The sequence below is a fragment of the Flexivirga oryzae genome, from assembly GCF_014190805.1.
Taxonomy (GTDB): domain Bacteria; phylum Actinomycetota; class Actinomycetes; order Actinomycetales; family Dermatophilaceae; genus Flexivirga; species Flexivirga oryzae.
In genome coordinates this window covers 344537-401539 of sequence record NZ_JACHVQ010000003.1, presented here as the reverse complement: position 1 = coordinate 401539, position 57003 = coordinate 344537, and the positions used below count along the sequence as shown (strand labels likewise).

At 69.0% G+C, this 57003-nt stretch carries 52 protein-coding genes and 1 pseudogene (2 of these 53 only partly in view); 25 read left to right on the top strand and 28 right to left on the bottom strand.

What is annotated here, in order from left to right; genetic code table 11:
• The 4 genes from FHU39_RS18800 to FHU39_RS18785 form a co-directional block, all read right to left on the bottom strand.
• Positions 1-768, bottom strand: partial view of an amidohydrolase gene (locus FHU39_RS18800; RefSeq protein ID WP_183322226.1) — the beginning only. 864 nt of this gene lie to the left of the window's left edge; the window shows 768 of its 1632 coding nt (coding positions 1-768); the start codon lies at positions 766-768; its stop codon lies beyond the left edge, outside the window.
• A complete protein-coding gene (locus tag FHU39_RS18795; protein ID WP_183322225.1) occupies positions 765-1436 on the bottom strand; it encodes a TetR/AcrR family transcriptional regulator in 672 nt (223 codons plus the stop codon). Before FHU39_RS18795 ends, FHU39_RS18800 begins: the two co-directional genes overlap by 4 nt.
• 107 nt (positions 1437-1543) lie before the next feature.
• Positions 1544-2311 carry a dienelactone hydrolase family protein gene (locus tag FHU39_RS18790; protein ID WP_183322224.1) on the bottom strand — a complete coding sequence of 256 codons (768 nt, stop codon included), beginning with the start codon at positions 2309-2311 and terminating at the stop codon, positions 1544-1546.
• 133 nt (positions 2312-2444) lie between these two features.
• A complete protein-coding gene (locus tag FHU39_RS18785; protein WP_183322223.1) occupies positions 2445-3164 on the bottom strand; it encodes a hypothetical protein in 720 nt (239 codons plus the stop codon).
• Positions 3165-3346: 182 nt separating this feature from the next.
• Here FHU39_RS18785 and FHU39_RS18780 point away from each other — a divergent pair, with 182 nt between their 5' ends.
• The 3 genes from FHU39_RS18780 (at position 3347) to FHU39_RS18770 (ending at position 6491) form a co-directional block, all read left to right on the top strand.
• Positions 3347-4747, top strand: coding sequence for a glycoside hydrolase family 3 N-terminal domain-containing protein (locus tag FHU39_RS18780; RefSeq protein ID WP_183322222.1), 1401 nt, complete (start codon positions 3347-3349; stop codon positions 4745-4747).
• A gap of 74 nt (positions 4748-4821) precedes the next feature.
• Positions 4822-5571 (top strand): dihydrofolate reductase family protein, encoded by a 750-nt coding sequence (locus tag FHU39_RS18775; RefSeq protein ID WP_183322221.1) that lies wholly within the window; start codon positions 4822-4824, stop codon positions 5569-5571.
• Positions 5568-6491, top strand: a complete 924-nt coding sequence (locus FHU39_RS18770; RefSeq protein WP_183322220.1) for a dihydropteroate synthase — start codon at positions 5568-5570, stop codon at positions 6489-6491. Before FHU39_RS18775 ends, FHU39_RS18770 begins: the two co-directional genes overlap by 4 nt.
• 7 nt (positions 6492-6498) lie before the next feature.
• Here FHU39_RS18770 and ilvA read toward each other — a convergent pair whose 3' ends face one another.
• From ilvA to FHU39_RS18725, 9 genes are all read right to left on the bottom strand, one after another.
• Positions 6499-7785 (bottom strand): threonine ammonia-lyase IlvA, encoded by a 1287-nt coding sequence (gene ilvA / locus FHU39_RS18765; protein ID WP_343066005.1) that lies wholly within the window; start codon positions 7783-7785, stop codon positions 6499-6501.
• Positions 7786-7992: 207 nt separating this feature from the next.
• A complete protein-coding gene (locus FHU39_RS18760; protein ID WP_183322219.1) occupies positions 7993-8463 on the bottom strand; it encodes a nuclear transport factor 2 family protein in 471 nt (156 codons plus the stop codon).
• 97 nt (positions 8464-8560) lie between these two features.
• On the bottom strand, positions 8561-9301 hold the full coding sequence (locus FHU39_RS18755; protein WP_183322218.1) for a sulfotransferase family protein: 741 nt from the start codon (positions 9299-9301) through the stop codon (positions 8561-8563).
• Between the two features lie 154 nt (positions 9302-9455).
• Positions 9456-10592 (bottom strand): glycoside hydrolase family 3 N-terminal domain-containing protein, encoded by a 1137-nt coding sequence (locus FHU39_RS18750; RefSeq protein WP_183322217.1) that lies wholly within the window; start codon positions 10590-10592, stop codon positions 9456-9458.
• A 220-nt stretch (positions 10593-10812) separates the two neighbouring features.
• Positions 10813-12162 (bottom strand): FAD-dependent oxidoreductase, encoded by a 1350-nt coding sequence (locus tag FHU39_RS18745; protein ID WP_183322216.1) that lies wholly within the window; start codon positions 12160-12162, stop codon positions 10813-10815.
• 34 nt (positions 12163-12196) lie between these two features.
• On the bottom strand, positions 12197-13033 hold the full coding sequence (locus FHU39_RS18740) for an ABC transporter permease (RefSeq protein WP_183322215.1): 837 nt from the start codon (positions 13031-13033) through the stop codon (positions 12197-12199).
• A complete protein-coding gene (locus tag FHU39_RS18735; RefSeq protein WP_183322214.1) occupies positions 13030-13935 on the bottom strand; it encodes an ABC transporter permease in 906 nt (301 codons plus the stop codon). The genes FHU39_RS18740 and FHU39_RS18735 overlap by 4 nt, the downstream gene beginning before the upstream one ends.
• Before the next feature lie 37 nt (positions 13936-13972).
• Positions 13973-15235: a polyamine ABC transporter substrate-binding protein gene (locus tag FHU39_RS18730; protein WP_221185680.1), complete on the bottom strand. Its 1263-nt coding sequence runs from the start codon at positions 15233-15235 to the stop codon at positions 13973-13975.
• On the bottom strand, positions 15222-16400 hold the full coding sequence (locus FHU39_RS18725; protein WP_183322213.1) for an ABC transporter ATP-binding protein: 1179 nt from the start codon (positions 16398-16400) through the stop codon (positions 15222-15224). The genes FHU39_RS18730 and FHU39_RS18725 overlap by 14 nt, the downstream gene beginning before the upstream one ends.
• Positions 16401-16589: 189 nt before the next feature.
• On the opposite strand from FHU39_RS18725, the gene FHU39_RS18720 reads away from it, so the two are divergent.
• The 4 genes and pseudogenes from FHU39_RS18720 to FHU39_RS24400 form a co-directional block, all read left to right on the top strand.
• Positions 16590-17945 (top strand): NAD(P)/FAD-dependent oxidoreductase, encoded by a 1356-nt coding sequence (locus tag FHU39_RS18720; RefSeq protein WP_183322212.1) that lies wholly within the window; start codon positions 16590-16592, stop codon positions 17943-17945.
• A 409-nt stretch (positions 17946-18354) separates the two neighbouring features.
• Positions 18355-20160 (top strand): carbohydrate-binding module family 20 domain-containing protein, encoded by a 1806-nt coding sequence (locus tag FHU39_RS18715; RefSeq protein ID WP_183322211.1) that lies wholly within the window; start codon positions 18355-18357, stop codon positions 20158-20160.
• Positions 20161-20277: 117 nt separating this feature from the next.
• Positions 20278-21969: an amidase gene (locus FHU39_RS18710; RefSeq protein WP_183322210.1), complete on the top strand. Its 1692-nt coding sequence runs from the start codon at positions 20278-20280 to the stop codon at positions 21967-21969.
• A 188-nt stretch (positions 21970-22157) separates the two neighbouring features.
• A pseudogene (locus tag FHU39_RS24400) lies at positions 22158-23414 on the top strand (AMP-binding protein); the annotation flags it as partial.
• A 310-nt stretch (positions 23415-23724) separates the two neighbouring features.
• Here FHU39_RS24400 and FHU39_RS18700 read toward each other — a convergent pair.
• Both FHU39_RS18700 and FHU39_RS18695 read right to left on the bottom strand, forming a co-directional pair.
• Positions 23725-24954, bottom strand: coding sequence for an RNA polymerase sigma factor (locus tag FHU39_RS18700; protein WP_343066003.1), 1230 nt, complete (start codon positions 24952-24954; stop codon positions 23725-23727).
• A 15-nt stretch (positions 24955-24969) separates the two neighbouring features.
• On the bottom strand, positions 24970-25356 hold the full coding sequence (locus tag FHU39_RS18695) for a YciI family protein (RefSeq protein WP_183322209.1): 387 nt from the start codon (positions 25354-25356) through the stop codon (positions 24970-24972).
• A gap of 112 nt (positions 25357-25468) precedes the next feature.
• Here FHU39_RS18695 and FHU39_RS18690 point away from each other — a divergent pair, with 112 nt between their 5' ends.
• The gene (locus FHU39_RS18690) at positions 25469-25987 is read left to right on the top strand and encodes a gamma carbonic anhydrase family protein (RefSeq protein WP_343066002.1); all 519 of its coding nucleotides are present in this window, start codon (positions 25469-25471) and stop codon (positions 25985-25987) included.
• Positions 25988-26008: 21 nt separating this feature from the next.
• Here the strand turns inward: FHU39_RS18690 and FHU39_RS18685 are convergent, their stop codons facing one another.
• A complete protein-coding gene (locus tag FHU39_RS18685) occupies positions 26009-26389 on the bottom strand; it encodes a hypothetical protein (RefSeq protein ID WP_183322207.1) in 381 nt (126 codons plus the stop codon).
• Positions 26390-26545: 156 nt separating this feature from the next.
• On the opposite strand from FHU39_RS18685, the gene FHU39_RS18680 reads away from it, so the two are divergent.
• The 4 genes from FHU39_RS18680 to FHU39_RS18665 all read left to right on the top strand — a co-directional run bounded on the left by FHU39_RS18680 (position 26546) and on the right by FHU39_RS18665 (position 34174).
• The gene (locus FHU39_RS18680; protein ID WP_183322206.1) at positions 26546-28666 is read left to right on the top strand and encodes a histidine kinase; all 2121 of its coding nucleotides are present in this window, start codon (positions 26546-26548) and stop codon (positions 28664-28666) included.
• Positions 28663-29919: a sensor histidine kinase gene (locus tag FHU39_RS18675; RefSeq protein WP_183322205.1), complete on the top strand. Its 1257-nt coding sequence runs from the start codon at positions 28663-28665 to the stop codon at positions 29917-29919. The genes FHU39_RS18680 and FHU39_RS18675 overlap by 4 nt, the downstream gene beginning before the upstream one ends.
• Positions 29916-30587 (top strand): response regulator, encoded by a 672-nt coding sequence (locus tag FHU39_RS18670; RefSeq protein ID WP_183322204.1) that lies wholly within the window; start codon positions 29916-29918, stop codon positions 30585-30587. The genes FHU39_RS18675 and FHU39_RS18670 overlap by 4 nt, the downstream gene beginning before the upstream one ends.
• 173 nt (positions 30588-30760) lie before the next feature.
• Positions 30761-34174, top strand: a complete 3414-nt coding sequence (locus FHU39_RS18665; RefSeq protein WP_183322203.1) for a coiled-coil domain-containing protein — start codon at positions 30761-30763, stop codon at positions 34172-34174.
• Between the two features lie 51 nt (positions 34175-34225).
• Here FHU39_RS18665 and FHU39_RS18660 read toward each other — a convergent pair whose 3' ends face one another.
• From FHU39_RS18660 to FHU39_RS18650, 3 genes are all read right to left on the bottom strand, one after another.
• Entirely contained in the window at positions 34226-35257 is a 1032-nt protein-coding gene (locus FHU39_RS18660; RefSeq protein WP_221185679.1) for an ABC transporter permease, read from the bottom strand.
• Positions 35258-35375: 118 nt separating this feature from the next.
• Entirely contained in the window at positions 35376-36224 is an 849-nt protein-coding gene (locus FHU39_RS18655) for an SDR family oxidoreductase (RefSeq protein WP_183322202.1), read from the bottom strand.
• 2 nt (positions 36225-36226) lie between these two features.
• A complete protein-coding gene (locus FHU39_RS18650) occupies positions 36227-36784 on the bottom strand; it encodes a carboxymuconolactone decarboxylase family protein (RefSeq protein ID WP_183322201.1) in 558 nt (185 codons plus the stop codon).
• A 147-nt stretch (positions 36785-36931) separates the two neighbouring features.
• On the opposite strand from FHU39_RS18650, the gene FHU39_RS18645 reads away from it, so the two are divergent.
• Complete coding sequence (locus tag FHU39_RS18645) at positions 36932-37174, top strand: hypothetical protein (RefSeq protein ID WP_183322200.1); 243 nt, start codon at positions 36932-36934, stop codon at positions 37172-37174.
• Positions 37175-37225: 51 nt separating this feature from the next.
• On the opposite strand, the gene FHU39_RS18640 is transcribed toward FHU39_RS18645, so the two are convergent.
• Positions 37226-37651 (bottom strand): MarR family transcriptional regulator, encoded by a 426-nt coding sequence (locus FHU39_RS18640; RefSeq protein WP_183322199.1) that lies wholly within the window; start codon positions 37649-37651, stop codon positions 37226-37228.
• Positions 37652-37706: 55 nt separating this feature from the next.
• Here FHU39_RS18640 and FHU39_RS18635 point away from each other — a divergent pair, with 55 nt between their 5' ends.
• From FHU39_RS18635 to FHU39_RS18620, 4 genes are all read left to right on the top strand, one after another.
• Complete coding sequence (locus FHU39_RS18635; protein WP_183322198.1) at positions 37707-38501, top strand: alpha/beta fold hydrolase; 795 nt, start codon at positions 37707-37709, stop codon at positions 38499-38501.
• Between the two features lie 78 nt (positions 38502-38579).
• On the top strand, positions 38580-39233 hold the full coding sequence (locus tag FHU39_RS18630; RefSeq protein WP_183322197.1) for a TetR/AcrR family transcriptional regulator: 654 nt from the start codon (positions 38580-38582) through the stop codon (positions 39231-39233).
• Positions 39230-40189 (top strand): ABC transporter ATP-binding protein, encoded by a 960-nt coding sequence (locus FHU39_RS18625; protein WP_183322196.1) that lies wholly within the window; start codon positions 39230-39232, stop codon positions 40187-40189. Before FHU39_RS18630 ends, FHU39_RS18625 begins: the two co-directional genes overlap by 4 nt.
• Positions 40186-41817, top strand: coding sequence for an ABC transporter permease (locus FHU39_RS18620; RefSeq protein ID WP_343066000.1), 1632 nt, complete (start codon positions 40186-40188; stop codon positions 41815-41817). The genes FHU39_RS18625 and FHU39_RS18620 overlap by 4 nt, the downstream gene beginning before the upstream one ends.
• 40 nt (positions 41818-41857) lie before the next feature.
• Here the strand turns inward: FHU39_RS18620 and FHU39_RS18615 are convergent, their stop codons facing one another.
• Positions 41858-43195, bottom strand: a complete 1338-nt coding sequence (locus tag FHU39_RS18615) for an HNH endonuclease (protein ID WP_183322195.1) — start codon at positions 43193-43195, stop codon at positions 41858-41860.
• Between the two features lie 359 nt (positions 43196-43554).
• Between FHU39_RS18615 and FHU39_RS18610 the strand changes: the two genes are divergently transcribed.
• Positions 43555-43941, top strand: a complete 387-nt coding sequence (locus FHU39_RS18610; RefSeq protein ID WP_183322194.1) for a VOC family protein — start codon at positions 43555-43557, stop codon at positions 43939-43941.
• Positions 43942-43995: 54 nt separating this feature from the next.
• Here the strand turns inward: FHU39_RS18610 and FHU39_RS18605 are convergent, their stop codons facing one another.
• On the bottom strand, positions 43996-44592 hold the full coding sequence (locus FHU39_RS18605; protein WP_183322193.1) for a TetR family transcriptional regulator: 597 nt from the start codon (positions 44590-44592) through the stop codon (positions 43996-43998).
• A 76-nt stretch (positions 44593-44668) separates the two neighbouring features.
• Between FHU39_RS18605 and FHU39_RS18600 the strand changes: the two genes are divergently transcribed.
• Positions 44669-44842, top strand: a complete 174-nt coding sequence (locus FHU39_RS18600; RefSeq protein ID WP_183322192.1) for a hypothetical protein — start codon at positions 44669-44671, stop codon at positions 44840-44842.
• An 86-nt stretch (positions 44843-44928) separates the two neighbouring features.
• The gene (locus tag FHU39_RS18595; protein WP_183322191.1) at positions 44929-45882 is read left to right on the top strand and encodes an NADP-dependent oxidoreductase; all 954 of its coding nucleotides are present in this window, start codon (positions 44929-44931) and stop codon (positions 45880-45882) included.
• 16 nt (positions 45883-45898) lie between these two features.
• Here FHU39_RS18595 and FHU39_RS18590 read toward each other — a convergent pair whose 3' ends face one another.
• Positions 45899-47239, bottom strand: a complete 1341-nt coding sequence (locus tag FHU39_RS18590) for a S8/S53 family peptidase (RefSeq protein WP_183322190.1) — start codon at positions 47237-47239, stop codon at positions 45899-45901.
• 248 nt (positions 47240-47487) lie between these two features.
• On the bottom strand, positions 47488-48525 hold the full coding sequence (locus tag FHU39_RS18585; RefSeq protein ID WP_183322189.1) for a DUF4037 domain-containing protein: 1038 nt from the start codon (positions 48523-48525) through the stop codon (positions 47488-47490).
• Positions 48526-48776: 251 nt separating this feature from the next.
• On the opposite strand from FHU39_RS18585, the gene FHU39_RS18580 reads away from it, so the two are divergent.
• The 3 genes from FHU39_RS18580 to FHU39_RS18570 all read left to right on the top strand — a co-directional run bounded on the left by FHU39_RS18580 (position 48777) and on the right by FHU39_RS18570 (position 51036).
• The gene (locus tag FHU39_RS18580; protein WP_221185723.1) at positions 48777-49418 is read left to right on the top strand and encodes an MBL fold metallo-hydrolase; all 642 of its coding nucleotides are present in this window, start codon (positions 48777-48779) and stop codon (positions 49416-49418) included.
• A 354-nt stretch (positions 49419-49772) separates the two neighbouring features.
• Positions 49773-50273, top strand: coding sequence for an EamA family transporter (locus FHU39_RS18575; RefSeq protein WP_183322188.1), 501 nt, complete (start codon positions 49773-49775; stop codon positions 50271-50273).
• Between the two features lie 16 nt (positions 50274-50289).
• Positions 50290-51036 (top strand): SDR family NAD(P)-dependent oxidoreductase, encoded by a 747-nt coding sequence (locus FHU39_RS18570; RefSeq protein WP_183322187.1) that lies wholly within the window; start codon positions 50290-50292, stop codon positions 51034-51036.
• Between the two features lie 38 nt (positions 51037-51074).
• On the opposite strand, the gene FHU39_RS18565 is transcribed toward FHU39_RS18570, so the two are convergent.
• Positions 51075-51539, bottom strand: a complete 465-nt coding sequence (locus FHU39_RS18565) for an Lrp/AsnC family transcriptional regulator (protein ID WP_343065997.1) — start codon at positions 51537-51539, stop codon at positions 51075-51077.
• A 165-nt stretch (positions 51540-51704) separates the two neighbouring features.
• On the opposite strand from FHU39_RS18565, the gene FHU39_RS18560 reads away from it, so the two are divergent.
• Positions 51705-52988, top strand: a complete 1284-nt coding sequence (locus FHU39_RS18560; protein ID WP_183322185.1) for an NAD(P)/FAD-dependent oxidoreductase — start codon at positions 51705-51707, stop codon at positions 52986-52988.
• Between the two features lie 166 nt (positions 52989-53154).
• On the opposite strand, the gene FHU39_RS18555 is transcribed toward FHU39_RS18560, so the two are convergent.
• Entirely contained in the window at positions 53155-54228 is a 1074-nt protein-coding gene (locus FHU39_RS18555; protein ID WP_183322184.1) for a hypothetical protein, read from the bottom strand.
• 320 nt (positions 54229-54548) lie between these two features.
• On the opposite strand from FHU39_RS18555, the gene FHU39_RS18550 reads away from it, so the two are divergent.
• The gene (locus tag FHU39_RS18550; protein WP_343065996.1) at positions 54549-55487 is read left to right on the top strand and encodes a DUF5996 family protein; all 939 of its coding nucleotides are present in this window, start codon (positions 54549-54551) and stop codon (positions 55485-55487) included.
• Positions 55488-55489: 2 nt separating this feature from the next.
• Here the strand turns inward: FHU39_RS18550 and FHU39_RS18545 are convergent, their stop codons facing one another.
• A complete protein-coding gene (locus tag FHU39_RS18545) occupies positions 55490-56581 on the bottom strand; it encodes an alpha/beta fold hydrolase (protein ID WP_183322183.1) in 1092 nt (363 codons plus the stop codon).
• A 191-nt stretch (positions 56582-56772) separates the two neighbouring features.
• Positions 56773-57003 carry the final stretch of a nucleotidyl transferase AbiEii/AbiGii toxin family protein gene (locus FHU39_RS18540; RefSeq protein WP_343066018.1) on the bottom strand. The gene runs 408 nt beyond the window's last position, so only the last 231 of its 639 coding nucleotides appear in the window; its start codon lies beyond the right edge, outside the window; its stop codon occupies positions 56773-56775.

Below are 57003 nucleotides of genomic sequence, written 5' to 3'. Positions count from 1 at the left end.
GCTGCGCTCCCACCACTGGGCGCCGACGACGCGGGCGGTCAGCCGGCCGTCCGCGGCGAGGCGCCGGTAGGCCTGCAGCGTCTGCGGGGTCACCCACGCGTCCTGCCATCCGGTGATCCCGAGGGAGTGCAGATAGGTCTGCGCGGTGAGGATGCCGTCCACCCAGTCGTCGACGGTTGGTGTCGGTGCGACGGTGTCCCGGAAGGCGTATGCCGCCCCCTCGTGCAGGCAGCCGGTCAGCTCGCCGTCGGCGTCCCGCTCGTAGCGCCCGTCCGCCGGGTCGGGCGTCGAGCGGTCCAGCCCGGCGAGCTCGAGCGCCTTCGAGTTGGCCCAGGCGCCGTGCACGTCCCGGTTCATCAGGAAGACCGGGCGGTCCGGCACGACGGCGTCGAGCAGGTCGCGGTGCGGGGTGCCGCCGGGGAAGGCCTCCATGTACCACCCGCCGCCGACGATCCACTCCTCGTCCGGGTGCGCCCGGGCGTAGTCGGCGACCGCGGCCAGGTAGGCGTCCGCGGTTGCCTCGGTGTCGTTGAGCCAGACGTGTCGCAGGTCGTTGCCCGCGAACGGGGCGTGGACGTGGGCGTCCTGGAACCCGGGGACGACCAGGCGGCCGCGCGCGTCGATCACCGTGTCGGCGCCGTCCGTGCGGGCCAGCGCCGCGTCGCCGAGCGCGACGATCCGGTCGCCGTCCACGGCGATCGCGTGGCTCCAGGAGCCGGCGCCGTCCGCGGTGAAGATCTTGGCCCCGGTGATCACGGTGCGCGTCATGATGTCTCCCTCGTCGTGCCGGCGGTCGCGGCCGGCTCCGGTTGTTCGAGCCGGATGGCCAGTTCGTCGAGCAACGCCTCGACACCGGCGGCGACGGAGCGCTCCCGGCGGTTGCCGTCGCCGTCGGTGAACAGGCGGTAGTAGTTCGGATAGCGGTCGGGGGCGTCCGGCGCGGTGTAGAGGTCGGGCGCGCGCAGGTCGAGCGCCGACCCGATCGCGAACGACTCGATCGCCACCAGCATCGGCAGCACGTCGTCGTCGGGCAGTCCCTGCTCGAGCATCGCCGTGCACACCACCTCGTACATGGCCATGGCTGCGGGGTGTGCCTTCATCGGCAGGACGGCGATGGCGGCGCATGCCGTGGGGTGCAGGGTCGCGAATGCGTCGATGTAGGAGCGGATCCAGCGCTCGAAGGCCGCCCGCCACGGCTGGTGACCGAACCCGGACAGGTCGAACTGCTCGATGACCCGGCCACGGACGCCGTTGAGCAGTTCGTCCCAGCCGTCGACGTGGTTGTAGAGCGACGGTGTGCGCACGCCGAGCTCGGCGGCGATGCGTGCCAGCGACACCCGGTCGAGGGGTTCCTCGCGCATCAGCCGGTAGGCGCAGTCGACGATGCCGTCCCGGGACAGGAGCGCGGTCGACGGGCGACCACTGCGACGAGCCATGGCATCACCTTTCGGATGTGAGCTGGACCACACCATTAAAACTAATGCCATTAGTTTCGTCAAGGGCCGGCACGGCTGCACGGCCGTACCGCAGGGGGATCGACGCCTCAGTGCGTCGTGGTGGCCGGCCCTCCGGGGCGCAACTGCCGGGCGAAGAAGCGGGTGTCAACGCGCTCCACCGGCACGGTGAAGTGGCTGCCCGGGAAGGCGTGCAGCGTCTTGTCCTCCGACGCGAACTCGTCGAAGAGGTCCAGGCCGGACTGCCGGTCGATCTCGGGATCGTCCAGCGGCAGCAGGAACTCGATCGGGATCGTCACGCGACGAGCGGCGATCGTGATGTCGTCATACACGAAGACACCGCCGAAAACTGCTGCGGTGATGCGTGATTCGGCGACGACGAGCGGTATGCCGATCGCGCTGGCGAGCGTCATGCCCGAGTAACCGATCGGCATTCCGGACCCGATCTCGGGCAGTTCCTGCAGCGCGTCGAGCGCCGCCCGCCACTCCGGCACGGCGCGCTCGACGAGCGAGCGGTTGTAGTCGGCGATGGTCGCCGCCATGGAGCGTCCCGCCGCGCGTTCGGCGAGCATCGTGTCGACCCAGTGCTGGTCCTGGGCGGACCGTGGCCGGTCCCCGTGGCCCGGGGCGTCGATGGCGGCGACCACGAAACCGTCACGCAGGACGGCCTCGCGAGCGCGTGCGACGAGGCCGCGTGATCGCTTGTGCAGGCCACCGCCGTGGCCCATCAGGACCAGCGGTGTTCCGGGCGATGCATCGACCGGCGACCAGAGGACGCCGGGGACCTCGCCCACGACGAAGTCCCGTTCGACCACTCCGTCGCGGGTGGTCGCGGAGGTGAAAAGTGAAGTGTTCATGGGATTGCCTACCAGCCTGCGGGCGGTTGGCTCCAGTCGATTTCGCTGCGCCGGCGCTCTCGCAGGGTCGACAACGGCGCCGGGCCGAGGGCGGCATACCCGTCCCCGACCCGGCGCCAGGTCGGCTGCCGCCTCAGAAGCCGGCCGCCTTGGCGCGAGCGGCGGCAGTGTCGTAGAGCGCACCATCGACGCCGACGGTGAACGCATAGTTCGATCCCGCCCCGAACATGCCGGCGACGACCCAGGCGGGCTGCCGCACCTTGGCGGAGCTGAGCAGCCGGCTGCCCGGGTCCAGGTCGACCTGTGTCACGCGGAGCGCACCGCCCGTGCCGCTCTCCAGGGTGAATCCGACGCTACCGAGTACGTCGTCGTCGTTGGTCAACCACTTCTTGAAGGCCTGCCCCACGCCGGTCAGTGCCGCGAGCGCCAGGCCGACCGGCGCCGTCACCACCGCGGTCGCCGGGAACGCGGCGGTCACGGCCACGAGGGCCGCCGCAGTGGCTGCTGCCGCCTCCTTCTCCTGATCGCCGAGGTTCTGGCCGTCGCTCTCCTTGAAGGTCACCGTGACCGTCACGATCTCACCGGGCGCCACCGCGACGTCGAACATGTCGACGTTCGGCCACTGATCCGACAAGGACCCGGAATCGTTGACGTCCCAGGCGGTTCGATCCCCGCCGGGCCCGCCCGCGTTGGCGTGCTGCGCCGCGGTCGGGCCGATCGTGGCCTTGTCCGTGGTCGGCTTCGCGGCCCCGGATCGGCGGACCACGGCGGTGCTGAAGTACACCTCGTCGTGGCCACTCTCCGTGGTGGACCGGCACTGCAGGTGGCGTAGCGTGAATCGGGCAGTAGTCATGGTTGTTCCTTCTGTCGGGGACACCCAGGGGTAGGGCGCATCAGGGAGGAGACGCCGGCGTCGGCGCTGATACATCTCGAGACTCGCGGGGTCGGTCGACCCGCTCCTCCGCGTGCCGTGGGACAACCGGGACGGGCCCCGAGACGTCATACCCAGTGAGCACTCATCGGAGGAGACACATCATGAAGAAGCTCGGGGGGCGGCCAGTGGCGCTCGGCGCCACGTTCGCCATCGCAACGGTCGGTATGACGCTCGGGGCGGCACAGCCCTCGCACGCGGCGGATCGCAGCACGGCCGCGACCAGCTGTACGACGCATCCGGTCATCTACTACGGCAGCACGGGCGCGTGCGTGAAGCGCGCCCAGCAGCTGCTCATCCAACACGGCTACTCGGTCGGGTCGGCCGGCGCCGACGGAGACTTCGGCGCGGCGACCCGTGCAGCGGTCGAGCGCTTCCAGAGCCCGCGGCACCTGAACGTGACCGGTGTCGTCGACCGGCTGAACTGGAAGGCGTTGGAGGCGTTCGGCCCGACCGGGTCGGCATGCGTCACGCAGACGTTCAACCACCTGACCAAGGCGCAGCGGGTGGGGCAGCTGTTCATGGTCGGGTTGGAGTCGAACAACCAGAGCTACGTGCACGCGCTGATGAAGTACGACCACGTGGGCAACCTCCTCTTCCTCGGCGGCTGGAGCGGCGACGGCACGGTCGGGCACATCACGGACGCCAATCAGGGCCTGACGTCCGACGCCTGGACCGGCAACGTCCCGCTGCTCATCGGCGCCGACCAGGAGGGCGGCTACGTGCAGCAGTTGACGGGGACCGGGTTCACCAAGCTGCCGACCGCACTGACCCAGGGGACGTGGTCCTCGGCGCATCAGACGTCGACGGGCGCCCTCGTGGGGCAGCAACTGCGGGACGTCGGGGTCAACGTCAACCTGGCCCCGGTGACCGACACCGTCCCGAAGTCGCTCGGCACCGGCAACGGCCCGATCGGCCACTACTACCGTGAGTACGGGTACACCACGGGCACCGTCTCCCGGGCAGTGACCAACATCGTCCACGGCCTCAACTCACGCACCGAGGTCGCGACGCTGAAGCACTTCCCCGGACTCGGCCGGATCAAGAACAACACCGACACGTCGAGCACCGGCATCACGGACAACACGGCGACCACCTCGGACCCGTACCTGGCTCCGTTCAAGTCCGGCATCAAGGCCGGCGCCGGCATGGTGATGGTCGGGCTGGCCTGGTACCCGAAGATCGACTCGGCCAACCAGGCGGCCTTCTCCCAGAAGATCATCACGACGCTGTTGCGCGGCCAGCTCGGCTTCAAGGGTGTTGTCGTCAGTGACTCGCTGAGTGCCGTTGCGGTGCAACACGTCTCGGTCGGCCAGCGTGCCGTGCGATTCATCGCCGCCGGCGGTGACATCGCGCTCACCGGTGACGCGCACGAGATCCCCGCGATGGAGAAGGCGATCCTGGCGAAGATGACGTCGAGCCCGGCGTTCACCAAGCAGGTCAACGCCTCCGTGCATCGCGTGCTGAGTCTGAAGTCGTCGCACGGGTTGCTGTTCTGCTCCTGACCTTCCGGTGCTGGTAGCCGCCCTGACCGCGGCGGGTGTACGTCACACCTGGGCGCGGCAGGTAGGTTGCAAGAGTGTCTGACGCAGAGGACGTGTACGGTCCGCTCCCGCTGACCGGCGGCGACCCACTGACCGGCGAGGAGGTGGCCGCGGCATACCCGTGGCCGGACGCCCGGGTGTGGGTGCGGGCGATGATGGTCACCACGCTGGACGGTGCCGCGACCGGCCCCGACGGGTTGAGCGGGTCGGTGTCCTCGCCGGCCGACCAACTGGTCTTCAACGCGGTCCGCCGTCACGCGGATGCCGTGCTGATCGGCGCCGGCACGATGCGCGCCGAGCAGTACACGCCGATGCGGGCGAAGCCGGCCGACACTGCGAGCCGCGCGGCGTCCGGTCAGGCGCCGGCACCGGTGATCGTGGTGGTCAGTGCATCCCTGAATCTGCCGTGGGACCTTCCGGTATGGCGCGAATCGGCCGTCCGGCCGCTGGTGGTCACCTCGACGCACGCGGATCGCAGCCAGCTGGCGATCGCCGGCGAGCATGCCACCGTTGTCGCGATGGACGACATCACACCGACCGCGATCGTGGATGCGCTCGTCGACCGTGACCTGCCCCGGATCGTGTGTGAGGGCGGTCCGCGGCTGCTGCGCGACCTGGTCGGCGCCGGCCTGGTGGACGAGGCCGACATCACCGTCAGCCCGGTCTTCGCCGGCACAGCCACCTCGCCGCCGACCCCGGCTCTCGCACAGGTGAATTCCTTCAAACTGGCGCACGTGCTGCAGGGCGACGGCGCACTGATGATGCGTTACCTGGCGGTCCGATGATCACGCTCGCCGCGCTGGCCCAGTTGGCCGAGCAGCACGCCGCGGACCTAGATGCCCCGGTCGCCCCGTTCCGTGTCGGCGGCGAGGAGATCGACACGGTCAACGACCCGGTGCTGATGGGCGTGGTGAACCTGTCACGCGACTCGTCATACCGCGAAAGCATCGCTGTCAGTGCGGAATCGGCGGTTCGCAAGAGCAGGGTGCAGGCGGCGGAGGGGGCGCAGCTGATCGACGTCGGCGCCGAGTCGAGTCGCGCCTCCGCGGCGCGGGCCGACGACGAGGACCAGGAACACCTCCTGACGCCGGTGGTGGAGCAGCTCACCGCCGACGGCATCCCGGTGTCCGTGGAGGCCTACCGGGAGCCGGTCGCCCGGGCCGGGCTGGCGGCCGGAGCGTGCGTGCTCAACCTCACCGGCTCGGACGACGACGACCGCATGTTCACCCTCGCTGCGGAGTATGGCGCGAGCGTCGTGCTGTGCCACGTGCTCGGCCCGAACGCGCGCGCCCTCACCGGTGAGGACGTCGACCCGGACCCGATCCCCCGGATGCTGGAACTGTTCGGCGAGCGGATCGAGCGGGCCCGGCGGCTCGGGGTGACCAGCCTGGCCATCGACCCGGGGCTCGGCTTCGGTTTCCGGCTGCACGACCAACGTGCCCGCGCGCAGTACCAGGCGACCGCGCTGCTGCACAGCTTCCGGCTGCGTCAGCTCGGTGTCCCGGTCTGCCATGCACTCCCGCACGCGTTCGACATCTTCGAGGACCAGTTCCGCAGCGCCGAGGGCTTCTTCGCGGCGCTGGCGCATCTCGGCGGCACCGGGATCTACCGCAGCCACGAAATCCCTCTGGTACGAAGCGTGCTGGACGCGATGCACAGCTTCACCGCGGAGCCTGCGGCGACCTCCGGCAACGCTGCCGAGTGACCCGCGCTCAGAAGAGGTAGCGCAGCATCGGGCTGTCCGGCGGCAGCGGATCCACCACGAGCGGGGACTCCTCGGCGCGGGCCAGCAGCGCGTCCAGCGACTCCGGATCCCCGAGCTCGACACCGACCAGCGCGGGTCCGAACTCGCGGTTGTTGCGTTTGACGTACTCGAAGAACGTGATGTCGTCGTCCGGCCCGAGGATGTCCGACAGGAAACGGCGCAGCGCGCCCGGCTCCTGCGGGAAGTCGACGAGGAAGTAGTGCTTGCGTCCCTCGTGGACGAGGGCCCGCTCGATGACCTCGGCATACCGGCTCACGTCGTTGTTGCCGCCGGACAGGATCGCCACGACCGTCGAACCCGGCGTGATGCCACGGCGATCCAGGTCGGCCATCGACATGGCGCCGGACGGCTCGGCGATGATGCCGTCGGACTGGTAGAGCCGCAGCATCTCCTGGCAGATCGCCCCGGTCTCCACGGTGGCGACCTCGACACCGGACGGGCGGATGATCTCGAAGGGATGCTCGCCGACCTTGCGCACCGCGGTGCCGTCGGCGAACGTGTCGATCTCCCCCAGGTCCAGCGGCGCGCCCGCCGCGAGCGCGGCCTGCAGGCTCGCCGCACCGACCGGCTCCACGGCGACGACCCGGCATCGGTCCGCCTCGAACTCCGGCGGTGCCTCGGCGAGCGCGAGCAGGGCCCCCGCCAACAGCCCGCCGCCACCGACCGGGACGAGGAGGACGTCGGGTGCGCGACCGAGCTCCTGCAGGATCTCGCGGGTGACGGTGCCCTGCCCGGCGATCACCCGCGGGTCGTCGAACGCCGGCGCCAGCGTGGCGCCGGTGCGGGAAGCGTCCAGCACGGCCGCCTTGGACGCGTCGTCGTAGGTGTCACCGTGCAGGATGAGCCGGACGTGCTCGCCGCCGAGCTGATTGACCCGGTCACGCTTCTGCCGAGGGGTGTTGCGGGGCAAGTAGATTCGGGCCCGGACGCCGAGCTCGGCGCAGGCCAGCGCGACACCCTGCGCGTGGTTGCCGGCGCTGGCGCAGACGACTCCTTGCGACCGCTCCTCCTCGCTGAGTCCGCGGATCAGGTTGACGGCGCCGCGAATCTTGTAGGACCGCACCGGTTGCAGGTCTTCGCGCTTGAGCAGCACCGTGGCGTCGACCAACGCGCCGAGGCGGTCGTTGGGCTGCAGCGGCGTGCGCACCGCGAACCCCTCGATGTTCCTCGCGGCCTGCGCCACCACGCCGGACGCAGTCACCTGCTCGCGGTGGCGGTGTGCGGTGGCTGACACGTGATGCTCCTCGTTGATCGGCGACTCTCCAATGTATTCACCCGAGGTGCCGCTGAGACAGGCCGTTCGCCGACTGGACGCCGAGCGTGGGGACGACAACACACGACCGAGAGGAGTACAACGTGACCGACAGGAGTATGAGCATGGGCGAAATTGCCACTCCTGTCCGTCGGTTCGTACTCCTCTCGGTCAAGCACGCCTGACCGGTCAGAGGCCGAGGTCGCTCAGCCCCGGATGATCCGCAGGGCGTGGGCCGGGGGCGTCCCAGTGGTAGAGCCGGTCAGCTTCGTCGATCTGCAGGTCGTTGATGCTGGCATGGCGGAACTGGCACTGACCCTGGTCGTTGAACTCCCACTGCTCGTTGCCGTAGCAGCGGTACCAGAGCCCGTCCTTGCCAACGCATTCGGACGCGAACCGCACCGCGATCCGATTGCCGCCGAAGGCCCACATCTCCTTGATCAGCCGGTAGTCCCGCTCGCGGTCCCACTTCTGGATCAGGAAGGCGACGATCTCGTCGCGGCCGGTGACCCAGGTGGTGCGGTTGCGCCACCGACTGTCCGGCGCGTATGCCGCCGCGACCTTCTCCGGGTCCCGCGTGTTCCACAGATCCTCCGCAGCCCGCACCTTCGCGATCGCGCTGTCCCGGTCGAACGGTGGGACGAGCCCGCTTGTTGCCATGTCGCGTCTCCTTGTCGGCATACATCCCACCGCGCGTAGGACCTCTCAGGCATACCGCAGTTCTCACGAGATCGCTATTGGAAGTACTCGGGCTGGTCTACGCGCGCCGCCATCCGCTGAGGTCGCGACCGAGCAAGTCCTGCAGCCGGCGCGTGTCCGCGTCATACTCCTCGAACAGCAGGCGCCGGACACGTCGAGTGAGCATCGGCAGTTCCTTCCAGTGCGACCCCAGCTCCGCCTTCTTCTCCTGCTTGTCGTTGGCCCGGAACGCGAGGTCGCCCGGCGTCAGATCGGACTCGAGGCCGAGATAGTCCATGACCTCGCCGACGAACGCGACCGGGTCCCTGACCAGATCGTCGTAGAGCATCGGCTTGAGCTGCGGGTGGATCGTCCACCAACCCTCCAGCGTCTCGGCGTATCGGCCGAAGGACAGGATCCGGTAATCGTCGGTGACGTTGTCGATGGTCGGGGCGTACGGGAAGCGGCCCTTCATCATGTGGTGGATGTATGCCGACTCGTATCGCTCCACCGGATGACGAAAGACTGCAACCATTTTCGGCGTGCCCAGCATGGCCCGGATGTTCCTGGCGGTCGTGAGGTCGGACTTGAAGTAGTGCGGCGTGCTCTCCAGGTAGTAGCGGACCCCCGGCAGTTCCTCCTGGGGGAAGTGCTGCCGGAAGGCGGCGACCTTCTCTGGGGCGTCGAACTTCGTCTGGTTGAAGAAGTTCAGCTCCTTCACCTCGGACGCGAAGATCTGCTGTGAGCGCTCGAGGCTGCGATGGAGCCAACTGGTGCCGCTCTTCTGACTACCGACAACGAGGAAGTTGGGAAGTGGCATACCGATCCGGTGGGGTCGAGTGACGGGGACGCCGACGGTAACGCCGGCACCCGAGTGCTCCTCGAACACCGGCTGACACCCGAACGAATCGCGGGTGAACTGTCGGTGCGGGTCGAGTCGGCCTGGGGCTCCGGGCTTCTCAGGGAACGCTCGCTCAGCCGAGCCCGTCCCGCAGCCGGCGGACGCGGCGCAGCGCGATCTTGAAGTGACCCGGGTTGAGGCGGCCACTGCGCACTGCGTCGGCCACCCCGCTCACGGCTGCCTCGCCCTGGCCGACGTCGCGGCCCGAGCACAGCAACAGGTCCATGCCGGCTTCGGCGGCCAGCACGGACCGCTCACCGGTGTCGCCGAACGGGTCGAGCGCACCGGCCTCGAGGGCGTCGGTGATCGTCACGCCGCAGAAGCGCTGGCGGCCGCGCAACTCGCGCTCGACGAAGGTCTTGGACAGCCCCGCCGGGTAGACCGGATCGATCGCCGGGTAGACGGCCCACGAGGTCATCACCAGCTGCACGCCCGCGCGGATGACGGGAGTGAACGCGAACTCGTCGACGGCGCGGATCTCGGCGGCCGACTGGGTGAGGGTGACGACACCGAGGTCGGTGTTCTCGTCGCTGGTGGCCCAACCCAGGCCCGGATAGTGCTTCGCCGTAGCCGCGACGCCCGTCGCCTGCTGGGCCCGCACGAACGCCGCACCGAGGGTCCCGCACGCCACCGGGTCGGAGCTGTACGAACGCTCCCACTGGTCGTCGAAGTTGCCCTCCTCCCGATAGACGTCCTCGACCGGTGCCAGGTTGAGGTTCATCCCGACCGCCTTGAGCGCGGCACCCGCTCCCGCGCCGGCCTTCGTCGCCTCGTCGAGCGGATCCGCGGACTCCCCGATCTTCTTCTCCGAGAGAACCGGCTCCTGCCCGCGCAACCGACGGATGTAGCCACCCTCCTGATCTGTCATCAGCAACAGCGGCGACGAACTCGTCGGGCTCTGAGCATGTGCCGCCTTCAGCTCGGTCACCACGTCGGCGATGTGCGACAGGCTGGGGATGTTCTCACCGAAGAAGATCAGCCCACCGACCATCCCGTCCTTGATCAGCTGCATCATGTCGTCCGACGGGTCCGCTCCCGGGTAGGAGAAGATCACCCGCTGGCCGACCTGCTGGCTCAGCGACAGCTTGGCCCACCACGGCGGACTCGCCTGCGCCGGCTGCGTCGATGCGATGCCGAGCGCCATGCTGCCGCCGATCACCCCTCCCGCGCGCAGCACCGTACGTCGACTGATCGGAGCCTGCTGGCCCATCTCGTGCCTCCTCGTCCCGGGCGCCAGGGGTGCGCCCGTTCGTAAACGAGTATCGCGGTCATGCCCGTTCTGATGGGCTGTTTACGCGAACGAATGTGGCACCCGATCGCTTGCGGCGAGGTCACGACGCGCGCGAGCTTGTCACTCTCGGTTTCGGCCGGAGTTGCCACCGAACCTCCTCGGACGACCGAGTTTCAGGAGCCGCTGGCTCCGGCGTGACTCAGGAGTCGAAGCCGAGCCCGACCCGGTCGAGAGCCCGCAACCACAGATTGCGGCGTCCCTGGTGCGCGTCAGCGTGCGCCAGGGACCGGCGCGTTGCCTCGATCCCGAGGAACGCCAACGGTTCCGGCGGGAACGGCAACGGTTTGGTCCGGACCAGCGGGGTGCGGGTGCGTTCGGTCTCGACACCGTCGAGCAGGTCGAGCATCACCTGCGCCCCGAAGCGGGTGGCGCCGACGCCGAGGCCGGTGTAGCCCAGCGCGTACGCCACCCGGTGGTCGTATGCCGCACCGAAGAACGCGCAGAACCTGGTGCAGGTGTCGATCGCGCCGCCCCAGCGATGGCTGAAACCGATGCCCGCCAGCTGCGGGAACGTCGTGTCGAAGTGCTCGGCGAGCTTCCGGTAGGTCGCGGGGCGGTCGTCATACTCCGCCTTCAGCCGCCGACCGAAGTGGTAGATCGCGTCGTACCCGCCCCACAGGATGCGGTTGTCCGCGGTGAGCCGGTAGTAGTGGAACTGGTTGCCGCTGTCCCCGAAGCCCTGCCGGTGCTGCCAGCCGATGGCGGCGAGCTGCTCGCCGGACAGCGGCTCGGTCACCAGCACGTAGTCGTAGACCGGGACACAGAAGAGCCGCAGCCGCTGCAGCAGCGGGGGAAAGATGTTGGTCGCCAACGCAACTCGCTCCGCCCGCACGGTGCCGCGCTCGGTCACCAGCTCGATGCCACCGTCGGCCTTGTGCAGCTCACGCACCGGCGTCTGCTCCACGATCCGCACGCCGAGCCGTTCCGCGGCATCCGCCAGACCCCAGGCGAGCCGGGCCGGGTCGAGCATCGCGACGCCGTGCTTGTCCCACACCCCGCCGAGGAAGGTGGGCGAGTCCAGCTCGGCGCGCACCGCGTCCCGGTCCAGGTAGACCTCGTCGGAAAGCGTTGCGGGGTCGACCAATTGGTGCGGCTGCGTCGCGACGTCCACCTCTCCGGTGCGCTCGAAGGCGCAGTCGATGCCGTAACGGTGCACGGTCTCCTCGATCTGGTCGAGGTTGACTGCGCCGAGCCGGTCCAGCTCGGTCTGCGCCTCCTCCCCGAACCGGCTGACGCCGTTGTCGTAGCCGTGGGTGAGGCTGGCCGCGCAGAAGCCGCCGTTGCGGCCGGTCGCGGCCCACGCCAGCCGGCCGCCCTCGAGCAGCACCACGTCCCTGTCGGGGTTCGCCTCCTTGGCCAGCAGCGCGGCCCAGAGCCCGCTGAACCCGCCTCCGACCACTGCGAGTTCGCAGGAGGCATCACCGTCGAGCGGTGGCCGGGCGTCCGGTCGCGCGGGGCTCCAGCCAGAACGGGCTACGGCGTGCGGCACCGATCCGGGCGTCGATCGTGGTCATCGGGCGCGGTCAGTCCTTCTTCCGGCGCCCGGCCAGGATGCTGTATGCCGCCAGCACGAGGCCGAAGAGGAAGATGAGCGTCCCCATCACGTTGACCTGCGCCGGGATGCCGAGGCGCGACGCGCCATACACCCACAGCGGGAACGTCACCGTCTGACCCGCGTTGAAGCTGGTGGTGACGAAGTCGTCGATCGACAGGGCGAACGACAACAGCGCGCCCGCCAGGATGCCCGGCATGATCATCGGCAGCGTCACCTTGCGGAATGCGACCGCAGGCGTCGCGCCCAGGTCGAGCGCCGCCTCCTTGAGCGAACCATCCAGCCCCGCAACGCGGGCCTGCACCGTCACAGCCACGAACGGGATGCAGAACATGATGTGCGCCAACAGGATCGTGAAGTAGCCGCGCGGCACGTTCAGCGTCAGGAACAGCGACAACAGCGAGGTGCCCAGCACCAGCTCGGGGGTGGCGATCTGGGCGAAGACGACCAGCGACACCGCGCCCTTGCCGCGGAACCGGTACCGCCCGAGCGCCAGACCCAGGGCGCCGCCGATCACGACAGACACGACCGTGACGATGACCGCGATGGTGAGCGAGTTGACCAGCGCGTTGGTCAGCCCGTCGATCGCGAAGAGCTCCTTGTACCACTTCAGGGTGAACCCCTGGAAGGTGATGTTGTACCGGCCCTTGGTGTCGTTGAAGCCGAACAGGATCATCACGAAGATCGGCAGGCACAGGTAGAACAGGACGGCCCAGGTGTAGACCGGCAGGATGTAGTAGGTCCACTTGCGCTTCGGCTTGCGTTGCACGCTCGGCCGCGTGACGGGTGTCGTGTCGGTGGTCGTCATAGCGCCGCCGCCTCCATCACGTCCTTGGTGCCGAGCGCTCGCGCATAGGCGAAGATGCCGATCAGCAACGCGCCCATCAGGGTGAACGACAGCGCCGACGCGGCGGCGTAGTCGTTGTTGGTGAGGTAGAGCGTGTAGATGACGTTGCCGATCATCGTGGTCTTCGCACCGCCCAGCAGCTGGGCGTTGACGAAGTCGGAGGCCACCGGCACGAAGGTCATCAGCACCCCGGCGAAGATGCCGGGAACGGTCAGCGGCAGGACCACCCGCAGCAGCGCCTGCAGCTTGCTGGCGTAGAGGTCGTTGGCGGCCTCCATCAGTCGCGGGTCCAGCCGCTCGATGGACACGTAGAGCGGCAAGACCATGAACGGCAAGTAGTTGTAGGTCAATCCGCAGACGACCGCGATCGGCGTCGCCAGCAGGTGGAAGTCGCTGCCGACCAGGTGCAGGTCCTTCAGGGTGCCGAGGACGAACCCGTTGTCGGCGAGGATGAACTGCCACTGCAGGGTGCGGATCACGAACGACACGAAGAACGGCAGCAGGATGATCAGCAGGTAGGTCGACTTGTTCCGGCCGCCGCGCATCGCGATCCAGTAGGCCATCGGGTAGGCCAAAAGGATCGTCAGCAGAGTGACGATCACGGCGTAGATGATCGACCGGATGAACTGGTCGTGGTAGAGGCTGATCGTGTGCCAGTAGGTCGAGACGTGGAACTTCTGGGTGAAGCCGTCGATGAAGTTCCCGGTCATCAGCGACAGTGACAGCAGGTAGATCATCGGTATGACGAAGAAGATCGCCAGCCACAGCCCGCCCGGCAGGGCCAGCCAGTATCCGGTCAACCGCCCGAAGCGTTGCCGGAGCGCCCCGACCTTGACGTCGTCGTCGACCGCCGCGCCACTCATCGGACCGCTCCCGGCTGTGCGCACCGACCCGGGTTCATCACGACTCGTAGACCGGCTCGAAGATCTGGTTCCATACCGGCACCTCCTCCGGCTTCAACGTGGCGTAGCGGTAGAGCTTGGATTCCATTGCCTTCGTGGGGAACACGAGCGGGCTCTCGGCGATCTCGAGCAGCTCCTCCCGGTCGGCCTTCTTCGTGGCCGCCTTGGCGTCGGCGAGGATGTACTTCTTCGCATCCGGCACCGGGGTGAAGTAGTTGACGTACTCGGCGACCATCGCGGCGATCTCCGGCTGGTACATGAAGTTGATCAACTCCATCGCCGAGACCGGGTTGTTCGAGTAGCGCGGGATGCACAGGTTGTCGGTCCAGACGACCGCACCCTGTTTGGGGACAACGAATTTCAGGTCCAGGCCGGGCGTGGAGGCGTTGGCCTGGAAGATGTCACCGGACCACGCCATGGTGACCCAGAGGTCGCCCTTGGACAACGGTGAGATGTAGTCCTGCTGGTAGTACGCCCGCACGAGGCCCTGATCGCGTTGCTGCTTCAGGCGTTCCGCGGCGCGCCGCCAGTCGGCCTCGGTCGACTTGGCCGGGTCGACGCCGATGCCGACCAGCGCGAAGTTGGGCAGGTCCTGGTTGTCGGCGAACATGCCGACCTTGCCCTTGAACGCCGGGTCGAAGAGGTCGTCGAAGCTGGTGATCGGCCGCTTGACGTACTTCGGGTTGTACGCCATGCCCGTGATGCCCGACTGCCACGGCACGGTGTACTTGTTCCCCGGGTCGTACGTCGGGTTCTTGGACGTCGAGTCGGCATACTTGAAGAAGTTCGGCATCCGCGAATGATCAAGCGGGACGAGGTAATTCAGCTCCTTCATCTGCGTGAGGTAGATGCCGTTGGTCAGCACCATCAGGTCGTAGCCGGTGGCCTGGTGCGAGGCGAGCACCGGCCGGATCGTGCCGACGAAGGAGTCCATGTCCTGGATGACCTCTTCGTACTTGACCTTGATGCCGGTCTTCTTGGTGAACTCCACCAGCGACGGGTGGACCGTCCGGCCGTTCTCCTTCCCCACGTCCAGGTAGAGCGGCCAGTTCGCCCAGTCGAGGTACTTGCTCGGCTTCTTGTCGTCCCAGTAGCCCTCGGGTATGACGCTCGCGCGCGCACCCGGCACCGAGCAGCCCGCGATCAGCCCGGCCCCGGCGAGCAGCCCCGCGGCCTGCAGCAGGTCGCGGCGGCTGAAGCGACGCTGGGTGAGACCACGCAGCTGCGCCATACCGCTCGGGGTGGGGTCAACCGGCGTCATCGGCGCCACCCTCCCCGGCCGCGCCGACCAGGTGCAGCGAATGCTGCGGCCGCCAGCTGAGCCAGACACTGTCACCGCGGCGCGCGGTGGCCTCCGCGGTCGAGCCGTTCTGCTCCAGGACCGTCAGGTTCTCCCCGCCGTTGAGCCGCACCTCGTAGGTGTTGGAGGTGCCCAGGTAGACCATCTCCGCGACGGTGCCCTGCACCCTGCACTGGCGGTCGCCGGCGGTCGGCTCGTCGTGCGAGAGCACGATCTTCTCCGGCCGCACACTGACCGTGATGCGCTCGCCGACCGATGCGGTGTCGGTCGGCACGAGCACCCGGCCGTCGGCGCCGGCGTCGATGAGCGCGACGCCGTCGTCATACCCCGTGACCGTGCCCTCCATGATGTTCGAGGTGCCGAGGAAGCCTGCGACGAAACGGGTCTTGGGCCGTTCGTAGAGCTCCTGCGGGTTGCCGACCTGCTCGATCAACCCGTTGTTCATCACCACGATCCGGTCGCTCATCGTCAAAGCCTCACCCTGGTCGTGGGTGACGAAGACGAAGGTGATGCCGACGTCGCGCTGGATGCGTTTCAGCTCCACCTGCATCGCCTGGCGGAGCTTGAGGTCCAGGGCGGCGAGCGGTTCGTCGAGCAGCAGGGCGCTGGGCCGGTTGACCAGGGCCCGGGCAAGCGCGACGCGCTGCTGCTGACCACCGGACAGTTGCTGCGGCCGGCGGTTGCCGCGCTCGCCGAGGCCGACGATCTCCAGCATCTCGCCCACCCGGGTGCGCACCTCGGCCTTGTCGATCCGCTTGCGCTCCAGGCCGAAGGCGACGTTCTGCTCGACCGTCATGTGCGGAAACAGCGCGTAGCTCTGGAAGACGGTGTTGACGTCGCGTTTGTACGGCGGGACGCCCACCATGTTCTTGCCGTGCAGCAGGATCTCGCCCGCCGTGGGTTCCTCGAAACCGGCGATCATCCGCAAGGTGGTGGTCTTGCCGCAACCGGAGGGCCCGAGAAGGCTGAAGAACTCGGCCTCCCCGATGGTCAGGTCGAGGTGTTTGACCGCCTGGAACGTCTCGCTCTTGGAGAAGAACGTCTTCTCGATGCCGCGCAGGTCGATGGCCGCGGCGCTCACCTCCGAGGCAGTGTCTCGTTGCTGCTCATCGGCCTGACTGGTCATCGTCAGCTCCCATCGTTCATGGGTGAAGGCACAGTCCTTCTGATGAGCAGACACCATAGCCCCACGCAACGGTTCTCGTGAAGACTTGCCGAAAAAATCACTGAAATCGTCCATAGATCGGATTTCGACGACGGAATTCGTGGCAGATGCTCTTGTCAACCGTCGGCGTCATACGTCACGATCAGGGGTATGACGGCACGACCCCTCTGGTGGGACGGCATCCCGCCGGTGCACCGACCCGCGCTCACCGACGACACGACGGTCGACGTGTGCATCGTCGGAGCGGGCTTCACCGGGCTCTGGTCGGCCTACTACCTGCTGCGGACCGACCCGACGCTGTCGGTGCTGGTCGTCGACGCCGAGCACGTCGGCTTCGGCGCGAGCGGCCGCAACGGCGGCTGGGTGTCCGCGCTCTACCCGACCCCGCCCGAGCGACTGGCGGCCGCGCACGGGGATGCCGCGGCCCGCGATCAGTACGCCGCACTGCGCGAGAGCGTGACCGAGGTCGGCCGGGTCGTGGCCGCCGAAGGCATCGACTGCGGCTTCCACCGGGGCGGCACGGTCGTGGTCGCGCGCAGCCGGGCGCAGCTGTCCCGCGCCCGGGCCGAGGTGGCCCACGCCGAGCACTGGGGGCTGGGCGTCGAGTTCCTGGAGCGGGACGCCGCGCGGGAACGCCTTGCCGCCACCGGCACCCTGGGCGCCACCTACAACCCGCACTGCGGCCGGGTGCAGCCGCGCCGGCTGGTGAACGGCGTCGCGAGCGCGGTGGAACGACTGGGCGGCCGCATCGCCGAGAGCACGCGGGTCACCTCCATCGAGCCGCGGGTCGCGCGCACGGCCGCCGGGCCGACCATCCGTGCGCGCAACATCATCCGCGCGACCGAGGCCTGGACGTCACACCTGCCCGGGTCGACCCGTCAGGTGGCGCCGGTCTACTCGCTGATCGTGGCGACCGAGCCGCTCGGTGCGGACCAGTGGAGCCGGATCGGGCTGGCGGGCGCGGAGACGTTCAGCGAGCACCGGCACGTGATCGTCTACGGTCAGCGCAGCGTCGACGGTCGGCTGGTCTTCGGCGGGCGCGGGGCGCCATACCACTTCCGGTCGGGGATCCGGCCGGGCTTCGACGAGGACCCGAGAGTCTTCGAGATCCTGAGATCCGCACTGCGCCAGATGTTTCCGGTGCTGAACGACGTGCAGTTCACGCATGCCTGGGGCGGCGCGCTCGGCATCCCCCGCGACTGGCAACCCGGCGTCGGCTTCGACCCGGCGACCGGGCTCGGCTGGTCGGGAGGGTATGTCGGCGACGGCGTCGCCCTGAGCAACCTGGGCGGCCGCACCGTCGCCGAACTGGTCACCGGCCGGCACACCGCCATCGCGGAGCTTCCCTGGGTGCAGCACCGCTCCCGGCACTGGGAGCCCGAGCCGTTGCGCTGGCTCGGCATCAACGCCGGGCTGCAGGTGGCGAACTGGGCCGACCACGAGGAGCGGCTGACGCACCGCCCGGCAAGGTTGGGCAAGGTGTTGTCCTTCCTCACCGGCCACTGACGCGACGGTCCGGAGTGCAAGCGGGGCTTGCAGCCCGGACGGTCCCGGCTCGACGGCTCCGCCCCATCCGGGCGCAAATCTTGCAGACTTCTTGCAGGGCACTCGGGCGCTGCAAGGGCGGCCTTCCACCGGACGTGAGTCGGTTGGTCATCGAACGGTAAGCACCGGGTAAAACCGTTGTGTTGTAGGGAGTCTCAGCTGCGCGAGGCGACACGCCGCACCCCTGGACGGCCGGGCAGAACCTCGTTATGGTAGCCGCCGCGTGTTGCACGTTTTGCACAGCCGCTGCAAGTTCCACCGGTGACGTGTTCGCTCATGACCTGACGCGAACCACCGCGGCCGTGTCCATGCACCCGCGCGCCGGCCGACCGATCCACGGCGGCCGGCGCGCACGACGGAAGGAAGCTCGATGCTTCTGAACAACCGCAGATCAAGGCATCACCGATCGCGTCGCGCCGGGCGGCGGGTCGGCGCCGCGCTCACCACGACCCTGCTCGCCGGATCGTTCGCCTGCATCGCGACCACCGCGAGCGCACCGAGCGCCCAGGCCACCGCGCCCGGACAGAAGAACGTCACCGCCGTGCTGTTCCAGTGGCCGTGGAAATCGGTGGCCCGGGAATGCACCGACAGTCTCGGGCCGGACGGCTACGGCTACGTCCAGGTGTCGCCGCCGACCGACGAGCCGCGACTGCAGGACCAGTGGTGGACGTCATACCAGCCGGTCAGCTACAACCTGAACGGCAAGGAGGGCACCCGGCAGGAGTTCGCCGCCATGGTGCAGACCTGCAACGACGCCGGCGTGAAGGTCATCGTCGACACCATCGTCAACCACATGACCGGCACGGGCAGCGCGGGTGCCACCTCGATCGCGGGTGAGAGCTTCTCGAAGTACAACTACCCGGGCCTCTACAGCGACAACGACTTCCACTCCTGCCGCCACGACATCACCGATTGGAGCAACAAGAGCGAGGTGCAGAACTGCGAGCTCGTCGGGCTCGCGGACCTCGACACCGGCAGCGACTACGTGCGCGGCAAGATCGCCGGGTACATGAACGACCTGCTCTCGCTGGGCGTCAGCGGTTTCCGGATCGATGCCGCCAAGCATGTGAACAACGCCGACCTGCAGGCCATCAAGGCGAAACTGACCGACCCGAACGTCTACTGGGCGCAGGAGGTCATCTCCGACAGCACCGTCCCGGCGTCCGACTACTACGCGACGGGTGACGTCCACGACTTCGCCTACGCCTCCCAGCTGAAGAGCCAGTTCGGGTCCGGGCAGATCAAGAACCTGGAGTCGTTCGGCACCTCGTGGGGGATCCTGCCCAGTGAGCACGCCAGTGTCTTCGTGTCCAACCACGACACCGAGCGCAACGGCACAACGCTCAGCTACAAGGACGGTGCGGCATACACGCTCGCCAACACGTTCATGCTCGCGTTCCCCGACGGGTCGCCGAGCATCCAGTCGGGGTACTCGTTCACCAACACCGACGCCGGACCAGCGGTCGACTCGACAGGTCACGTCGAGGACGCGGTGTGCGGCGAAAATGGTTGGCTCTGTGTGCATTCCGAGCAACCGATCGCCGGCATGGTCGGCTTCCACAACGCCGTTGGCGACAGCGCCGTGAACAACTGGTGGGACGACGGCAACAACCAGATCGCCTTCGGCCGAGGGGACAAGGGATTCGTGGTGATCAACCACGAGGACGGTGCCCTCACCCACACGTTCCAGACCTCGCTGCCGGCAGGCACCTACTGCGACGTCGTGTCCACGGACCCCGCCTCCGACACCTGCGACTCGTCGCACGCCGTGACCGTGGGCGCGGACGGAACGTTCACCGCGACGGTGCCCGCGCAGAGCGCCCTGGCCATCGATGTCGCCAAGACCACGACCGGCGGTGACTCCGGCGGCGGCTCGGACGACGGCACCACCGCCGAGACGTTCGCCGTCAACGCAACGACGATCTGGGGGCAGAACATCTACGTCGTCGGGAACACTCCGGCGCTCGGCTCGTGGGACACCTCGAAGGCGGTCGCCCTGTCCGCGGCCACCTACCCGGTGTGGAAGTCCACCGTGTCACTGACCAGCGGGACCGCCGTCGAGTACAAGTACATCCGCAAGAACGCGGACGGTTCGGTGACCTGGGAGTCCGGCAGCAACCGGACGGTCACGCCGTCCGGCACGGCCGCGTCGGTGAACGACACCTGGCGTAACTGAGCCGGGCCGACCCTCCGGAGCGTGCGGTGTCGCCGGAACGGCACCGCACGCTTGCGCCGTGGTCGACAATGGCTGCGGACCCGTCCTAAGCGATCCCCCAGCGGTAGGAGAAGCCCCATGATCGACGTCGTCGAACGCTCCATCAGCGACCTGCACGCCGCGCTCGAGTCGGGCGAGACGACGGCGATCGAGTTGGTCGACGCCTACCTGGCACGCATCGCGGCGTACGACGGCCCGGACACGGCGACCGCGCTGAACGCCGTGATCGTGCCCAACCGGCAGGCGCGGGCCGAGGCCGAGGCATCCGACCGGCGGCGGGCGCGCGGCGAGACGCTGGGGCCGCTGGACGGCATCCCCTACACGGCCAAGGACAGCTACCTGGTCAAGGGCCTCACCGCCGCCGCCGGCAGCCCGGCGTTCGCGGACCTGGTGGCGCAGCGCGACGCGTTCACCGTCGAGCGGCTCCGCGGCGCCGGCGCGATCTGCCTCGGGCTGACGAACATGCCGCCGATGGCCAACGGCGGCATGCAGCGCGGTCTCTACGGACGCGCCGAGAGTCCGTACAACGCCGACTACCTCACCGCGCCGTTCGCGTCCGGATCCTCCAACGGCTCGGGCACGGCGACCGCCGCGAGCTTCGCCGCGTTCGGGCTGGGTGAGGAGACCTGGTCCAGCGGGCGCGGCCCGGCGTCGAACAACGGGCTGTGCGCCTACACGCCGTCGCGCGGCGTGATCTCGGTGCGCGGCAACTGGCCGCTGGTGCCCACGATGGACGTCGTGGTGCCGCACACCCGGACCATGGCCGACCTGCTGGAGGTGCTGGACGTCATCGTCGCCGACGACGCCGAGACACGCGGGGACTTCTGGCGGGTGCAGCCGTGGGTGTCGATCCCCGCGTCCTCGAGCGTACGACCACCGTCGTATGTCGCGCTGCGCGAAGGGATTTCGCTTGCCGGGAAGCGACTCGGCATACCGCGCATGTACCTCAACGCGGACCCCGACGCGGGCACCGGCACGACGATCGGCGGGCCGACCGGCGAGCGCATCGAGACCCGCGGCTCGGTGATCGATCTCTGGGAGACGGCCCGCGCGGAGCTGCAGGCCGCGGGCGCCGAGGTGGTCGAGGTCGACTTCCCGGTCATCTCCAACTACGAAGGCGACCGGGCCGGCGCGCCCACCATCGGCACGCGAGGGTTCGTGACTCCAGAGTTCCTCAGCGAGGAGATCAACGCGCTCTCACCGTGGTCGTGGGAGGACTTCCTGGCCGCGAACGGCGACCCGGGACTGCCCACGCTCGCCTCGGTCGACGGCACCACGATCTTCCCGCAGCCACCGGGAGTGCTCGACCGGTACACCGGCTTCCCGGACGACATCGCCACCTACCCGAACTGGGTGCGCACCCACCCGGGCACCACGCTCGACGACCTGCCCACGCTCCCGGACGGCCTGGCCGGGTTGGAGCGCACCCGGCAGGTGGACCTCGAGGAGTGGCTGGCGTCCAACGGGCTGGACGCGGTGATCTTCCCGGCGGTCGCGGACGTCGGTCCCGCCGACAGCGACGTCAACGAGGCGTCCGCGGACCTCGCCTGGCGCAACGGCACCTGGGTGGCCAACGGCAACCTGGCGATCCGGCACCTCGGCATCCCGACCGTCACCGTCCCGCTGGGAGTCATGGCCGACATCGGGATGCCCGTCGGGCTGACGTTCGCCGGGCGGGCGTATGACGACACCGCGCTGCTGCAGCTGGCCGCGGCGTTCGAGGCGCTCGGCCCGCGGCGCATCGTGCCGCCGCGCACCCCGCGACTCTGAGGCTCAGGACCTACGCTGACGAGAACCGGTGTGGTCAGGGGGTGAAGTTAGGATGGTTTAGGCGTTTTTGCTAAATCTCCCTAACTCTCCTAACTGGGAATGCGCGGGCCTCATGTGAGCACGACGGAGGAACGTTGTGGCGCGTCCGACTCTGTCGATCAGAAGATGTCGGGTCTATAACGGAAAGTATGGCTTCCGTGATCGACGAGCGCCGTGCTGCGCTCGAACACCGTTGGGGGCAGTGGCGTCCGACCAGTCTGGCCGCGCGGTTCGACACTGTGCTCGAACGCGATGCCGCCCGCCCGTTCGTGCTGACCGACGAGGCCGGCTACACGTATGCCGACCTCCGCGACTGGTCGATGCGGCTGGCGCGTGGGCTGATCGACCTGGGTGTCGCGCCCGGGGAGCCCGTGGGGCTGCTGGTCGACAACCGCCCCGAGCTGGTGGCGCTCAAGCTGGCCGTCGCACGGGTCGGCGCGGTCGCGGTGCCGTTGAACTTCTCCTACAAGGCGACCGAACTCGCGGCGGCGCTGCGGCACGCCCAGGTGGCGGTGCTGGTGACTATCTCCCGGTCCCTGGCCACCGACTTCCTCGCGGCCCTGGACCAGATCGCGCCCGGCTGGGAGGCGGGTGTCGACACCGCAGACCTGCCCGCGCTCCGACAGGTGGTGCTCGTCGACGGGAACCGTTCCGGTGCAACGGATCTGGCCGCGTTGACAGATCGCGGCTCACGGGTCGCGGAGGACGTGGTGCGGGCTCGGACGGAGGCGATCGACCCGGACTCACCGCTCGACGTGGTCTTCACCTCCGGCACCAGCGGTCACCCGGTCGCGGCCGAACTCACGCACGACATGGTGCTGCGCAGCGGGTACGGCTCCGCATACCACCGGGGGTTCGACGACGGCTGGCGCGTCTGCTTCTCGCTGCCGATGTATCACGTCTTCGGCTACATCGAAGGACTCGTCGCGGCGATGTTCGTCGGCGGTGCGGTGGTCCCGCGGCTGGTCTTCAGCTCCTCCGGGCTGCTGGAGGCGATGCAGCACCACCGCGCCAGCGAGGTGCTGCTCGTGCCGACCATGTCGGTCGGCGTGGTCGAGCAGGCGGCCAAGGCGAAGTACGACCTGGGCAGCCTGGAGTCGGTGTTCTCCGCCGCGGCCCCTGCTCCGGTGTGGCTGTGGGAGCGCGTGCACGAACAGCTGGCACCCCGAACGGTTTTCACTGGCTATGGGCAGACGGAGGTGTCCGCTGCGACCGCGCTGACCCTTCCGGGGGACCCGTTGGAGGTGGTGTCGCACACGGTGGGAGTGCCCAAGCTCGGCGGCATCGCCGCAAGCGCAGGACTCGACGGTCGGCTGGCCGAATACCGCACCCTCGATCCGTTCACCGGGACTCCCCTGGCGCCGGGATCCGAGGGTGAGCTGGCGGCCCGCGGACCGATCGTCACCCGTGCCTACCACCGGGACCCCGAGCAGACGGCGCGCATGCTGGACGCCGACGGCTGGCTGCGCAGCGGTGACCTGGGGATGATCGACGACGGCGGCTACCTGCGGTTGACCGGCCGCGCACGTGAGCTGTTCAAGGTGGGTGGCGAACTGGTCGCGCCCAAGGAGGTCGAGGACCTGCTCACCGGGGAGACCGGCGCCGTACAAGGTCCCACGGCACTTCGTGGTGACCAGCGCGGAGGACCTGCCGACGACCACGACGGGGAAGGTGCAGAAGTACCGGCTGGTGGAATCAGCGCAACAGTAGGCGATTTCACGCCCGCAGGTGCGCCGCCTTCGCGTGCAGGTAGCGCTGTTCGGGGATGGAGTCGGTCAGCGCCGCGGCCTGATCGAAGCAGCCGGCCGCGTCCGGGTCGCCGACCGCCTCCAGGAGGTGGGCGCGCGCCGCGATGGCGCGGTGGTCGCTTGGCCGATCCGCCAACAGGCCGTCCAGCGCGGTGAGGCCGGCGCGTGGCCCGTCGACCTCACTGAGTGCGATGGCGGCGCCGAGATCGACGGCAGCACTGGGTGCGACGTTCTGCAGCATGCGGTACAGCTGCAGGATCTGCGGCCAGTCGGTGTCGGCGAACGTGGTTGCCGTCGCGTGCACGGCGGCTATCGCGGCCTGCAGCTGGAACGGCCCGACGGGCCCCCGCCGTAGCGCTTCCTTGAGAAGCTCGACGGCCCGGTCGATCTGCGCCCGGTCCCACCGCGAGCGATCCTGCTCGGCGAGCGGCACCAGGGCACCGTCCCGGATACGGGCTCGGCTACGTGCGTCGACGAGCAGCATGAGGGCGAGCAGGCCACTGGTCTCTGTGTCACGCGGCAGCGCACGATGTAGTCGGTCGGTGAGCCGGATCGCCTCGCGGGTCAGACCGGTGTCGATCAGCTCCGGTCCCGCCGTCGCGGATGAGCCCTCGGTGAAGGTCAGGTGCAGCACATGACGCACGGCGTGCACCCGCTGCGGCAGCTCCGCCGCGGGCGCCGACGCGAAGCGAGCGCCGCTCTGCGTGAGGGTCTTCTTGGCACGTGTGATCCGTTGCGCGGCAGTGGTTTCGGGGATGAGCAGGCCGGCGGCGATCTGGCGGGTGGTCAGGCCGCCGACGGCGCGCAGCGTCAGTGCGACGGCAGCTCCGGGAGCCAGGCCGGGGTGACAGCACAGGATGAGCAGCTGCAGGGAGTCGTCCCGGTCGCCGCTGCGATCGGACCAGGTGACCGCGCGGTCCTGCTCGGAGACGTACGCGTCGTGCAGTTCGCGGCGGGCACGGGCGCTGTCGCTGCGGTGGGTGTCAATGAGACGGCGCGCCGCCACCCGGATCAGCCAACCGCGCGGGTTGCGCGGGATCCCGTCACCGGGCCACTGCTGGAGTGCGGCGACCATGGCCTCCTGGGCCGCGTCCTCGCAATCCGCGAGCGGCCTGCCACCGCGCAGCAGCGCGGCAAGGACGTGCGGCGCCTCGCGGCGCCATACCTCCTCGATCCGGGTGGGCGGCACGGCGTTCACGACCTGCGGCTCGACTCAGGCCTCGCAGCCGGGCTGCATCGTCGGGCGCAGCTCGATCGTGTCACCCGGGCAGGAGAACGCGGCCGCGATCTCCTCGGCGCGCTCCCGGCTGGCGACGTCGACCAGGAAGAAGCCGGCCAGGTGCTCCTTGCCCTCGGCATACGGCCCGTCGCTGGGCACCGGTGCACCGTCGTAGTGGAATACCCGCGAGGACCGCGGATCACCCAGGGCGCAGCCGTAGACGACCTCACCGTTGGCGTCGGCCTCCCCGAACACCTCGTCCCAGTGAGTGCCCAGCTCGTCCTTCTGCTGCTGCGGCAGCGCCTGGTATTCAACGGTGTGGTCGCTGGTCGGGTGGGCCCACGGCTGCGGGTTCGAGTGGATCAGGATCACGAACTTCATGCGAGTTGCTCCTCGTCGACGGGGAACGTCCTTCGTCCCTCCACTGCTACATCGGAGCCATCCCATCGAATTCGACACCGTTGGCGCAACGGCAGCAGCTACTGTGCATTCCGTGACGGTGATTCGGATCCAGGACAAGACACCAACGGTCGACGAGTCGACGTGGATCGCACCCGGTGCGACCGTGGTGGGCGCGGTGACGCTGGGTCCCCAGGTAGGCATCTGGTATGGCGCAGTGCTTCGCGGCGACCTCGAATCCATCGAGATCGGCGCGCGCTCCAACATCCAGGACAACTGCAGCCTGCACGCCGACCGCGGCAGCCCGTTGCGGATGGGTGAAGGCGTGTCGGTCGGGCACAACGCGACAGTGCACGGCTGCATCGTCGGCGACAACGTGCTGATCGGCATGGGTGCTCGGGTGCTCAACGGGGCTGTCGTCGGGGCGAATTCGCTCATCGCCGCCGGCACGGTCGTTCCCGAGGGCGCCCAGATCCCGGAGGGGTCCCTGGTCGCCGGAGTGCCGGGCAAGGTCCGGCGCTCGCTCGGCGAGGAAGATCTCGCCCGGCTCCGGCGCAACGCGGATGTCTATGTCGACCTCATCGCCGTCCACAAAGCCGGTCGGAGCAGCTGAGGCCCGGATCTCGGCGTTCGCTCAGGACGTCCGCGTCCTGAGTTGCGTCGGCCAGTCGCTGGGCTTGGTGCCTTCGCGCACATACACCCCGGGCCACTGCTCCCCCACCACTGCGATCGCCAGGCCGGGGTCGACGCCCTGCACCTTGTGCACCGCAACGTGATCGACGACGTCGAGGTCGCAGCCGACGACCTCCCCGGTCCCGATCGCTTCGTCCTTGACGGGCGTGGCTTCGTTGACCAGGTTGTGGCTGCGGAAGACCGTGTCGTGGAACCGGATCCGCGCATTGCAGTCACCGTGCTGGCTCGGCGGATCGGAGCCGTAGCCGGTGAGCAGCAGCACCGACGCGGCCAGTGCCGACGCCGCCACTGCCGCGCCACCCACCTTGCCTGTCATCGACATGCGTTCCAGTATCGATCGGCACCGGTGGTCCGGCGAGACCTGTCACCGAATCGCAACCGTTCTCGTCCGCACGCGGCTTGCCGCAATCGACCCTCCGCGACCCTCGCCGTCCTATTCTGGAAAGGTTGGAACCCGCTGGCTGGAGGGGGCACCGAGATGCCCGAGGTCGACCGACCGGCGGTGCGGATCGCGTTCGTGATCTACCTGTCCGGGCTCCTGGTCTGGCTGGCTCTCGGACTCGTCCCGATGCGTGTCGCGCACCCGGACATGTCACATATGGCGCTGGACTCGACCACCCCTTTGCAGACCGGCGTCGAGTACTTCTTCAGTGTCTTGAACCTCGCCCTCGGCGTCCTGCTGTTCCTCCGGCGCCCGGACGAACGGGTGCCCCGCCTGCTGACCTTCGCGCTCCTCGGCACGGCTGCGACGTTCAACCTGCCCAGCCATCGCGCATTCCACCTCACCGGGTCGCCGTGGCCCATCGCGGTCATCCATTTCACCTTCCACATCGTCTCGGGCGTGGCGTACGTGTGGGCCGTCGTGCTCTTTCCCGATGGCACGCTGCCACGGCGGATTCGATTGTCTGCCCGGCTGATTCGTGTGGTGGTGGTCCTCAGCACCGCAGTGGTCGCCGTGGTGTGCTGGCGCAGCAGTTTCCTCGATCACCCGCAGTTCTTCCTGGTGTTCTTCGGCATCGCCGTCGCGCTCATCGGGGTCGGCGCCCAGGCGATGCGCATCGTCGATCCCGAGAACTCTCCCGCCGAGCGCGCGCCGGCCCGGTTGCTGTGCGCGGCACTCCTGCCCGCCCTGGCGGTCGCGCTCCTCTGGCTCGGCGCTCGAACGACCGCTGCACTGACCGGCCACGCCCACCAGGCGGCGGGCATCCAGCATGCCGTCGAGCGGCTCTTCCCGGCGGTCTTCGCGATCGTTCCCGTCGTCCTGTTCGCCGGCGTGGTGCGCTACCGGCTCTGGGACATCGACCGGCTGCTCAGCCGCGTCCTGGTCTACGGTCTGCTCGCCCTGACCTTCAGCGCCGTGTACGTGCTCGCGGTCGCCGTCGGTGGACACCTCACCCACGGCGGAGTGTGGGTGACCGCGGTGGCACTCTCGATCGCGGCCGTGCTCCTGGAACCGCTGCGGACCGCCGCACGCACCTGGGCGAACCGCGTGGTCTTCGGTCAGGTGCTGAGTCCCGCGGAGGCCACCCGCAGTCTCGCGGAAGCACTGGAACACCTCACGCCCGCGACCGAACTGGAGCACCTGGTGGCGGTGACGGTTGCGGCCACCCGGGCGGACTCGGCCGAGCTGTGGCTGCTCGACGAAGATCGACTGCTACCCGTCGCCGCCACCCGCGCGTCTGCCCACGAGATCGCCGTTCCCACAGGGGAGCCGGCGGCCGACGCGCTCGCCGCTCTCGTCGGCGCGCACCGCGGATGGCCGGTCCGTCATCAGGGCATCATGCTCGGGCTGCTGGCCGTGCGGACGCGGCACGGCGAGCGGTTGGCCGCTGCCGACGACACCGTCGGGCAGGAGATCGCGGCACACGCCGGGCTCCTCGTCCACAACGCGACGCTGACCACCTCGCTCGCCCACCAGGTCGATGCCCTGGACGCGAGAGCTCGTGCACTCGCGGAGTCCAGGCGTCGCCTCGTCGCAGCGCAGGACGCCGAGCGCCATACCCTCGAACGTGCGCTGCACGACGGCGCCCAGCAGGCGTTGGTGGCCGCCATCATCGGTGCGCGGGCCGGCACCGGCGCGGCGACGTCGCCGCACCCGGAACGCGATGCGTTGCGCGAGGTGCTGCGCACCGCCCAACACGACATCCGCGAGCTCAGCGGCGACGGCCGGCCGGGGGCGCTGCGCCGGCTCGGTCTCGCCGGCGCACTGCAACGGTCCGCGCGGCTAGCCGGGCGGACCGGGATCGACGTCGAGTTGCAGGTCGACCTCGGGTCGTTGGAGGACCCGCTCCCCGCGGAGGTCGAGACCGCCGTCTACTTCGCGTGCGTCGAAGGTCTGCAGAACGTCGTCAAGTATGCCGCGGCCCGAAGGGTCCTGGTCTCGGTCGGTCCGGGCACCGACGGGTTGTCCTTCGCCGTCGTGGACGACGGCTTAGGCGCCCCGCCAGGGGCCGCGTCCGGTGCCGCCGGCGGTCTGCCTGCACTGGCCGCCCGTTTCGCCGCTCTCGGCGGTGACGTGGCGATCGTGCCCGGCGCACGCGGTGGCACCGAGCTGCACGGCCGGGTGCCACTGCGCCGCACGACGGGAGCCGCCACATGACGCCGACCACCGGTCGCCGGACATCCCTTCGACTCGCCGTCGTGCGTGCCGCGTTGCGTTTCCTCGTCGCGATCCTCGTCTACGGTGCGGCCGCGGTCGCCTACCTGCTGATCGGGCACAGGGGGCAGCCGCCGGCTGCGGCCATCGTCGGCGTCACCGTCGTCGTCGCGGCGCTGTTGTGGCTGCTGCGCGACCGGATCGATCGCCTCGCGATGCGAGCTGTGTTCGGCCGGCGGGCCGACGGCTATCGCGTCATGCGCGACCTGACCGAACAGCTCGCGGCCACCCTCCCGGTCGACGAGGTCGCACCGCGGGTGGCCGAGGCTGCCTGTGACACCACCGGCCGGTCTCGGGCGGAGGTGCGCCTCTGGCTGACCGACGGCGAGCCGTGGGCATGTTCCTGGCCGCCCTCGGCCGCCTCGATCGGCGCTGGTACGGCGGTCGAGGTACGGCATACCGGGTCGGCACTCGGCGAGATCGTCGTCGACGATGATCGGGCGACGAACGTCCTGTCGTCGTGGGACCGCCGGATGCTCGACACGTTGGCCCGGCCTGCCGGAGCCGCCCTGTCGACCGTGCGTCTGACCGTCGAGTTGCGGCAGCGCAAGTCCGAGCTGGAGCAACTCACCGCTGCTCTGCACGCGTCCCGGGATCGCCTGCTCACGGCGCGCGCGGTGGAGCGGGAGCGGATGCGCGCCGAGGTCGCGACTCTGGTCGGGACGCACCTGTCGGCCGCGCTCGCGGCCCTCGGCGACGGGACGGGCCCGGCCCGGATCGGCTCGCTCGCGACGGTGGCACGCGAGTCCGAGCTGGCCCTGGACGAGCTGCGCACCATCGCCCGGGGGATCTACCCGCCGACTCTTCTCGAGGTCGGGCTCGCCGCTTCACTGGAGTCGTGGCTCGCGCGGACCGGCGTGGATGCCACGCTCGACGTCACCGCCGGCGGTGAACCTGCGGGCGACGGGAGCCCGTCGATCGACGCGGAGGTCGTCGCCTGCCTGTACTTCTGCGCCGTCACGTCGATGGGACAGCTTGCGCGGCACTCGGCGTCCGGCATCGGCATCCGGGTCTCGGACCGTCCTGTGCCGACTCTGTCGCTCCAGGCACGCGCCAGCGAAGCGGTGTGCCGGGAAGCGATCCAGTCGGTGACCGACCGCATCGAGGCTTTCGACGGGCAGGTGCGAAGTCGGTTGGGAGACAACGGATTCGCTCTGACCGCAACGCTCCCCTTCCGCCGGGGCGGATCATCGTGAAACCGGTCCGGTTGGTGTATGCCGAGGACAACTTCCTCGTCCGCGAGGGTGTCCGGCGGCTGATCGACGGCTCGGACGCGCTGGAGGTGGTCGCCGCCTGCGGCGGATTCGACGAGGCGCTCGAGGCCATCGAGGAGCACGCGCCCGACGTGGTGCTCACCGACATCCGGATGCCCCCGAACCACAGCGACGAGGGGATCCGCATCGCGGAGCACTGCCGCCGCACGCACCCCGGAATGGGCGTGCTGCTGCTCAGCCAGTACGCCGAGCCCGGGTACGTCAAGGTCCTGCTGCGCGACGGCACGGACCGACGCGGTTACCTGCTCAAGGAACGCGTGGCGTCGCTGAGCGACCTGACCTCCGCGATCGGCGCGGTGGCATCGGGCGGCACGGCGATCGATCCCAAGGTGGTCGAGGTTCTCGTGCAGGTGCGCTCGCGATCGGACGACGCCGGACTCGCGCGGCTGACTCCGCGGGAGCGACAGGTGCTCGCGGCGATAGCGCAGGGTCACACCAACGCGGCAGTCGCCGCCGAGCTGGTGTTGAGCCAGCACGCCGTCGAGAAGCACATCAACTCGATCTTCGCCAAGCTCGGCCTGACCGGGGACACCCGGCAGCATCCGCGGGTGCGCGCCGCGCTGCTGTTCCTGGCCGACGGCGGTCACTGACGGTCGACGGACCCGGGTCGTCGTGGGGGTGCCTACACCCCCCCTGGCGGGGCACGGGCACCCCGCGCCAAGGATGCGTGTCGGCACCATCGGCTCACCGGCGGATTCAGCGGATCGTGGATCCCACGAGCCCACCACCTCGGTAGGGCGTTCTCCTGAAAGCGAATTCAGCCATGACTACCACCATGTCCTCATCGATCGCGGCACCGTTGCCGACCGCGCCCGCCACCGTCTTCAGCCTCCCCGGCGTCTCCTGGCTCGCCCTGCAGGTGCAGGGCACGACGGGCACCCTGACCGTCGGCTCCGCGAGTGTCACGGTCGAGGTGACGCCGCCGGCGGACGGTTCGCCGGCCCAGGTGCGGGTGGACCTGTCGACGCTCACGGTGGGTGCGCTCATCGCGGCGGCCGGGTCCAGCGATCCCCTGTCCTCGCTCCCGTCCGCGCTCACGGGAGCCATCTCGTCTGCTGCGGTCACGAGCGTCTCGATCAGCGTCGATCTGGCCGGGCACCGACTCGTCGGGTGCGAGCTGACCGTGTCCGCGGTTCCTTCGTGGGCCCCCGGTGGCGTCGAGCTGGACGACTTCGCGGTGACGGTCGCGTTGACGCGCTCCTCCGACGGGACCGCGATCGACGTCACCGGAACTGCCGTGTTCGCCGGCGCGGGAGTCGCCGTGAGCATCACCCGTGACCCGGCCGTCACCGGCGCCGGCGCGTGGTCCCTGCACGCCGGCCTCGCCGACGGGGCGACCCTCGACGTGTCGGCGGCGGCCGCGGCATACGGGCTCACTGTGGCGTCGGCCCTGCCGGACCTCGTCCTGACCGGTTGTGCGCTGGACGGCACCCTCGACGGTTCGGCCGTCTCGTTCACCGCCTCGTCGTCGACGGACTGGACGATTCCGGTGGGTCCGGACGGCATCTCCGTGGGGGAACTCGCGGTGGAATTCAGCCGCAACACCGCCGGATCCACCGGGTCCGTGTCCGGGACGGTACGGCTCGCGGGCGTCGACGTCCCGATCGCGTATGCCGTGCCGGGTGGCCTCACTGTGCACGCCACGATCGGCAAGGTCGCGCCCTTCGCGCTGATCCAGGACGTCGTCGGTGCCGCGAGTGTCGGCGCGTTGGCGTTGCCGCCGGAACTGGTTGCGCTGGCGCTGACCGACGTGATGCTCGCCATCGACGTCGACAAGGCCGAACTGTCTTTCGCGGCAACCGGTCCCGGCTTCAAGCGGGTGCAGGCCGTCGTCCGTAAGGGCACGTCATGGGGCTTCGCGGTCGGCATCGAGCTGGACGACGACTACCGGTTCTCGTCGTTGTCGCCGGCACTGAGCGGCCTGGACACAGTCCACCTGCCCGACGCGCTCATCGTCATCTCCTCGTTCGACGACACCGCGTTCACCTTCGACGAACTGCAGCCGGTCGCCGGCACCGGTGTCAGCGAGGGTGTGCTGCTCGACGGCCGGCTCGACCTGTCCGGCCTGGGTGCCGACAAGTTCCTCGGCGAGGCGCACCTGGACGTCAAGGCCGAGATCGGCCCGTCACTGGCCGACCTGGAGCTCGACGCCGGCGTCGGGGACATCACGATCACCGACGGTGTCGTCCTGAAGGACGCGAAGTTCGCGCTGCACCCGGATCCGGAGAACGTCTCGATCTCGGTGTCCGGCGCCGTGGACGTGACGATCGACTCCAGTCCGCTGGAGTTCATCGGCGGGGTGAGTGTCGTGCCCAACGGCATTTCGTTCTTCGCCACGATGAAGGGCACCTGGCAGGATCCGTTCGGTGCCAAGGGGATTGCGCTCACCGATGTTTCGCTGCAGATCGGGTCCGACTTCGAGGGTGTGCCGTCCATCGGCATCGCCGGTGGGCTGACCGTTGGCGCGTTCCAGGGCAGTGCGGCTGTCTCGTTCAACTCCCAGAACCCGGCGCAGAGTGTGCTCATCGTGGCCTTCAACCACCTGTCCCTGATGGATGTCGTCGCGACGTTCTGCCCGTCCGAGGTGGCGGCGGACATCCCGGCCGACGTCCAGGGCACGCTCGCCGGCATCTCACTGGAAGATGTGGACCTGTATGTCGTGCCGGAGGACACCTCCATCGGCGCGCTCAACTACCGGCAGGGTCTGCGGGTCGGCGGCAAACTGCACGTGTCCGGGTTCACCGCACAGGCCGACGTCGAGATCGACCAACAGACCGGGGTCAAGGCCAGCGGCTCCCTGTCGCCGGTCGTCGTCGGCGACGTCTTCTCCCTCACCGGCACCGACCCGAAGGATGGCCCGGACCTGGACATCGAAGTCACGACGGCGGCAGTGCCGAAGATCGCCTTCGACGGTCAGGTCAACCTGCTCGGAGTCACCGCGGGCGCCTCGGTCTCATTGTCGGACTCCGGTTTTGATTTCCGGTGCGCCGGAAGAGTTTTCGAGCTGTTCTCGGCGAGTGTGCACAGCTACGGCGGCAATCTGCAGTCCGGGGCGGGCTTCATGGTGCACGCCGACATGCAGCAGGACTTCCTGTCCGATCTGGCCAGGCGGGCAGCTGCCGTGCTGCAGCAGGCCGGCGCCGACGCGCAGGCCAGGATCGTGGGCGCGCAGCAGAGCGTCTCTGCCGCTCAGGCGGACGTCCAGCGGTTCACCGCATCGGTGCAGTCCGCCCAGTCCGACCTGGCGAAGAAGCAGGCTGACGCCCAGGCCCAGCTTCAGGGGCTGTCCGCACAGTTGGCTCAGGCCCAGCAGGCGCTGGGTGCGGTCGACGCTCAGATCGCCACCACGCGCGCCCAGATCCAGGCCGAGCGGGATGCCGCAGCCGCCAAGTTGCGGGACCTGCAACAGAAGCTCGCCTCCGCGCAGGCCGCGGTCTCCGCGCTCAACGGGCAGATCAGCGGGCAGCAGGCGCAGATCGACCGGCTGAACGGTGAGATCGACTGGTGGAAGAACTGGTACGACAACCTGGCCTGGTACGACAAGGCGTGGGGATGGACGAAACTGGGCGCCGAGGTCGGGTGGCGTGGAGCTCAGATCGCCGACTTCGAGGTGACGCTGCAGGGTCTGCGCGGTTCACTGGCGGCTGCCGCCGGTGTGCTGCAGACGGCACAGCAAGCGGTCAATACCGCGCTGGCCGCGCAGGCGAACTACCCCATCGACCAGGACCCGCGGATCCTGACGCTCGCGGGCGCCGAAGCCGCGGCGCGCACGGCCCTGCAGGGCGCGCAGAGCGCCCTGTCCGCCGCGCAGCAGGCGACCTCCGCCCTCATCTCGGCAGCGAGCCAGGCGGTCGACGCGTTCCAGCAGCAACTGGGCACCGCCAACCTGGCGCTCGAGGCAGCGAATGCCGCTCTCGCCCAACTGAACGGGGCGATCGGCGCCGTCGCGGCGGTCAGCGCCTACATCGCGGCGCACGGCATCGACAGCCTGGTCGACGTGAGGTCGGCATCGTTCACCGGCACCTTGGATGCCACCTCGGGAGGTTCGGTGACCCTCGACGCGGACGTGGTGTTCCAGGGCAACGCCGAGCAACTGCACCTGAGCTACGACTTCCACGACCTGGCAGCCGGTGCCCAGGCCATGGCGAAGGCGGTGCTGCCCTCGCTGCCGGTCTGACCCGCCTGCACCACGGAGCGGCCGGACTCCCGTCGTGGGAGTCCGGCCGCCTCACGCAGCGCTGGTCGGCTCGCCCTCGACCGTCTCACCGTTGCGGCGCAGGGCGGCGGCCGCGCCGAGCGCGACGGCGGTGCCGATGACCGCCCACAGGGCGAGCGTCAGCACGTGCCCGCCGATGCCTGCACCGCCGAAGTAGACGATGCGCCGGACCGCGTCCGTACCGGCGCCGGTGGGCAGGATGTAGCCGATCGCGCGCCAGAACGGTGGCAGCAGATGGAGTTGGAAAGCCCCTCCGGCGCTGGGGTTTCCGAGCACCACGAAGAGTAGGACGGCCAGACCGATGCCGACGATGCCGAACAGCACTTGGAGCGCCGTGGTTGCCGCGGCCGAGGCGAAGACGATGAGCGCGCCGAGCCACCACAGTGCCATGAAGTGCCCGGTCAGCGCGCCCAGCACCGGGTCGACGATGATCGCGCCGCCGAGACCGGACACGATCGCGTAGGGCACCAACGACCCCAGCCGGATGGCGGCGCGCCGCGTATTGGCCGGCCGCGCACCACCCGCCACGCCCAGCAGGGATGCGACGAGATAACCCCCGACCATCCACCCGATGACCAGGTAGAAGCCGGTGAGACCTCGGGCGTCGTGGGCCTGCAACGGCACCAGGTCCTGTGTGGTCAGCTTGCGACCCTGCTGAGCCTCGGCCTGCTGGAAGACCGCCTCGACCGCACCGAGCACCGACGACCCGGCACCCGAGGAGGTCAGCAGTTGGTCCGTCCCGCTCGGGCCGACCACGAGGGCGGCGTTGATGGTGTTGTCCTTGATCTGGTCCACCGCCTCGGCCTTCGAGCCAATCGCCTTCGCCGAAACCGGGTGACCGTCAATGCCGTTCAGCTGCGCGACGAGCTTCGGCGCGGTCTGCGCGTCTGCGACGACACCGACCGGGATCTTGTTCGGCTCGGGTGAATGGAACGCTCCGACATACGACAACACGAAGGCGAGCTGGAGGAACAGCACCCCGACCACCAACATGAACGCTCGCGGCGTCACCGCATCACGTAGATCGTCCTTGAACGCAGCCATCTGTCACTCCTCCTGAAACCTGGGCGATCCCAGCGTGGGCACAGGTCCACAGTAGGTGAGTTGTGCTGTCCGAGTGCGCAACTCGCGCGCCAGCCGCACGATCTGCCCGTGACGGTCCTCACAGCTTTCGTCCGAGGCGGGTGACGACGCGGTTCGCACCGTCCATCAGCAGCGCATAGACCGGCGGCGCGTAGCGCTGCACCCCGTGCAGCAACGCGATGTCCCGCGAGGTCTGCACCAGGTAGCGCCGCCGGAGCATGCCCTCGACGATCCGCTCGGCGGCGAGTTCCGGTGAAACAGCGTGGTGTTCGAAGCGGGCCCGCAGCCTCCGGAAGTCGGCTGAGGTCGTGTCCACCCCCGCTACCTGTAGGCTGTCGGTGATCGGGGTGGCGACCGCCCCGGGGGTGACCAACGTCACCGCGATGCCGTGCCTGGCCAGGTCGAAGCGCAGCACCTCGGAGACCCCTCGCACACCGAATTTGCTTGCGCTGTATGCCGCGTGCCACGGCAGCCCGACCAGCCCGGCCGCCGACGACACGTTGACCAGGTGCCCGCGGCGGCCGTGCTCGATCATCGCGGGCACGAAGCACTCGATCACGTGGATCGGACCCATCAGGTTGACGTCGATGACCGAACGCCACTGCTCGTGACTCATCCGCTCGACGGTCCCCCAGATGGCGATGCCGGCAACATTGAGCACTGCGTCGACTGCTGGGGTCCGGGCGTGGACGGCGTCCGCGAGCGCCCGCACCTGGTCGATGGATGCCACGTCGGCTGCGACGGCTGTCGCCACGTGACCACCGCGCTGCTCGATCGCCATACGCGTCCCCTGCAGGCCGTCGTCCCGCAGATCGGTGAGATGCAGCACCGCACCCGCGCCGGCGAGTCGTTCGGCGACAGCGCGGCCGATCCCGCTGGCCGCGCCGGTCACGAGCGCGTGCCGCCCGGCAATGCTGCGCTTGCGCATGGTCAGTCCCTGGTCCGTTGCTCCGGCTGGATGCGGAGGGCGTGGATGGTGGTGGCGAGCATCCGGTAGTGGGTGGCCAGCATGACGAGCTCGATGATGTCGGCGTCGCCGAGATGCTCACGCAGCGCACCCCAGACCTCGTCGTCGAGGTCACCCCGTATGACGAGTTGGTCGGTGGCCGCGAGGATGGCGCGCCGACGCGGTGACCAGGGCGCGTCGTCCCGAGTGGTCTGGTCGATCTCGGCAGTGCTGAGTCCCACTGTGCGGGCGATGTGTTCGTGCTGTCCGCGTTCGTAGGCGCACTCGGTCAGGTGCGCGACGCGCAGGATGACCAGCTCGGTCTCCTTCCGCGGCAGGCCACCGAACGGCATCAGCCGTCCGGCGAAATTCAGCCAGCCCCGGAAGAGCCGCTTGTTCCGTCCCAGGACGAGGAACAGGTTGATCGGTTCGGTGTGGTTACGGCGCCCGCCGAGGTGTGCGAGCGTCCACGCGAGAACGCCGGATTCACGCAGGTCGCCAGGAGTGATGCGGGGTGCACGGGCGGGCGTCACAGTGGACATGATGCGACGTTACTAGACCGTAGGTTCTGCCGGGTCCCTTGACAGCGACCCGGTCGAGTGGTGCGGTGTTCATGACCTCAAGCAGCCGGGGCATCCCATGCCCCTCGCTCCCAGCGGGCGAGGGATCCGCCATTGCCGGAGGTTCATATGTCCACTGAGGTCCCTGCCGCTGCCGGTCGTTCCATCCGCGTGTTGATCGGTGAGCTGGCACAGATCGAGGACGCGGTCCGCCATACCAAGACGTTCACCTCGACCGGCGACGATGGCACCGACCCGGTGCTGAACCCGCAGCTGGTTGCCCTCTTCGAGCGGGAGGCCGAGATCGTGGCCGCCCTGCGACAGACCGACGGTCCGGCGATGTCAGTTGATGTACTGCGCGGTGACCAGTGACCGCGGGTCGAAGGTCGCCTGCTGCGTGCCTGATACCTGGAGGAACGCCGTTCACACACCTGACGGGTTCGATCCCAGCGCCCGGTCGAGCAGCCCGCCCAGCTGGTCGAGCTCCTTGCCGGTCAGCCCGTCGAACGAGGTCCGCACGATGTCGGTCACGGCTTCCTGCCCCGCGCGCCGCAGCTGCTCGCCCTGGTCGGTGATCCGGTGCCGGACAGCCCGGCCGGGGCCGGGGACACGCTCGATCAGGCCGCGCTCGGCCATCCGCACCGCCAGCGATCCGAACGACTGGTCGGTCTGAAACGTGAGCAGCGCCAGATCGTGCAATGAAGCATCCGGGCGCTGCCGCAGGTGCCGCAGCGTGTCCCACTGCACGAGCGAAAGGCCCAGCGGGGCAAGGGCTTTGGAGAGTGCACGGTGGTGTCGGTACTGCAACCGCTTCACGGCCAGGGCGACATCGGCAGGCGAATGACTCACCACTCCAGAGTATCAACGGTTGTTTATATAAAGAACCTGCTCTAAGGTTCCTTATATGACTTCTTCTGCGACAGATCGCGCAACCCGAGCGGCACGACACACCACGATCACGCTGCCCGCTCGACCCGACGTGCAGTTCACCGTCGATGACACCGCCGGTTCCGACGGAACATTCCTGCTGCTGCACGGGGGCGGGGGCCCGCGCACCATGGGCGGTTTCGCTAACCTGCTGGCCGAACACAGCCGGAGCCGGGTGCTGCTGCCGACCCACCCGGGGTTCGCCGGAACACCGGTCGCCGAGTCACTCACCTCGACCCGCGAACTCGCTTCCGCCTACGTCGAATTGGTCGAACACCTCGACCTCGCGGATGTCACGCTCGTCGGGAATTCTTTCGGCGGATGGCTGGCCGCCGAGATCGCCCTCCTGGGCAACCCACGGATCGGCCGAGTCGTCATCGTTGACGGGATCGGCCTCGCCGTCCCAGGCCACGAACCCACCGACGTGCGCGGACTGACGCCGGCACAGCTGGCCGCGCTCTCCTTCCACGACCCGAGCAAGGCACCGACCCCGCCGACCACGGGCGGAACCGGCCCGAGCCCGGATGTTCAGGCACTGTTGCGGTATTCGGGCCCGGACATGGTCGACGCGACTCTGGCCGGTCGCCTCGCCGACCTCGACGTGCCCGTGCAGATCGTTTGGGGCGAGAGCGACGGCATCGTCGATGCCGAGTACGGCGCGGCATATGCCGACGCCATACCGAACGCGACGTTCACGGTGTTGCACCGCACCGGCCACCTGCCGCAGATGGAAACGCCGGAGCAGCTTCTCGACGCGATCCGACCGCTCTGAATTCAACACGCGTAGACATCGCCGCCACGGAGTGCTGTACTAATAACTCAACATCTGCGGAATTAACGATGAGGCTCGATGGCCACGACAACATCCGGCAAGCGCCAGGGACGCCGCCCCGGACGACCCGACACCCGGGAGGGGATCGTCGACAGCGCGCGGAAACTCTTCGCCGAGAAGGGATTCGCCCGATCTAGCGTGCGCGCCATCGCGCACGATGCGGGGGTCGATCCGGCTCTGATCACTCACTACTTCGGCTCCAAGGAGGGCCTCTTCCAGGCCACGCTCGACCTGCCGATACGGCCCGAGGAGATCGTCGAGCGCATCGGCGACGGGTCTGCCGAAGACCTCCCGCAGCGGGTCATCGAGACGTTCCTGGGCGTCTGGGAGGGCGAGGACACCGGCCCGGCGATGCTCGCAGTGCTGCGCCGGGGGCTGACCGACCCCGCGCAGGTCGACCTGTTGCGGCAGATCATGACCCAGCACGTCATGGCGTCACCGATCGCCACGTTCGTGGGCCGCGACAGCGAGGACACCCGGTTGCGGATATCGCTGGCGATGACCCAGCTGCTCGGGGTCGTCATCGCGCGCAAGGTGCTCGGCTTCGCGCCGATCGCCGAGCTGTCGCGTGACCAGCTCGCCGCCTTCCTGCTCCCCGCGGTCACACACGCGTTCTACGGAGACCTCGACGTTCCTGCCACCACCCCCGACAACTCCGGAGGCACCGCATGACACACGAGACTCAGGCCGGCGGGCCCGCCATACGCACCCAGGGGTTGGTGAAGAAGTTCGGCTCGTTCAGCGCCCTGGACCACCTCGACCTCGAAGTCGCGCGTGGGGAGGTCCACGGCTTCCTCGGGCCCAACGGCGCCGGCAAGTCGACCACGATCCGGGTGCTGCTCGGCCTGTTGCGCGCCAACGCCGGCACCGTGGAACTGCTCGGCGGGGACCCGTGGCGGGATGTCGTGGCGCTGCACCGGCGCCTGGCGTACGTCCCCGGCGACGTGGTGTTGTGGCCGGGGCTGTCCGGCGGCGAGGCCATCGATCTGCTCGGCAACCTGCGCGGTGGCCTGGACACAGCCCGTCGCGCCGAGCTGATCGAGCGGTTCGAGCTGGACCCGACCAAACGCGGCCGGCAGTACTCCAAGGGAAACCGGCAGAAGGTCGCGATCGTCGCCGCTCTCGCCGCCGACGTCGAGCTGCTCATCCTCGACGAGCCGACGTCGGGTCTGGACCCGTTGATGGAGGCCGTCTTCCAGGAGGAGGTCGCCAAGGAGAAGGCGAACGGCCGCACCATCCTGCTGTCGAGTCACATCATGAGCGAGGTCGAGGCGCTGGCGGACCGGGTCAGCATCATCCGGCGCGGCCGGATCGTGGAAACGGGCACCCTGCAGGACCTGCGCGGCCACACCCGGGTCACGATCTCCGCGACGCTGGGCAACCCGCCGGCCGATGTCTCCGCCCTGACCGGGTTGTATGACGCAACGATCGACGAGCACCGGCACCTGACCGCCACCGCCGACCCGGACCAGGTCGGTGCCGCGATGGCGGCGCTTGTTCCGCACGGTTTGAACGCACTGACGGTGTCGCCTCCGTCACTGGAAGACCTTTTCCTGCAGCAGTATTCCGACGCCGACCCGTCGGGTGAGGCGCCCGCACCAGACGCGATGCCGGAGCAAGTGCCGTGACCGCGACCGATGTCGCGCGTGCCGACGTGGAGCGTGCTGCTGGTCCGCTGACCGGGGCGCGACCGTTGCTGGCGGTCGCGGTGCGCCAGGACGCGCGGAACCTGGCGCCCTGGGTCGCGCTGATCTCGGCCCTGTCCGCTTCGTCCATCCTGGCCTACGCGTGGATCTTCCCCAGCGCCGATGACCGATCCGGACTGGCGAGGACCCTCGCCGGCAACCCGGCGCTGTCGCTGCTGTTCGGGCCGGCTCGCGACCTGATGACCGCGGACGGTTTCAACTCCTGGCGGGCCGGGCAGCTCGGTGCGCTCTTCGCGGGGCTGATGGCGATTCTGGCCGTGGTGCGCAACAGCCGTGCCGACGAAGACTCCGGGCAGGCCGAACTGATCTCGTCCGGGGTGCTCGCGCGTGGTTCACGCCTGGCGGTCGCTCTGCTGATCGCGCTCATCGGGTCGGTCGCGCTCGGCGTCGTGTGTTTCCTGATCACCATCGCGGTGGGCGGCGGGATGGTCTCGAGCCTGATCCTTGCCGCGACGTTCACCGCATCCGGGCTGGTGTTCGCGGGCGTCGCGGCGGTCGCGGCCCAGATCGGGTCCGATGCGCGCACCGCGAGCAGCATCTCGATCGCCGTCCTCGGCATCTGTTATGTGCTGCGCGGGTACATCGAGTCCAGCGGCGCGGACGGCTGGACCACCTGGCTGACACCGCTCGGCTGGCTCGAGGAGACCCGCGCCGGGACGGACAACAACCCGTGGCCGCTGCTGCTGCCGGTGGCCCTCGCCATACTCCTGGTCCTTGCCGCCTTCACGCTCCAGGGGCGGCGCGACTTCGGGCAGGGCATGCTCGCCCCACGCCCGGGTCCGGGCGGAGCCGGCCTCGCCAGCAACGTCTGGGGACTCGCGCTCAAGGCGAACCGCACCTCGCTGATCACCTGGCTGATCGCCTTCGCCGGCCTCGGGCTGGTCTTCGGCAACCTCGCCAGCTCGATCGGTGACCTGCTCAAGGACAACCCGGCCATGTCACAGGTGCTCGCCGCCGGCGGCGCGGGAGCCAGTGACCTCACCTTCGCCTTCCTGGTCACGATCCTGCAGATCATCGCGATCATCGCCTCGATCATGGGCGTGCAGGTGATACTGCGGATCTACGCCGAGGAGGTCGACTACCGCGTCGAACCTCTCCTCGCCGGTTCGCTGCGCCGGTCGACCTACCTCGCCAGTAACGTCGTCGTCGCCCTGGGCGGGACGGCGCTGGCCATGATCCTGGCCGGCACCGGGCTCGGCCTGGTCGCGTCGGCCAAGGATTCGTCGATCGGCATCGGTGACGTGGTCCGACAGGCGGTCGTGACCGTTCCCGCGGTGTGGCTGCTGGTCGGGATCGCCGTCGCCGCCGTCGGCGCGGTGCCGACGCGGCGGCTCATCGCCTGGCTCGGTGTGGTGGCGACCTTCGGACTCACCATCCTCGGACCGACGTTCAACCTGCCCGACTGGGCACTGGACATCAGCCCACTGCGCCACGTGCCGAACGTGACTGCCAGTTCACCGGATTGGGCCGGTTTGCTCTGGCTGCTCGTGATCGCGGCGCTGTTCATCCTCGTCGGCTTCACCGGTTTCCGGCGCCGCGACATCATCTGAGCACACCTTGTATGGCGCACTCGGCCATCGCCCGATGGAGTCAGCGTGGTCGCCAGGTGATGTGGTGGTGCCAGGTGATGTCGATGAGGGTGCGTTCGACGTGTGATCGAGTCGGTGGGGGCATGCCGGGTGGTGCGGGTGGTCTGCTGGTGGTGGTGAGGCTGCCGGTGGTGGTGGTGGTTTCGCCGGCGTGGCCGGTGATGTTGATGTCGGGGTGTTCTTTGACTTGGTTGCAGCGGGCGCACAGGCCTTGTCCGTTGCGTTCGCAGGTTTCGCCGCCTGTTGCGTGGGCTTGGATGTGGTCGATGTGTTTGATGGGGGCGTCGCACCAGGGGGTGCGGCAGGTGTGGTCGCGTAGCCGGATCAGGTGGGCCAGGAGGCCGGGGTAGGTGCGGGCGTGGGAGTCCATGCCGATCAGGTCGCCGGTGTCGGGGTAGGTGAAGATCCGGCGGATCTGGGTGCGCACCTCCGCAGCGGTGTCGTCGTTGGTGGTGTTGGTGGTGTTGACCCATTCGCGGGCGAGGTCGGCGGGGATGGGCCCGTAGTCGGGTACGTGGGCGGGGGTGTCGCCGGTGAGGGTGTCGATGGGGATGAGTAGGTCGACGTGGATGTCGGCACTGCCGTCGGCGGGTGCGTGTCCGGTGACGCGCTGCACGAGGGTGTCGGCCATGACCTGGCCGCGGGGTTGGTCACTGTGTGCGGCGGCCGCGGTTTTGAGGGCGGCGTAGCAGGCGACGCCGTCTTTGACCGGCAGCAGCGCGGTGAGCCAGGCCATGCAGTCCGGTGCTGGTCGCAGGGTGACCCGCCGGTCGGCTTCGGCCTTGGCGCGGCGGTGGACGAAGGCTTGCGGGTCGGCGGCGTAGGCGTGCTTCGTCGCTTCGGCGACCAGGCGGCGGTGACTTGTGTGCCCGAGGTCGTCGGCGAGGGCGGCGTCCACACTCCCGCGGTCCTCCCGGGACAAGAACGCGGTCTGGGCGACCAGGGCGGTGGCGTCGCGTTCGTTGATGACCCCGGCCGCGAGCGCGGCGTAGGTGTGCGGCATTTCCTCGGTGAGGGCGTGGGCCAGCCCGAGCAGCCGGGAGCCGAGGTGGGGTGAGCGGCGTTGGGCCAGGGCGATCTGGGAGCCGACGAACCGTGCGGTGGTGGCCCGGTCGATCCCGCGGGCGGCGTCCTTGTCGCGTTGGCGCTGGTGGACCTGGACGCCCAGTCGTGCCTGGCGGGCGCACAGGGCGTTCTTGAGTTCTTCGAGGGCGCGGATCTCCGCGAGCGGATCGTCGGTGGCAAGGTCGCCGCCGACCTCGTGCAGGAGGGTGCGCAGCGTGGATGCGTCGACGACCGGATTGCCGTCGTCGATCGCATCTTTCTGCGTGTCGTCCATGTGTTCGATTATAGTCGAAACTTGCTGATATGCAACACTTTTCGCTCTCAAATGTTATCCACATCCCCTCCGTGAAACGAGGGGATGTGGATAACTGGATGACGTCATCGGCGGGGCCGGACCGGCATTGATCACGTCACTTCCTTGACCTTCGGGTGGGGCGAACGCGGAACCTAGTGACATGCGAGACGACGATGCGCTCACGGTGGGCCAGTTCGCCAAGTTGACCGGCCTGACAGCCCACGCACTGCGCCACTACGACGAAGCTCGCCTCCCACGCCGACAGGCTGCGGCGACAACACGCGCACCTGTCCCGACAGCTGGAGCAAACCGCCCGCTACGCCACCCAAGGAGTCGCCATGCCCACCCCCACCACCACGTTGACGCCGGTGCAGATCAAGATCGGGGTCAGCGACCCCGCAGCCGCGCGCGAGTTCTATCGGGACGCGTTCGGTCTGACGGAGACCACCGTCCGGCATACCGACGACGCCGACTATGCGGGCTATCTGTTCGGCGAGTACGGCCAGCCCGGATTCTTCCTCATCTTCCTGCTCGGGCCCGACTCCTTCGACCAACCCGACCGCAGCACAGTGGGATTCACCGTGCCCGATCTCGACGCAGCCCACGAGCGCGCGCTCACAGCCGGCGCCGCCGAGGCAGTCGCCATCAACGCCGCCGAAGGCATGCCACGCGACAGCGCAGTGACCGACCCGGACGACAACTGGATCTGGCTCTACCAGGGTTGATCGTCCAGTTCCCGACCGGCCGGACGCTCAGTCATCAGCTGTCCTCACGCCGGCTCACGCCGGCAGTGGGGTTGCCAGCCGTCGCGCAGCCTCGACGACGGCCGCACGGCGCCGCTCCTTCTCGTGCGGCCCGTCGCTCGGGCCGGCGATCATCCGGGCAACCTGCGGCACCATCGTCCAGTAGCCGACGACGCCGAGGATCAGCACGTTCAGCAGATCGGCGTCGAAGCTGGAGGTCAGATTGCCGGTCGCCTGGCCCTGCGCGAGCTCGCCGGTGCGCTCGGCATACATCTCCCGGCGATGCTGTTCGTCCGGAACTCCGCCGGTGATGGTCAGCGCCTCCCACTGCAGCAGGCGCAGCAGATGGGGGTGCTGGTCCAGGTAGTCGAAGAGCCGCCCGGCGTAGGCGGCCACATCGTCGGGGCCGGTCGAGGGGACGGGCACTGAGGCCGTCGCGGTGCGCATCTGCTCCGCCAGCACATGCGCGAACAGCGCGTCCTTGCCGCCGTAGTAGGCGTACACGCGCTCCTTGTTGACTCCCGCCTCTTTCGCGATGCGTTCGATGGTCGTGCCGGCGGGGCCGGTGAGGGCGAACTGCGCGGTGGCCGCGTCGACGATCTTGCGTTTGGTTCCTTCGGTGTCCCAGGCCACAGTCTCATCTCCAACGTTGGCGTTGTCTTTTCTCCCGGACAGTACTACCGTCAAATCCAACGCGACCGTTGGAACTATGAATCGAGGTTATGAAGATCGCTGTCATCGGAACCGGCGGCCCGAGACGTCGCTGATCGACCTCGGTGACATCACTGCGGCCCGCGGCTCGGAGATGTCCTCGCGGCTGATGTTCCAGCTGGCCGAGCTGTTCGGCACCTTCGACGTGAACATCTCCGTCCACCACGCCTGAGCAGCCGCACCGCGTCCGCAGCGGCCCGGACCCTGACCGTCCCCGAAGCCTGACCCGACAAACCGACAGAAAGAAGAGAAGCAACCATGAGTGCAGCCGTCGTGCAGCGCCGCTTCGGCGGCCCGGAGGTCCTCGAACTCACCGACGTCCCGACCCCGACCGCCGCAGATCTAAGGCCTGACGAGGTCCTGGTGCGCGTCGCCTACGCCGGCGTCAACGTGATCGATGCGATGACCCGTACCGGCGGTGGTATGGCGGCAGCCGGCGCGGTGACCCTGCCCTACACCCCGGGCTCGGACGTGGCCGGAACCGTCGAAGCCGTCGGAAGCGACGTCGTCGACCTCACCGCGAGCCAGCGCGTATTCGGCCTCATCCGCTTTCCGGCCGCAGGCGGCACCTACGCCCAGCACACCGTCGCTCCGGCCGACCACCTGATCGCCACCCCCGACACGCTCACCGACGAGCAGGCCGGGGCGCTACCGCTGACCGGGATGACGGCGTGGCAGGCGCTGGCCGACACCACGACTGTGCAACCTGGACAGCGGGTGCTGATCAGCGGCGCCGCGGGCGGTGTCGGTCATCTCGCCGTGCAGATCGCACACCATCTCGGCGCCACCGTCATCGCCATCGACGCCGCCACCAAGCTCGACCGACTGCGTGAGCTCGGCGCCGACGTGACCGTCGACTTCCGCGACGCCGCCGCGATGACTGCGCTCGAGGCCGACCCGGCCGACGTCACCCTCAGCCTGGCACCCGGGTCCAAGGACTTCGCCGTGCGCGCGACCCGCCGCGGTGGGGTGCTCGTCGGGCTCGGCGGCGGCGCCGACACGGTCGCCGACGCCGCCGCGGCCGCAGGTGTCCGGCTCGCCCTGACCCACGTCCGCACCGAGCGAGCCTGGCTGGAAGCCATCGCCGGGCTCGCCGCCCAGGGGCACCTCGTCCCGGCCGTCGACGAGGTCTTCGACCTCGCCGACGTGGCGGAGGCTCACCGCGCCCTGGAGAGCGGCCGGGTCGAGGGCAAGATCGTCCTGCGCGCCTGACGGGGACGAACGTCGGTCAGTGCTTGAAGGCCTTCAGCCCGGCCGGTGTGCCGCGCCCGGTGGGTCCGTCCCAGCCGACCGCGGAGTCACACAGGTTGTTGCGGTAGCCCATCGCCTTGCACATCCCGACGCCGAAGTTGGTCCCGATCGTCACGTCGTGGAATGCCGAACTCGGCGCGGCATACACGGTGTTCGGGCCGATGATGGACTTGTTGCGCGGTGCGCGAGCGTAGAGACCGGCAAGGAACGGTGACGAGGCGCTGGTCCCGCCGACCACGATGAAGCCGTACGGCATCCCGGTGTAGGGCGCGTAGCTGTCGTAGACCGCCACCCCGGTGTAGGGGTCGGCGACCGCCGAGATGTCGCTGGCCGCCCGGTGCCCGTAACACGCCTTGCTGACGCTCTTCGGCTGCCCGACCGCAGGTCCGAGGTCGTCGGTGCAGCCGCTGCCGGCGCCGTTCCAGGCGACCTCGCGGTAGCCGCGCTTGGCGCTCTTGTCGACATACAGCGAGGTCCCGCCCGCCGAGGTGACCGTCCGCAGGCTCTGCGGCCACTGACCCTCCTCGAACATGAAGCCGTCGTCACCCGAGGAGGACACGATCGCCATCCCGGGCTGCCGCATCAGCGTGGCGATCTTCCCCTTGTCGGAGTATTTGTCCGTGGGGTAGCCGTAGCTGATGCTGACCGCGTCGGCGCCCAGCTTCTTGGCGGTGCGGACACCGGTGGCGAAGTGCAGGATCGCGTTGTGGGTCTGCTTGGTGGTGCCGTAGAACCCGTCGATCACCGGCACCTGCATCGAGATGATGCGGCACTTCGGGCACGCGGCCGACGCCATGTCCACGTCGAGCGCGGTCTCCACCGCGAGTTCTTCCTCGCCATACTGCATGTCGCCGCCCTTGGCCGGCTTGTACGGCGCACCACCCAGGTAGTTCATCTGCCGGAAGCAACCGTTGGCCTTCGTGCACGCCGGCAGGTGGTATGCCGACCGGTAGATGGCCAGATCCGATTCCAACGTGGGGTACGCGCCGGCGCCGATCACCACGATCGTGCCGGTCCGCGAGGAGGCGTTGGTGAGGCCGTACGCCTTCTGCAACTCCTTGGCGCCGTAGCCGATCGGCGGGGCCATCGTCATCGGCCCGACCGTGGTGCCGAGCGACTGCCGGATCGGCGTCTTCGACTTCTTCGACACGGTCAGCATCTCGGCCTGGCAGCGCAACCGGTGCACGGAGCACACATCGGTCTTCCCGGCCGTCCGTGCCAGTGTGCCGTTCCGCAACGCGGTGCGCAGCGACTGCGCCTGTGACGTGTTCACCCCGTCCGTGCGCGTCCCGGTCGCACTCGCCGGTCCGGCGACCATGCCTGTCACTGTTACTGATCCAGCCACCAAAGTGACCATCAACCGTCGCTTCATGACGTCCCCCTTTACGCGCGGCCCAGCGGACCGCTCGCTTGCGCATCCGCAACCATTGCGGCGCGAAAATCGGTCGGCCCGCACAGGCGCGGGACGGCCGAGCCCGAGGCCGGAGGATCAACGTTCTTTCGACCAGCGACGGACAAGGTCAGGAGTACCGCAGATCACACTCGCTCGGCAAGCGATTCGGGCAATTAACCGGCTCCGCCGGTGGTGAGGCTGCTCATCAGGTCGCGCCGGCGTCGTGCATCCACCAGTACCTTGGTCGCGGCACTGACCTGCTCGATGTTCCCGACCCCGTACGGCAGCGCCCGGACGTCGGCATCGACGATCTCCTCGAGCAGGAGTCGCGCGATGTCGGCCACCCGCCGGAACGGCCGGTCGAAGTGCGGGACGGTGACCGGCTCGGTCGCCGGCAGGCCGAGCTCGCCCTGCAGCCGGCCGAGTGCAGCGAACCCTTCCGCCAGACCGTCCTCGCGCTCCTGCCAGGTCGGTGCGGCCACGGCGGCCCGGAAGCCGGGCAGGGCCGCCGAGGCACGCGGCAGCCGCGCGAACGCAGTGCCGAGCCACTTGCTGTATGGCGGCCAGCGCCGCTCCAGGAGGAAGCCCAGGTGCATTCCCACGTGTGCCAATCGCCCTGCCAACACACGGGATCCGAGGTCATCGCCGCGGGACGCGGACCGCCCGACGAACGACAGCTCCTCCCCCGCCTGGGTCCAGTCGCAGGCGAGCAGGTGCAACCACAGGTCGTGCGGATACCACTCGAGACGCTGCCGCATCGCGGTGAGTTCACCCGCCCCGTCCGCAAAGACCGGTCCGCCGGTGACCTCGAGCACCGCCTGGCCGGTCAACGACAGCCAGTCGGTCACCGACAGCGGGGCGGTGGCGTCCACCCCGAGACGGGACCGACCGAAATCACTCGCCGACGTGACCTCGATCTGCGGCCGGGCATCGCGCGCCCAGCTCGTGGAGAACCGGGTGGGCCAGTCACGGTAGTCCGCCGGCAACTCGGCGTCCAGGGACTCGACGACCTCGTTGATCCGGTCGTGAGGAGTGAGCAGGGTCAGCCGTAAGCCGAAGTCGTGGTCCTGGCTCACCGCATCGTCGAAGCCGAGGACGTCCGACCCGGTGCCGAGTCGCGCGGCGGCGTAGCGCAGCCCAGGGAACCGGCGCGCCAGCAGCGGCGCCACCACGTCTTCGAAATACGCACGAGACAGTGCCCGACCATCCATCACCGCCACGCTAACAACACGCCGCCACCATTCAGAGGACACAGCCAGAGCCGTTACCTCTCAACGCATACCGAATATCTATTTCCCAGGCCCGAGCGACGATCCATAGGTTCGGTGGATGCAGAACGAGACCGCGACCCTGACCGTACTCGGGGGAAACGATGCGTATCCCACGGCGGCCGGGGGCTGCTCGGGGTATCTGCTCGAATTCGCGGGCGTCCGGCTGCTGATCGACCCCGGTTTACTCGACTCTGCCCGAGCTGCTGACCCGGTGCCCGGCCGGCAGCATCGACGCCGTCTTCGTCAGCCACGGTCACCCCGACCACTGCGCCGATCTCAACCCGCTGCTGCGAGCGCGGTGGCTGGGCGAGGAAGCCGTGCCGCCGCTGCGCGTGTTCGCCCCGGCGGGTGCACTCGATGCGGTGCTCGCGCTGGACCGGCCCGGCATGCTCGACGACGCCATCGACCTGCACGAGTTCGATCCCGGCGAACGATGGGAGGTGGACGGTTTGACGGTCGAGACGCGACTGCTGCCGCACTGGACGCCGAACGCGGGGGTGCGCATCTCCGGCGGCGAGGTCGCCGTCGCCTACTCCGGGGACTGCGGCCCGACGGACGCCTTGGCTGAACTCGCAACGGGCGCAGACCTGTTCGTCTGCGATTCGAGTTACGTCGACGACCCACCGGAGGACTCCGTGGGTCTGCTGGGCACGGCACGATCGGCCGGAATCCAGGCGGCCCGGGCCGGGGTGCGGACACTGCTGCTCACACACCTGATGCCGGGCACGGATCCGCTGGATGCACAGCGGGCCGCGGAACGACAGTTCGCGGGGAGGGTCGCCGTGGCCCAGCGAGGCACCGAGCTCGGGTCGGTGGAGGCTGCGTGTCGGTGATGCTCTCCCCGGCCTCGGGGCTGCAGCGCCGATCGGCCGGTGCTGTCGCCCTGGTGGGCGCCTCCGGTTGCTTCCAGTTCGGTGCCGCCATCGCCGTTCCGGCGTTCACGGCACTCGGCCCGCTGCCCACCAGCGGACTGCGGTTCGTGTTCGCCGCGCTCCTCCTGCTGCTCCTCACCAGACCGCGGCTCACCGGGCATCCCCGCAGCTACTGGCTGGGCACGCTCGCCCTGGGGGTTGCGATCGCCGGTATGACGGGCGCCTCCTACGTGACGCTCTCGCTCATCCCGCAGGGTCCCGCCACAGCCCTGGAACTGTTGGGGCCATTGGCAATCGGCGTCCTGGGCAGCCGCCGTGCGCGCCACGTGGCGGCGGGCGGCATCGCCCTGGCGCGTCGTCGCACTGGGCGGTGGCACGGTGCAGGTGACCTCGGCCGGCCTGGCCTCGGGGCTCGTCACCGCCGCAGCGTTCGCGGCCTACGTGCTGCTGCAGGCCAGGACGGGTTCACCCGATCTGAGCCGACTTGCGCTGGCCTTCGTCGTCGCGACGCTGGTGGACCTACCGCTGATCCTGCCCGCGGTGCCCGATCTGTCGGCGACGGTGACCTGTCGGGTGCTGGCCTCGGCACTGGTCGGCGTCGCGGCGGCATACAGCCTGGACGCCTTTGCGATTCATCGGCTCGGCGCACGCCAAGCGGGCGTCCTGCTCGCACTCGACCCGGCGGTCGGTGCGCTCTCCGGCCGGCTCGTGCTCGGGCAGAGCCTGACGACCATGACCTGGGCGGGGATGGGACTGGTGATGACGGCCGGGGTGTTGGCAGCCGGCTCCGACAGCTCGCCCGCGGCGGCCGAATGAGAGAGGTGGGGTGAAGATGATCGACATGTCCGGCCGGGTGGTCCTGGTGACCGGGGGCGGTCGAGGTATCGGGCTGGCCACTGCCCGGCTGCTTGCCGAGCTTGGCGCGACCGTCCTGATCGGTGCCCGGGACCCGCAGCGGGCCGAGTCGGCGTTGGCGAGATCGGGTCGGCTCGCGCAGCCGGTCGAGGTCGTTTCGCTCGATGTCACGCAACAAGACACGGTGGACAGTGCCGCACACTGGATCGCCGAGCGACACGGCACACTGGATGTGCTGGTCAACAACGCCGGCATCGCCGGCGATCGCCGCGCCCAGGTCGCCGGGAGCGCCGAACTCGCAGTGGTACGTGCGGTTTTCGAGACCAACGTTTTCGGCGTGATCACCGTGACCGAAGCCATGCTGCCGCTGTTGCGCCGATCGAGACACGGGCGGATCGTCAACGTCTCGTCCAGCGTCGGCTCGCTGGATCGGATGAGCGACCCCCACCGCTACTTCGCGGCCATCCCGGGGTCGGTCGCCTACCCGCCGTCCAAGGCAGCGCTGAACCAGGTCACCGTCCAGTACGCCAAGCAGCTGCGCGGCGAGGGGATCCTGGTCAACTCCGCCGACCCGGGCCCGTGTGCGACCGACTTCACGGTTGGTTTCCCCGGCGTCACCCGGTCCGCCGCCGACGGCGCGGCCGTCATCGTCGAGCTGGCCACCCTGGCGGATGACGGCCTCACCGGGTCCTTCCGCAATGCCGACGGGACAGTCGAGTGGTAGGTGCATCTGTCCACGCACGGGGTCGTTGTGCCGCTGGCTCAGACGATCCCGACGGATCCGACGGTGTGCTCGAAGATCAGGCTGGTCTGCGTGCTCGCGACCTCGCGCGCCTTGCTCAGGTTCGTCACGAAGCCGCGCAGGTCGTCGGCCGATGCGGCTGCCACGTGCACCTCGAAGTCGTCGATCCCGGCGAGGAAGTAGACGTTCAGGACACCGGGAAGCCGCGCCAGACCGGCCGCATAGGTGGCTACCTGCCCCCGGGCGGTCGGCTGGAGCCGCACTGCGACGAGCGCCTGTATGCCGTAACCCAGCGCTTCGGGAGCGATGTCGAGGCGGAAACCACGGATGACACCGCGGTCGACCAGCCGTCGCACCCGGAAGTGACAGGTGGAGGCGGCGATCCCCACCTTCTTGGCGAGCGCGCTGTTGGAGAGCCGGGCGTCGTCGGACAGTGCTCGCAGCAGCCGCCGGTCGATGTCGTCGATCGCTGTGTCCGACGTCACCTTTCGCGGTCGTACATCCTCCATGCCAGGGACACTATCCGACGGTTCGGTTGGAGGAAATGCATCCGTTGCGCCCACCCGTTGAAGATCTGCAGTGACGGCACCCACCCTGGCTGTGAGACGTGCTGAAATGTAGCGCTGTCGGTTGAAAGAATGAGGTTGGCAATGGCGCTCGAACCGCTTCGGCCCGCTAAGGGTCAGGGCACTCCGCATGTGGTGGTCGTCGGTGCGGGAATGGTGGGTCTCGCGACCGCCTGGCACCTGCAGGAGCGCGGCGTCGAGGTGACCGTCGTCGAGCGGTCCGGTGTCGCGGCGGGCAGTTCGTGGGGCAACGCGGGCTGGGTGTCGCCGGGCCTGTGCGTGCCGCTGTCGGACCCGTCGGTGATCAAGTACGGCCTGAAGGCGCTACTGGACGCCGACTCGCCGTTGTACATCCCGATGAAGCCGGACCCCAAGCTGGCGGCGTTCCTGCTCGGCTTCGCACGCCGGTGCACCCCGGGTCAGTGGAAGCGCACGATGGACAAGTTCGTGCCGGTGAACCGGCGCGCGATCGAGGCGTTCCAGTTCCTGGAGGACCACGGCGTCGAGGCGACGTCCCACGACGCGCCGATCATGGCGGCGTTCCGCCGCGCGGAGGACGCAGCCGGGCTGGAGCACGAGATCAAACTGATCCGCGAGGCCGGCCTGGAGCTGGAGGCCACCGAGGTCGACAACGCCACGTTGCGCTCTGAGTTGCCGATCGTCAGCGACGACGTGGAGAAGGCCATCCGGCTGGGTGGGCAACGGTTCATCGACCCGCCCGCCTACGTCAACGCGCTCGCCGACGCGGTCGCGCAGCGTGGTGGCCGGATGGTGATCGGCTCCAACGCACGTGCCCTGCGGCACGGCCCGGGCGGCGTGACGGTGGAGATGGTCAGCGGGGAGCCGATCTCCGGTGACGCCGTCGTGCTCGCGACCGGTGCCTGGCTGCCGGAGCTGGCGAAGGTGTGCGGCGTCAAGACCGCGGTCCGCGCCGGACGCGGCTATAGCTTCTCCGTCGGCGTCACCGACCCGGCGAACCGGCCGGTGCCGTGCCCGGTCTACTTCCCGTTCGAGCGGATCGCGTGCACCCCGTTGGGTGACCGGTTGCGGATCGGCGGCACCATGGAGTTCGCCGGCACCGAGGAACCGTTGCACGTGGAGCGGGTAGACGCGATCGTCAAGAACGGCAAGCCACTGCTGTCCGGTGTCGACTGGGACGACCGGCAGGACACCTGGGTCGGCGGCCGCCCCGTGTCCGTCGACGGGCTGCCCCTGGTCGGCCCGACCCGGGTGCCGCGGGTGTTCTCCAACGGCGGCCACGGCATGTGGGGCATCACCCTCGGCCCGTTGTCCGGTCAGCTGCTGGCCGAGCAGATGGTCACCGGCATCACGCCACCCGAACTGCTGCCGTTCGACCCCACCCGCTGACCCTTCGATCGAGCGGCATACCAATGCATTGAGCGGCGTACCGAATTCATGTGATTCCGTACGCCGCTCAATGCTCGGGTATGCCGGTCAATCTGGGGGATCCCGGTCGCACTGACGGCATACAGCAGGGGCGACCGCGCCAGGATCCCGACGGACTCGCGCAACATCAGGTGTCGAGTATGCCGTCGACGGCGTCTTCCGCGGGCGCCAGATGACCGGTGTCCAGGTCCTCCATGAGGTAGATGTCGGGGTATTCGTGGTCGACCGGCCGACCCTCCTCGTCGAACACCGGCAAGGTGCGGCGCAGCAACAGCCCGGGGCGTCGGGTATGCCGGAACATGACCACAATCCGCGTGTCCGGCCAGTCCCCTTCGACGGTCACCGAGGGTGCGGAGAGACCGTCGCTGAGCGCAGACGTCACGCCGTCGGCGGCCACGGCCAGCACGTCGACTCCGTAGTCCGCAGTCACGGGGCGTGCGGGGGCACGTGCTACGGCCACCCACAGCTCATCACCGATGGCCTGTGCCGAATTCACCAGTCCCAGAACGAGATCCGCGGTCACGACCTCACCGCCGGTCTCGGGTTCGTGACCGACGGCGAGGACCCGGCGGCTGGCGAAGCCCTCGTCGTCGGGAGAGCCCGCCCACCACTTCAGCCCACCGGCCGGCTCCCCGTAGCGAAAGATCAGCTCGGCGTCCTCTTCGAGCCAGACCCAGTAGTCCTCGCGGCGGCCGGTGCAGTTCGCAACCGGCCTTGACGAGGACGGGACGCCTGCCGCCATACCCTTGTCCAGCAAAGCTTTCCGACCGAAGCGCAGCACCGACGTCGGGTACTCGAAATGCCACCCGTACCTGGTGGGGTGCGCGATCGAGGGATCGCTGGTCGTCACCCAGACGTCGTCGCCGCGCACAACGATCGACTGCTCCGCCGTCGGCGTCGGTATGTCGGTCCGCGTCCCGTCGTTGTGTATGGCGACGATCCGCCCAGGCGGGAGCGGTGGAGCCGGTGCGGGAGGTTCACCAGGGTCGATGTGTGACCAGTCGACGAACCATGCCGTCGTCGGGTCAGCGGCGGAGAGCGCGAGGTCCTCGTCGACCCGGGCAGTCGTGCACCCGTCCGGCCGGACCCACACGACGTGGTCCCCGTCCCTGACCACGATGCCGACCCCGTCGGCCACCACGGCGTGGTCCCGTTCCGGGTCGACCCGGGTTCGTGGCCACGGCCAGCCGTGCACGGTCACGGACCCGTCGTCTTCCAATGTGGCTGCGACCGGCCAGCTTTCATCGACCAGCCAGGTGCGGTTTGAGCTACGGACAATTCGGCTGGGACGCAAAAAGCGAGACACGTGAAGACTCACCGGTGTGGGAGAACGGGGCACGACGACCCCGGCGGCGAGCTACCACGGGCAAATGTATGACGGGTCAGCGCCGGGCGCGTTGCCGACGCCAGACCGGTGCCGTGGTGTCCGCACGACGCGCATCGCGGCAAGGGCTGCTTGGGCATCGGACTAACGTGGACATGTCGTCCGAGAGGCAACATTGATCGGCGGAGGGGTGCCGCGTGACCGACACGAGATCCTGGCCGATGCTGGCTGTCGATGAGTGGGCGGACACTCGCGAGACGTTGCACATGTGGTTGCAGATCGTCGGCAAGATCGAGTTGGTCTCCACGCCGCTGATCAATCACTGGTGTAACGTGGCGTACACGATCAGCGCGCGTGGCCTGCGAACCCGGTTGATGCACCTGGACGACCGCGGGTTCGAGGCCGAGTTCGACCTCCTGGATCACCGGCTGGTGCTGTCGACCACGGACGGTGCGGAGCGCTCGGTGGCACTGGAGCCCCGGACCGTCGCCGACTTCTACGCCGAGACCATGGAGGCGTTGAACGCGCTCCACCTGGACTGCATCATCGTGCCGCGCCCGAACGAGGTCTCGCCGGCGGTGCCGTTCGCCGAGGACACGGAGCACACGTCGTATGACGCGAGCGCGGTCTCGACATACTGGCGACAACTGCTGGCGATCAACCGGGTCTTCGGGCGGTGGCGCGCCGGTTTCGCCGGCAAGGACAGCCCCGTCCAATTGTTCTGGGGCTCAATGGATCTGTCGTGTGTGCGCTACTCGGGGCGCGCGGCGCCGCCGCACGAGGGAGCACCGCCACCGTCGTGCCCGCCGTGGGTGATGGCTGAGGCGGAGTCGCGGGAGAACGCCAGCGCCGGCTTCTGGCCGGGCGGCTCCGCCGAGGGCACCTTCTACGCGTATGCCTACCCGGCCCCCGCGGGTTATGACAGCGCCACGCTGACTGCAGGTGAATACGACGCCACGCTCGGCGAGTGGGTTCTGCCCTACGAGGACGTGCGCACCAGCGACGACCCGGAGCAGACGCTGATGACCTTCCTCGGCGAGACCTACGCGCTCGCGGCGGACCTCGGCCATTGGGACCGCAGCCTGCTCGACGTCGATCCGCACCGCCTCGACTCCGACATCTACCGCCGTCGCTGACCTCAGCCCAGGTGCTCCAGCAACGCCGCGAGCACGTCGTCCTGGCGCTCCAGGTGCGCCGGGTGACCGGTCCCGTCGAGCACCACTTCCCGGTAGCTGCCGCCGGCCGCGGCATACCTGTCCAGCACCGCGCGGGTCTGCACGATCATCGGTTGCGGTGGGACGGCTTCGGCGCCGGGGTAACCGGGGATGAGGCCGGCCTGCCCGAGGACCGCGAGGTCGAGCCCGGCGGCGTCGGCGACGATCTGGTCGGCGGCGCCGCGGATCCACAGCACCGGCGGGCGCTGCGCTGCACCGGGCAGGTCGTCCCAGCGGCAGTGGTTCGGCGCCATCGAGTTGAGGACGCCACGGCTTCCCGGTGCGAAGCCCGGCCAGTTCGGCGAGGGCGTCGAATCGCCCGGGTAGAAGCCGGACCCGGTGCGGGTGGTCAGCATGGATGCGACCCAGAGGTCCTCGTCCGGCCACGGGTCCGCGCGCGGGGCGACATACAGGGCTCGGAGCGTGGCACGTGGCGACGCCAGCTCCGGCATCCCGTCGGTCATCGTGCCGTCCGGGTCCTTCGCCGCGAGCAGTTCGACGAAGCGCGGGGTGCCGCCGCCACCCCCGGAGCCGACGGCGTCGGCGAACACGAGCCGACCGTCCTCGCCCCGCGTGCAGCCATAGCCGTATGGCGAGATCGGCGCCAGCAGGGTCAGCGTCGACACCCGGCCCGGCGCGTCCAGCGCGAGCCGCGCGACGACACCGCCACCCATCGACCACCCGACGGCGTCCACCGAGGTGATCCCGAGAGCGTCAAGCAGGCCGACCAGGTCGTCCACATGATCTCCCAAACCCCTTGTCGCATCGATGGGTTCGTCCTGCGTCTCGCCGAAACCGCGCAGGTCAGGGGCGATCGGACGGATGTCGTCCGGCAACGCAAGCATCAGCCGTTGGTAGAAGAGCGACGAGGAGATGTTGCCGTGCACCAGCAGCAGCGGGCGGCCGCTGGTCTGCCCCGCACGGGTGAGGACTCGCACCCGGAGGCGATCGGTGTCGACGTCCGATGCCTGGATGCCGTCGAGCAGGTGGTCCGCGGCGACCGCGTTGAGTGTCATGAGCCGAGCGTATGGCGACCCGGTCGTCTTCGTCGTCAGGCGAGACTCGACGTTCGGTGGCATGAGTTGGGAGTCCTCGCTGGACTGGTATCGAATCGCCAACGAGTAGGTGCGAGCGCGGCTCGGCCGGTACCACTCCGCACCGATCCTGTTGGACTCGCTCGACTTCGTCGAAATCGGAGCGCTGCACATCACGGCAATGCGGTGAATCCGGAGAAGAACGCCTCGTACTGCTCGATGCGGCGAGGATCTGTTCTGGGTTGCCCGTCGGCCAGGACTCGCATGCGGGGAGCGATGGCGTCTCGAACCCGCGCCCGCACGGCGGGTCCCATTTGGTGCTGAGCCTTGATGCCTTGCACGTAGGGTCCTGCCAAGTAGGGGTCCCACTCGTACCGCTCGGCAGCGGGATGTCCTAGGACCTC

Excerpts from the sequence above, each read along its gene's own strand:
- FHU39_RS18795 (WP_183322225.1), bottom strand. The coding sequence starts at position 1,436 with ATGGCTCGTCGCAGTGGTCGCCCGTCGACCGCGCTCCTGTCCCGGGAC.
- FHU39_RS18790 (WP_183322224.1), bottom strand. The coding sequence starts at position 2,311 with ATGAACACTTCACTTTTCACCTCCGCGACCACCCGCGACGGAGTGGTC.
- FHU39_RS18785 (WP_183322223.1), bottom strand. The coding sequence starts at position 3,164 with ATGACTACTGCCCGATTCACGCTACGCCACCTGCAGTGCCGGTCCACC.
- FHU39_RS18780 (WP_183322222.1), top strand. The coding sequence starts at position 3,347 with ATGAAGAAGCTCGGGGGGCGGCCAGTGGCGCTCGGCGCCACGTTCGCC.
- FHU39_RS18770 (WP_183322220.1), top strand. The coding sequence starts at position 5,568 with ATGATCACGCTCGCCGCGCTGGCCCAGTTGGCCGAGCAGCACGCCGCG.
- FHU39_RS18760 (WP_183322219.1), bottom strand. The coding sequence starts at position 8,463 with ATGGCAACAAGCGGGCTCGTCCCACCGTTCGACCGGGACAGCGCGATC.
- FHU39_RS18755 (WP_183322218.1), bottom strand. The coding sequence starts at position 9,301 with ATGCCACTTCCCAACTTCCTCGTTGTCGGTAGTCAGAAGAGCGGCACC.
- FHU39_RS18750 (WP_183322217.1), bottom strand. The coding sequence starts at position 10,592 with ATGGGCCAGCAGGCTCCGATCAGTCGACGTACGGTGCTGCGCGCGGGA.
- FHU39_RS18740 (WP_183322215.1), bottom strand. The coding sequence starts at position 13,033 with ATGACGACCACCGACACGACACCCGTCACGCGGCCGAGCGTGCAACGC.
- FHU39_RS18735 (WP_183322214.1), bottom strand. The coding sequence starts at position 13,935 with ATGAGTGGCGCGGCGGTCGACGACGACGTCAAGGTCGGGGCGCTCCGG.
- FHU39_RS18730 (WP_221185680.1), bottom strand. The coding sequence starts at position 15,235 with ATGACGCCGGTTGACCCCACCCCGAGCGGTATGGCGCAGCTGCGTGGT.
- FHU39_RS18725 (WP_183322213.1), bottom strand. The coding sequence starts at position 16,400 with ATGACCAGTCAGGCCGATGAGCAGCAACGAGACACTGCCTCGGAGGTG.
- FHU39_RS18720 (WP_183322212.1), top strand. The coding sequence starts at position 16,590 with ATGACGGCACGACCCCTCTGGTGGGACGGCATCCCGCCGGTGCACCGA.
- FHU39_RS18715 (WP_183322211.1), top strand. The coding sequence starts at position 18,355 with ATGCTTCTGAACAACCGCAGATCAAGGCATCACCGATCGCGTCGCGCC.
- FHU39_RS18710 (WP_183322210.1), top strand. The coding sequence starts at position 20,278 with ATGATCGACGTCGTCGAACGCTCCATCAGCGACCTGCACGCCGCGCTC.
- FHU39_RS18695 (WP_183322209.1), bottom strand. The coding sequence starts at position 25,356 with ATGAAGTTCGTGATCCTGATCCACTCGAACCCGCAGCCGTGGGCCCAC.
- FHU39_RS18685 (WP_183322207.1), bottom strand. The coding sequence starts at position 26,389 with ATGTCGATGACAGGCAAGGTGGGTGGCGCGGCAGTGGCGGCGTCGGCA.
- FHU39_RS18680 (WP_183322206.1), top strand. The coding sequence starts at position 26,546 with ATGCCCGAGGTCGACCGACCGGCGGTGCGGATCGCGTTCGTGATCTAC.
- FHU39_RS18675 (WP_183322205.1), top strand. The coding sequence starts at position 28,663 with ATGACGCCGACCACCGGTCGCCGGACATCCCTTCGACTCGCCGTCGTG.
- FHU39_RS18665 (WP_183322203.1), top strand. The coding sequence starts at position 30,761 with ATGACTACCACCATGTCCTCATCGATCGCGGCACCGTTGCCGACCGCG.
- FHU39_RS18660 (WP_221185679.1), bottom strand. The coding sequence starts at position 35,257 with ATGGCTGCGTTCAAGGACGATCTACGTGATGCGGTGACGCCGCGAGCG.
- FHU39_RS18655 (WP_183322202.1), bottom strand. The coding sequence starts at position 36,224 with ATGCGCAAGCGCAGCATTGCCGGGCGGCACGCGCTCGTGACCGGCGCG.
- FHU39_RS18650 (WP_183322201.1), bottom strand. The coding sequence starts at position 36,784 with ATGTCCACTGTGACGCCCGCCCGTGCACCCCGCATCACTCCTGGCGAC.
- FHU39_RS18645 (WP_183322200.1), top strand. The coding sequence starts at position 36,932 with ATGTCCACTGAGGTCCCTGCCGCTGCCGGTCGTTCCATCCGCGTGTTG.
- FHU39_RS18635 (WP_183322198.1), top strand. The coding sequence starts at position 37,707 with ATGACTTCTTCTGCGACAGATCGCGCAACCCGAGCGGCACGACACACC.
- FHU39_RS18630 (WP_183322197.1), top strand. The coding sequence starts at position 38,580 with ATGGCCACGACAACATCCGGCAAGCGCCAGGGACGCCGCCCCGGACGA.
- FHU39_RS18625 (WP_183322196.1), top strand. The coding sequence starts at position 39,230 with ATGACACACGAGACTCAGGCCGGCGGGCCCGCCATACGCACCCAGGGG.
- FHU39_RS18615 (WP_183322195.1), bottom strand. The coding sequence starts at position 43,195 with ATGGACGACACGCAGAAAGATGCGATCGACGACGGCAATCCGGTCGTC.
- FHU39_RS18610 (WP_183322194.1), top strand. The coding sequence starts at position 43,555 with ATGCCCACCCCCACCACCACGTTGACGCCGGTGCAGATCAAGATCGGG.
- FHU39_RS18600 (WP_183322192.1), top strand. The coding sequence starts at position 44,669 with ATGAATCGAGGTTATGAAGATCGCTGTCATCGGAACCGGCGGCCCGAG.
- FHU39_RS18595 (WP_183322191.1), top strand. The coding sequence starts at position 44,929 with ATGAGTGCAGCCGTCGTGCAGCGCCGCTTCGGCGGCCCGGAGGTCCTC.
- FHU39_RS18590 (WP_183322190.1), bottom strand. The coding sequence starts at position 47,239 with ATGGTCGCCGGACCGGCGAGTGCGACCGGGACGCGCACGGACGGGGTG.
- FHU39_RS18585 (WP_183322189.1), bottom strand. The coding sequence starts at position 48,525 with ATGGATGGTCGGGCACTGTCTCGTGCGTATTTCGAAGACGTGGTGGCG.
- FHU39_RS18570 (WP_183322187.1), top strand. The coding sequence starts at position 50,290 with ATGATCGACATGTCCGGCCGGGTGGTCCTGGTGACCGGGGGCGGTCGA.
- FHU39_RS18560 (WP_183322185.1), top strand. The coding sequence starts at position 51,705 with ATGGCGCTCGAACCGCTTCGGCCCGCTAAGGGTCAGGGCACTCCGCAT.
- FHU39_RS18545 (WP_183322183.1), bottom strand. The coding sequence starts at position 56,581 with ATGACACTCAACGCGGTCGCCGCGGACCACCTGCTCGACGGCATCCAG.